Origin of the sequence: Wenjunlia vitaminophila DSM 41686 (assembly GCF_000380165.1) — a bacterium.
Taxonomy (GTDB): Bacteria; Actinomycetota; Actinomycetes; order Streptomycetales; family Streptomycetaceae; genus Wenjunlia; species Wenjunlia vitaminophila.
Map to the genome: position 1 here is coordinate 1 of NZ_KB904683.1, position 44,320 is coordinate 44,320.

Below are 44,320 nucleotides of genomic sequence, written 5' to 3' on the forward strand. Positions count from 1 at the left end.
CAGGCTGCCTTGGAGTTCGGCGCGGAGGTCGGGGGTGAGGACGGTTCCTGCCCGGTCGACCAGGAGTGCCATCTCGTAGCCGACCAGGCCGATGTCGCACTCGGGGTGGGCGAGTACGGCCAGGGAGGAGCCGTCGGAGATGGCCATGATGAACAGGAACCCGCGTTCCATCTCCACCACGGTCTGGTTGACGTGTCCGCCTTCGAAGATGCGGGAGGCTCCGGCGGTGAGGGAGGTCAGGCCGGAGGCGACGGCGGCGAGCTGGTCGGCGCGGTCACGGGGGAAGCCCTCGGACATGGCCAGCAGCAGACCGTCCGCGGAGACCACCACGGTGTGGGAAACACCCGGGGTGTTGTCCACGAAGTTGGTGATCAACCAGTTCAGGTTCTGCGCCGCCTGGCTCATGGCACTCAACTAACGCTCCTGGTGATTGGGACTGAAACCGCGGCCGTCGGTACCACCGGCCTGCCGGCCCTGCTGGATGCCGCGGCGGAGGTTCGTCAGCCGACCGCGCACCTCGTCGGGCGCGCGGGAAACCTGGGGCCCGCTTGGCTGGGCCTGCTGCTCCTGCTGTGCCCTGCCCGGGACCAGGTTGGCCCGGGGCACCCGGCGGGGCAGGCCCGAGGAGGTGACTCCGCCGGCCTGGGGCTCGCGGACCTGCTCGGCCCGACGCCACCGCTCGTCGTTGGCGGAGGGTCGCCACTGCGCCGAAGCGGTGTCGGGGACCGCGGCCTGCGGCTGCGCCTGGGGTGCGCTGGACGGCTCCTGTTGGCTCCGGGGGGAACGGCTGGGCAGGGGCGGACGTCCGGCGGCGGGCTGTGCGGCGGGTGCCTGCGCCCGCTGGGGGGCGGGTGCGGGCGGCGGCGGCGTGGGCCGTGCCGCGTCGGTGGTTCCCGGCACCTCGTGCGCGGCCTCGTGGCTCTGCGCCGCCGCCAGACGGTCGGCCCGACCGGTGCGGGAACGGAACCAGTTCGACTCCATGGTGTCGAAGATCGGGGTCCGCTCGTCGGCGTTGCTCGGCGCCGGAGGCAGCGCCATCGGCTCGGCGGCAGCGGGGAGCTGCGGATCCGGGCGGCGCTGCTCGAAGGGGTGCTGCTCCGGCTGGTGCTGCTCGGGCCGCAGCGGCTGGGGCAGCGGCGGTTCGGGCCGGTGTACCTCGGCCCGGTGCGGGGGTTGGCTGGGGAACGGCTGCGGCGTCGGCGGTTCCGGCCGCTGGGGCACGGGACGTTCCTCGTCGCCGCCGCGCACCGCCTCGAACTGCAGGGTGGACTCCACCCGGCCATGCCCGTCCTGGGCCCCCGCGGGCTCGGCCCAGCCCGGGTGCCCGGGAACGGGGGTGCCGTCCGGCGGGGTCGCGGTCCGCTCGGGCGCGTCCCGGAAGAGCCCGGCCCAGGGGGCCGCGTCAGCGGGCTGCTGACCGCGCGGGGAGTGCGCCTGCGGTGGGACCGGCGGGTCGGACGGGTCCTGCCGCGGGCGGCTCGGGGGCGCCTGCGGGGGTGCGACGTGGGCCGACTGCGGTGCCGGTTGGGGACGGGCCGGATGCGACCTGGTGGGCAGCGGGGGCGGAGGCAGGGTGCGGTTCGGCGGCTGGCTCCCGGACTGGGGGTTCCCGTCGCGCTCGGAACGGTTGTCGTTGCGGTCCGCGGCGACCGGCGCCGGACCGGTCCTGACCGGTCCGGACTGGGCCCGGTTGTCGGCGTTCTGGCGCTGCGACGACTCGGGGCCGCGGCCGGCCGGACCCGCGCCGGCACCGGCCGGGAACGCCCCGGGCTGGCCCTGCTGGGGGCCGCCCGCGGCCGGGGCCTGCTGCCGGTTGCCGCCGGGCCGCGGGGCGCTGCCGCCCTGGGTGATGTCCACCGGCAGCATGACCAGCGCCGTCGTGCCGCCCGAGTCGCTGGGGCGGAGCTGGATGCGGATGCCGTGCCGCAGGGAGAGCCGACCGACCACGAACAGGCCCATGCGGCGGGAGACCGACACGTCCACGGTCGGCGGGTTCGCCAGCCGCTCGTTGATGTCGGCCAGGTCCTCGGGGGACAGGCCGATCCCGGTGTCGTGGATCTCGATGAGCACCCGCCCGTCGGGAAGGGCGTGACCGGTGACCCGCACCCTGGTCTGGGGACTGGAGAACGAGGTCGCGTTCTCCAGCAGCTCGGCGAGCAGGTGCACCAGGTCGTTGACCACACGACCGGCCACCTCGGTCGAGGGCACCGCGGTCAGTTCGATCCGCTCGTACTGCTCCACCTCGGAGGCGGCGGCGCGCAGCACGTCCACCAGCGGGACCGGGCGGGTCCACCGGCGCCCCGGCTCCTCGCCCGCGAGGACCAGGAGGTTCTCGCCGTTGCGGCGCATGCGGGTGGCCAGGTGGTCCAGCTTGAACAGGCTGGAGAGCTGGTCCGGGTCGGCCTCGCGGCTCTCCAGCTCGGAGATGAGGCTGAGCTGACGCTGGATGAGGCCCTGGCTGCGCCGGGAGAGGTTGGTGAACATCGCGTTGACGTTTCCGCGGAGCAGCGCCTGCTCCGACGCCAACCGGACGGCCTCGCGGTGCACCTCGTCGAAGGCCTTGGCCACCCGCCCGATCTCGTCGCGGGAGTTCAGGCCGATGGACTGCACACTGGTGTCGATCTCCTGTGGATCGGCCTCTGACAGGTGCTTGACCAGTTCCGGGAGCCGGTGCTGCGCGACCTCCTGGGCGGTGTCCTGGACCCGCCGCAGCGAGCGGATCATGGAGCGGGCCACCACGGCGGCGCCGACCACCGCCACCCCCAGGACGATCAGGATCATCGCCCCGTTGAGCAGTGCCTCCCGCTGCGCCTCGTCGCGGAGCTTCTTGGCCTGCTTGGCCATCTGGGAGAGCAGCTCGGTCTGGACCGCCTCCATCGCCTCCATCTTGGCGGAGGAGCGGTCGATCCAGTCCAGGTACGACATCTTCTCGGACTTGATGCCGTTCTCGTAGTTGACCGCGCGCTCGCGGAACTTGTCCGCGAGCTTGATGTCCACCACGTCACCGTCGACGCCCTTGAGCAACTCGTCGGCGTCGTCACCGTAGATGGCCTCGAACCGGCTCCGGGCGCTGCGCTCGGTGGTGTAGGTGGTGCGGGCGAAGTACCGGTCGTTCTCGCTGAGCGCGGGGCCGTCGTCCCTGGCGAGGGCCGCGGCCAGGATGGCGCGCTGCACCGAGTACGCCTCCTTGGAGGAGGAGAAGGCGCTCAGCGCGCGGGTGCGCTGGATCATCTCGGGGCTGCCGGAGGCCTGGGCCATGTCCTGGGAGAGGGACAGGAGTCCCTCGACGAGCTGGCTGTAGCCCTCGGCGGTGGGGGACACGTAGCTCGGGTTGTCGTAGGCCCGGGCACGGATCCGGTTGAGTTCGTGGAGCTGGTTCTCGATCTGCACCAGCGTGTTGCGGACACCCGTCAGGTTGTCGTCGTCCTCCGGGACCGCCTCGCTGGCGTTGTGGAAGGACTCCGAGGCCTTGTCCGTCGCGTTCCGGCTGGCCTTGATCTGGTCGTCGCTCTTCCGACCGCGGATCAACGGCCCGGCCGTCATGTCCCGCTCTGCCTGGAGGGCGTCGGCGAGCTTGGTGGCCCGCTCGGTCAACGTGGTGAGCTGGTCCATGTGCTCGAGCTTGTCCACCTCCTCCAGCGAGCTCTGGATGCGCAGCGCGCCCAGGGAGGTGGCGGCGACCACGGGGAGGGTGAGCAGCGCCACCAGGCGCGTGCTGATCCGCCAGTTCCGCAGCCGTATTCGCGACACCGGCCGGTCCAGTGGGTCGATCGGTGCGGCACCGCCGTTCTCACCGTCCGAGCCCTTCGGCTTCGGCGTTGCCGCGGCATCGGCAGCCGGTGCGACCTGCGGCGCGGCGTCAGGGCCTGCCCCGCCGCGCTGCTCCGGGTCGCCCGCAGCGCCGCCATCCTTCTTGATACGTCCCTGCACTAGCGTCGCAACCTCTGGACCAGGCGTCCCCCGCGCGGGCGGCGGGACGGTGTCGAGTCTTGAGGGCTCGTGCCCATCCGTTGGCCGAGCGGCCGACACGTGCCCTGTTGGACCGCCTCCCGGGTCGTCGCGCTCCATATCGCGCGAGCGGGGTAGTGAGTCGGCGGTCCGTGGAATTCCAGCACAGGCCAGCAGCGCCAACAAGGGCGGAGGTAGAGCGAGCGGATTATGCAACGTTCCGCACGTGAACTGTCACTGTTGGTGGAGGTCTCTCTGACAGATATTGTCACTTTGTGGACACTCCGGACTCGGCGAACTCCTGTCCCACAGCTCTTTTGGGAGCGTGGAAGGCGACGCTCGAGGGTAATGCCGGGATCATCCCCATGTCCGGTATGATGGGTTTCTTGGGTGTTTGCCGTTCCCTGGGTGAGCAAAATCACAGCGTCGCAGTGGCGAATGTCACGGTGCTGGGGTGTTACGCAGGTTTAGCGTGCTGGTTTACGTGAGGGCGGTTGCTGTCCACCGAAGCTGGCTCGTCGCCCGTTCCCGACGCGAGCCCCCTGCATGAACCTGGTCCGGCACGACCGTTTCCCATGACCGTTCCCGACACGACACGAGGTTGACTCCGCGCGATGAAGACCACGCTGAACTCCCGGTCCATAGCCAACCCCCGGCGCACCACCCTGGCGCACCTGGAGAAGGGCGCACTGGACAAGGTCAGCCTGTCAGGCGGTGTCACCCAGGACGGCGCGGACCCGGCGGTTGAGCAGGCTCCGCCGGCGGTGGAGACCCCGCTGACCACGGCCAACCCCAACCGCACCGTCGTGGTGGACGCCCCCGCGGCCTGAACCGCCGGCTCCGGCAGCGCCGCCCCGATCGTTAACCTAGGGCCGACAGGACACGGGTCCCGCATTCCGGGGGCCCGTGTCCCGGCGTCCATCGACCGAAGGGGCGGCAGCGAGCCGTGCGCATTGCCAGGTTCTCCATCGACGGGACCGTCGGGTTCGGAGTGGTCGAGGGTGACCGCTCGGCGACGGCTCCCGCTGACGCGGACGATCTCGTCCTCGACATCATCAAGGGGCATCCGTTCGGTGACTTCACCACCACCGGCCGGAAGGTCCCACTGGGCAAGGTCCGCCTGCTCCCCCCGGTGCTGCCGAGCAAGGTCGTCGCCATCGGGCGGAACTACGCCGAGCACGCCGCGGAGCTCGGCAACGAGGTTCCGGAACGCCCCATCGCCTTCTTCAAGCCGTCCACCTCGGTGATCGGCCCGGGCGACCCCATCACCTACCCCGCGTTCTCCACCGAGGTGCACCACGAGGCCGAGCTGGCCGTGGTCATCGGACGGATGTGCAGGGAGGTGCCGCCGGAGCGGGTTCCGGACGTGATCCTCGGCTACACCTGCGCCAACGACATCACCGCCCGCGACGTGCAGAAGGCGGAGAAGCAGTGGGCCCGGGCCAAGGGCTTCGACGGCTCCTGCCCGCTGGGGCCCTGGATCGAGACCGCGCTCGACCCCGCCGACCTCGCGATCACCTGCACGGTCAACGGCGAGCTGCGCCAGGCCGGCCGCACCGCGGAGATGATCCACTCGATCAGTGACCTGATCGTGCACATCACCGAGGCGATGACGCTGTTGCCCGGTGACGTCCTGCTCACCGGAACCCCCGCCGGTGTCGGCCCCGTCACCGCGGGTGACGAGGTCGCGGTCTCCATCGAGGGCATCGGCACGCTGACCAACCAGGTGGTCTCCCGCTCCTGACCGCCGGCGGACCGGGCCGGATGCCGGCGGGTTATTCGATTTTGGAGCGCCCGCCGGATCGGGTAATGTTCTTCCTGCGCCACCGAGGCGGCCACCAGGTCGCAGCGGAGACGCAAGCCAAGCGACATCCCTCGGGGAGATTCAGTGTCCCGGGGATGGAGCAGTGGGGTATGGGGTAATTGGCAGCCCGACGGATTCTGGCTCCGTTAGTCTAGGTTCGAGTCCTGGTACCCCAGCGGGAGTTCCCGCTGGTCGCACCCTCTGTAGCTGTCGCTCTCGAGTCGCCTGTGCGCGATGGGAGTGGCAGATGTGAAGGGGGTGGCCGAGTGTGAAGTTCCAAGGTAGGGCCCCCGTTGTGTAGCGGCCTAGCACGCTGCCCTCTCAAGGCAGTAGCGCCGGTTCGAATCCGGTCGGGGGTACAGATCCTCTCCTTCTCCCAGGCGGGCCAAGGCCCGGGGGGAAGGTGCGCACCGTCACCATCCGGATGACAGTCCTGCCGCACGGCATCACTTTCCCGGAGGCGATGAGCACAGGATCGCCAGGGCCCCCGTTGTGTAGCGGCCTAGCACGCTGCCCTCTCAAGGCAGTAGCGCCGGTTCGAATCCGGTCGGGGGTACCACAGGAACGCGCACGACAGGCAACAGAAGGCCCCGGACCGGCTTACCGCCAGGTCAGGGGCCTTGTTGCTGTGCGGCGCGCGTCGGCTCAACACCGTGATCACCGCACTTCGGCGGGCCGCGGCCGGGCCGGTGCGGGGCTCCTCGGCAGCGCCGGGAGCGGGACGCCGGCCGGGGCCTTCCCGTCGTCGGAACGGCGCCTGGGTGTGCGCACCTAGCCGCGGCGCAGCGACTCGGTGAGGCGGCCCGCCGCGTCCATCACGGCCTGGGCGTGCATCCGACCCGGGTGCCGGGTGAGCCGTTCGATGGGGCCCGACACGGAGACCGCGGCGACCACCCGGTTCGACGGGCCGCGCACCGGGGCGGAGACCGAGGCCACGCCCGGCTCGCGCTCACCGATGGACTGAGCCCAACCCCGGCGCCGCACCCCGGACAGCGCGGTGGCGGTGAACCGGGCGCCCTGGAGCCCGCGGTGCAGCCGCTCCGGCTCCTCCCAGGCCAACAGCACCTGGGCGGCGGACCCCGCCTTCATCGGCAGGGTGCTGCCCACCGGGACGGTGTCCCGGAGCCCGGAGAGCCGTTCCGCGGCGGCGACGCAGATCCGCATGTCGCCCTGGCGCCGGTAGAGCTGGGCGCTCTCACCCGTGACGTCCCTCAGGTGGGTCAGCACCGGGCCGGCCGCGGCGAGCAGCCGGTCCTCACCGGCGGCCGCGGCCAGCTCGCCGAGCCTCGGCCCCAGGATGAACCGGCCCTGCATGTCCCGTGCCACCAGTCGGTGGTGCTCGAGCGCGACCGCGAGCCGGTGTGCCGTGGGACGGGCGAGACCCGTCGCGGCGACCAGTCCGGCGAGCGTGGCCGGACCGGATTCCAGCGCTGCCATCACCAGCGCAGCCTTGTCGAGAACTCCGACGCCGCTAGAGTTGTCCATGAGCCGATACTGAGGTCTCACATCGTGAAACGCAAGTTCATTTCTCGAGGGAAGCCGTCAATCTTGGGAGAAAGCTCGGGGAACACCCCGCACGCACCGCTTCGCCCGCTGGTGAACCCACCGGTCGGGCCGCTGCCGGTGCACACGCCACGAGCAGGCCGGCAGCGACGCCGGCCGGAGGGAATGTGATGGGACGGACACTCGCGGAGAAGGTCTGGGATGACCATGTCGTGCGGCGCGCCGACGGCGAGCCCGACCTGCTCTACATCGACCTGCACCTCCTGCACGAGGTCACCAGCCCGCAGGCGTTCGATGGGCTGAGGCTGAGCGGCAGGAAGGTGCGGCGCACCGACCTCACCCTTGCGACCGAGGACCACAACACCCCCACCCTCGACATCGACAAGCCCATCGCCGACCCGGTGTCCCGCGCCCAGCTCGAGACGCTGCGCCGGAACTGCGCCGAGTTCGGGGTGCGGCTGCACTCGCTGGGCGACGTGGAGCAGGGCGTGGTCCACGTCGTCGGTCCCCAGCTCGGGCTGACCCAGCCGGGCACCACCGTGGTCTGCGGAGACAGCCACACCTCCACCCACGGCGCGTTCGGCGCGCTGGCCTTCGGCATCGGGACCAGCCAGGTCGAGCACGTGCTGGCCACCCAGACGCTGCCGCTGTCCCCTTTCCGGACCATGGCGATCACCGTCGAGGGCGAGCTGCCCGCGGACGTCACCGCCAAGGACCTGATCCTGGCGATCATCGCCAGGATCGGCACCGGCGGGGGCCAGGGGTACGTGATCGAGTACCGCGGCTCGGCCATCCGCGCGCTGTCCATGGAGGCGCGGATGACCATCTGCAACATGTCCATCGAGGCCGGCGCGCGGGCCGGCATGATCGCCCCTGACGAGACCACCTTCGAGTACCTCAGGGGTCGGCCCCACGCGCCCGAGGGCGCGGAGTGGGACGCCGCGGTGGAGTACTGGAAGACCCTGCGGACCGACGACGACGCGGTCTTCGACCACGAGGTGTTCATCGACGCCGCCGAGCTGGCCCCGTTCGTCACCTGGGGCACCAACCCTGGCCAGGGCGCTCCGCTGAGCGCCTCCGTGCCGGACCCGGCCTCGTTCGACGACGCCAGCGACCGCCTGGCGGCGCAGAACGCCCTGGAGTACATGGACCTGACTCCGGGTCAGCCGCTCCGGGAGGTGAGGGTGGACACCGTCTTCGTCGGCTCCTGCACCAACGGACGGATCGAGGACCTGCGCTCTGCGGCCTCGGTGCTGAAGGGGCGCAGGGTCGCTGACGGGGTGCGGATGCTGGTCGTCCCCGGGTCGGTACGGGTCGCGCTCCAGGCGGTGGACGAGGGTCTGGACCGGGTGTTCACCGAGGCCGGTGCCGAGTGGAGACACGCCGGGTGCTCTATGTGCCTGGGGATGAACCCGGACCAGCTCTCCCCCGGGGAGCGCTCCGCGTCCACCTCCAACCGCAACTTCGAGGGCCGCCAGGGCAAGGGCGGACGCACCCACCTCGTCTCCCCTCAGGTCGCCGCCGCCACCGCGGTCCGCGGGCGGCTGTCCTCCCCGTCCGACCTTGACGCGACGACCACCGTGGAGGTGTGAGCAGCATGGAAGCGTTCACCACACACACCGGCCGGGCCGTGCCGCTGCGCCGCAGCAACGTCGACACCGACCAGATCATCCCGGCCCACTGGCTGAAGAAGGTCACCCGCACCGGCTTCGAGGACGGCCTGTTCGAGGCGTGGCGCAAGGACCCGGAGTTCGTGCTCAACCAGCCCGAGCGGCAGGGGGCGACCGTGCTGGTCGCCGGCCCCGACTTCGGCACCGGGTCGTCCCGGGAGCACGCGGTGTGGGCGTTGCAGAACTACGGCTTCAAGGCCGTGATCTCCTCGCGCTTCGCCGACATCTTCCGGGGCAACTCGCTGAAGAACGGGCTGCTCACCGTGATCCTCCCGCAGGAGACGGTGGACGGGCTGTGGGAGCTGACCGAGTCGGAGCCGGACGCGCGGTTCACCGTTGACCTGGTCGAGCGCCAGGTGCGTGCGGTCGCCGCCGACGGAACGGAACTGGTCGCCGACTTCGAGCTGGACGACAACGCCCGCACACGGCTGTTGCAGGGGCTCGACGACATCAGTCTCACCCTCCGCGAGGAGGAGCTCATCGCGGCGTACGAGGCGACCCGCGCCTCGTTCAAGCCCCGGACCCTGACAGTCTGAGGGATCACGGACCCCGATCCCACCGTCGCCCGGCCGAGTTGGCGGCCGGACGAGGACACGCAAAGGCGCCCCGCTTCGGCGGGGCGCCTCGCCGTTGGGGGACCGCCCACACCGGACAACCCGTGCGAGCTGCCACAATCGGCGCATGGACCGCGGCGAGGACGACCTGGAGCTCTACGCGGTGTTCGCCGCCCGGTTGAAGCAGGCCCATGCCCGGGTGCGGGCCTTGGACCTCCCCGAGCCGGCAGCGGCGACCCTGACCCGGAGGCTGCTGGTGATCACCGCGGCCGCGAAGCACGATCTCGCCCACGCGGCACGGCGCCTTGACCGACTCATGCAGGAGCTCGACGAGGCCGGTCCCGACGTCACAAAGCGTCCCTGACAGCCGAATCCGTTGCGTCAGTAGGGTGACTCGTCCGTTCAGTGATTGATTTGGTGGTTTATATCTGCCTAACGTGCAAAAAAGCCTGAACGGAATGTTCGTGGCGTGGTTTCCGAAGGGGAAGACGTGAACAAGGCGCAGCTTGTCGAGGCGGTGGCCGATCAAGTAGGAGGGCGAAAGGCCGCCGCCGACGCGGTCGATGCCGTCCTCGACGTCATCGTCCGCGCGGTGGTCGCGGGTGAACGGGTCTCTGTCACCGGCTTCGGTTCGTTCGAGAAGGTGGACCGGCCGGCCCGTTACGCACGCAATCCGCAGACCGGGGAACGGGTGCGGGTGAAGAAGACCTCGGTGCCGCGTTTCCGTGCGGGCCAGGGGTTCAAGGACCTCGTCAGCGGATCCAAGAAGCTGCCGAAGACCGGTCCCTCGGTGAAGAAGGCGCCCAAGGGCAGTCTCACCGGCGGCGTTTCCGCCCGGACCACGACCAAGGCGGCGGCGAAGCGGGCCGCGGCGAAGAAGGCCCCCGCCAAGAAGGCGACGGCCAAGACCACCGCGGCCAAGACCACCGCGGCCAAGAAGGCCACGGCGAAGAAGACGACCGCCAAGAAGACGGCGAAGAAGACCACGGCCAAGAAGGCCCCGGCCAAGAAGAGCACCGCCAAGAAGGCCCCCGCCCAGCGGTCATCCGCACGGAAGATGACCGCGAAGCGCGCCGCCAGACGCTGACCCTCCAACGACAGCCGCCTTCGGGCCGGGCTCGCCCCGACGGGTGTCCGGCCCGCGGCGCCGGTCGTGAACGCCCCGCCGCCGGACCCGGGTCGGGCGGCGAGTCCCCTTCAGTCGGCCTCCGGATCGGGGAACGTCGCCAGGGTGACGAACACCACGCGGCGGGCGTCCCCCGCACCCTCGGTCCTGACGCGCACCCGCTGCCCGGGGCGCAGTCGCAGCAGCCCCCCGGAGTCGAACGCCGCTGCGTCGAACGGCACCGGGGTGCCGTCGTCGAGCAGCACGCTGCCGCAGCGCGTGTCCTGGGAGAACGTGTAAGCCGTGGCCTGCATGGCCAGCAGCCTAAGGGCTCGCGCCGTCAACGGTCAGCGGCGCCGCGGCGGCCCGGGTGCACGGCCCCACCCCGAGCAGCCACGCCTGGCGCAGGTCATCCCCGGTGTCCACGTCCCGTCGCACCGAATCCACCCGCGGCAGTGTGATCTCCCTCGCTCCGGAGGCCCGGTGCCGCTCCCGGGACGCCCCGCCGAACGCCGGCCGCAGCGCCACCCCGGGGGCCGCGGTGAGCAGCGTCGTCCCCACCCCCGCCGCGTCGGCGAGGAACGCCCGCCGAGGGCCCCGTGCCGCCGCGAGCACCCGCCCCAGCTCCGCCGGCCGCAGTGCCGGCAGGTCGGCGGAGAGCGCCCCCACCGGCGCCTCCGGGCGCGCCTCCCGGAGCAGGGCCGCCCCGTGGGCCAGCGCCGCGTTGAGCCCGCTGCCCGGGGCGTCGGGCACCACCAGCGCACCGAGTGCCGCCAGCGCCTCCCGCGCCGCTGGGTCGTCGGTGACCACGAGCAGCCGCTCCACCGCCGGACAGCGCAGCGCCGCGGCCACCGTGTCCTTGGCGAAGGCCAGCGCAAGCCCCGGACGCAGGGGCCCGGCGTAGTCGGTCAGCCGGCTCTTGGCCACGGCCAGCGGCTTCAGCGGCAGCACCAGGGCCCACCCGTCGGTCCCGTGGTCACGGGCGGCGCGTGGCACGGTGGCCGGCTCTTGCGGCGCGGACGAGTGCGACATCGCGCCCATTGTCCTCGCCCCGCCCCCGCCCCGCTGCCTGCCTCCCGTCCCTCCCGTCCCGCCCGTGGCTTCCGGCTCGCCGTCCCCGTGCCGTCGCCTGGGCGGGGAGTTACCGTGGCTGCTCTGGAACAGACCGCGGATCCCGGCCCCGAACGGGCCCCGGCGGCTCCGGTCCGCCCGGCCGCCGTCGCCCGGGCCGCCCCGGGTGCGCCGTCCGCGGGGACGTGAGGAGGACGTTCGCCGTGCCCCGCCGCAGGATCGGCTTCTGGTACCGCCTGGCCGTGGGGGTGTGCAAACCGCCGCTGCTGCTGTTGTTCGCGCGGGACTGGCGGGGAATGGAGCACATTCCCGACGAGGGCGGATTCATCGCCGTGGTCAACCACAACTCGTATCTCGATCCGTTCTCCTACGGTCACTTTCAGTACAGCACCGGTCGGGTGCCCCGATTCATGGTGAAGGCCGAGCTTTTCCGGACCCCGTTCGTCGGGAGGGTGCTCCGCGGCGCCGGACAGATCCCGGTCCACCGGGGGACCGCGCGGGCGGCGGACGCGGTCCGCGATGCGGTGGCCGCGGTGGACTCCGGCGAGTGCGTGGTCGTCTATCCTGAGGGCACCCGGACCCTGGACCCCGACCAGTGGCCGATGACCGGAAAGACCGGTGTGGCGCGGATGGCGCTGAGCACCCGGGCCCCCGTCATCCCGGTCGCCCAGTGGGGGGCGAACGAGGCCCTGCCGCCGCACACCGGACGTCGGCGGGTGTGGTTGCTGCCCCGCAAGACACTGCGGGTGCTCGCGGGACCACCGGTGGACCTTTCCGCCTACCTGGACCGGGAACCCACCCCCGAGGTGCTGCGCGCCGCCACTGACACGATCATGGACGCGGTGACCGAACTCCTCGCCGAGCTGCGCCAGCAGCCCGTCCCGGCAAGGCGGCGTGCCGCCAACCCACAGACGTGGACCCGGACGTCCGCGTCCCGGCCCCCCACGGGACCGCCGGGTACTCGAACACCGCAGGACCCGCAGGCGAGGAACGAGGAGACGCAGTGACGCGTGTGGCCGTTTTCGGCACCGGATCCTGGGGGACGGCGTTCGCCGTGGTCCTCGCCGACGCCGGCTGTGAGGTGACGCTGTGGGGGCGTCGGCCCGAGCTCGTCGAGGCCCTGAACGCCACCCGGGCCAACCCGGACTACCTCCCCGAAGTCGCCCTGCCGGAGCGGGTGCGGGCGACCACCGACCCGTCCGCCGCGGCCGAGGGCGCGGAGTTCACCGTGCTGGCCGTGCCCGCGCAGACCCTGCGCGGCAACCTGGCGGCCTGGACGCCGGTGCTGTCCCCCAAGACCGTGCTGGTCTCGCTGATGAAGGGGATCGAGCTGGGCACGGCGAAGCGGATGAGCGAGGTGATCGCCGAGGTCACGGGCGCGCCGGCCGAGCGGGTCGCGGTGCTCAGCGGCCCCAACCTGGCCAGGGAGATCGCCCACCGCCAGCCGGCGGCGAGCGTGGTCGCCTGCCGCGACGAGGCCGTGGCCCGGCGGCTGCAGACCGCCTGCCACACCCCTTACTTCCGTCCCTACACCAACACCGACGTCACCGGCTGCGAACTGGGCGGCGCGGTGAAGAACGTGATCGCGCTGGCCGTCGGCATCGCGGACGGGATGGGCCTGGGTGACAACGCCAAGGCCTCCCTGATCACCCGCGGACTCGCCGAGACCACCCGGCTCGGCGTGGCGCTGGGGGCCGACCCGCTCACCTTCTCCGGGCTCGCCGGCCTCGGTGACCTCGTCGCCACCTGCGCCTCCCCGCTCTCCCGCAACCACACCTTCGGTACCAACCTCGGCCGTGGGATGACCGTGGATCAGGTGGTGGCGGTCACCAGACAGACCGCCGAGGGGGTCAAGTCCTGCGAGTCCGTGCTCGATCTGGCCCGGCGGCACGCCGTGGACGTGCCGATCACCGAGACGGTGGTGGACATCGTGCACCACGGGAAACCACCGCTGGTGGGCCTGAAGGAGCTGATGTCCCGCTCGGCCAAGCCGGAACGGCACTGACGTGGCGGACCGGAACACCCGCGGCCGGTCAGGGTAGTCTCGTCGCGTCATGAGCAACCAGCACCCTTCTCCCGGTCAGGATCCCGGTCGCAAGCCGCGGGTCGCGGTCATCTTCGGCGGACGCAGTTCCGAACACGGGGTGTCGGTGGTCACCGCCGCCAGCGTGCTGCGGGCCATCGACCGGTCCGTCTACGACGTGCTGCCCATCGGCATCACCACCGAGGGACGCTGGGCGCTGACCGCCGACGCACCCGAACGCATGGCCATCGTCGAGCGCTCCATGCCCCGCGTCGAGCAGGTCGCCGACCACGAGGGCGCGATCGCCCTGCCGGTCGATCCCGGGATCAGGGAGGTGCTGTACTCCGAGCCGGGCACGGTGCCCAAGGTGTTGGGCGAGGTGGACGTCGTCCTGCCGTTGCTGCACGGTCCGTACGGCGAGGACGGCACCCTCCAGGGCATGCTTGAGCTCTCCGACGTCCCCTACGTCGGTTCCGGGGTGCTGGCGAGCGCGGTCGGCATGGACAAGGAGTACATGAAGCGGGTCTTCGCCTCGTTCGGGCTGCCGATCGGCCCCTACCTGGTGATCCGTCCCCGGGAGTGGGAGCGGGACCCGTCCGCGGCCCTGGCCCGGGTGGTGGACTTCACGGCCGACAACGGCTGGCCGGTCTTCGTCAAACCGGCCCGTGCCGGGTCCAGCATGGGCATCTCCCGGGTGGAGGACGTGGCCGGTCTCGAGCCGGCGATCGAGGAGGCCAGACGGCACGACCCCAAGGTGCTCGTCGAGGCGCACCTGAACGGCCGGGAGATCGAGTGCGGCGTCCTGGAGTTCGAGGACGGCCCCAGGGCCAGCGTCCCCGCGGAGATCCCACCGGTCAGCGAGCACGACTTCTACGACTTCGAGGCGAAGTACATCGACTCCGCCGAGTGCCTGGTGCCCGCCCCGCTCACCGGAGAACAGACCGCCCGGGTGCAGGAGCTGGCCGTCGCCGCGTTCGACGCCATGTCCTGCGAGGGGCTGGTCCGCGCCGACTTCTTCCTGCTGGAGAACGGCGAGTTCGTGCTCAACGAGATCAACACCATGCCGGGGTTCACCCCCATCTCCATGTACCCGCGGATGTGGCAGGCCAGTGGCGTGTCCTACCCGGAGCTGGTGGACCGGCTGATCCAGGCGGCGTTGCGGCGGCGGACCGGGCTGCGCTGACCCCGTGCCCCCGGGGCCGTGCGGCGTCACAGCCGTGTCGGCACCGTGCGGCGGACCGCCGTGGCGAGGTCCACCAGGGGGGCGGTCACCTCGGCCCCGGGGGGCTTCGGCACCCACACCTGCACCAGGGCCCTGCGGCCCACCGTGGTGAACCTCACCCCGTCGGCCTCCTGCTCGGGCAGCCAGTCCACGCCCTCCACCCCGACCGCCTCGGTCGTGGGGTCGTAGGCGTCGCCGTAGGGGTCGAGCACCGGCGGCAGTTCGGTGCCGCAGCGCAGCACCACGGCGGGGTCGCCCCAGGCGGCGGTGTACGGGGAGTCCGGCTCGACATCCCGCGCCCTGTCCCCGTCCACCGTCTTGGGCAACGCGACGTGCAGCGCCCGGCAGAGCTCGGCGGCCGGCCCCTGCGGGGACGGTGGCTGCACCTCCAGGGCGGTCGGGAAGCAACCGGCCAGCGCCGGGGCCGCCACGGCGCACAGCAGGACGGTCCCCGCCGTTCGACGGAACCGGCCAGGGGTGCGCAGATGTCTCACCCACCGAGCATACTGAGCCACTGGGTCAGCGGCCCCGTGGCCCCCGCGCCGCGGGGGAGGGAGCGCCGCTGAGGGAGCACGACGTCAGATATGGACAACCGGGCAGGTCAGCGTGCGGGTGATCCCTTCCACCTGCTGCACCTTGGCGACCACGATCCGGCCCAACTCGTCCACACTCTCGGCCTGTGCGCGCACGATCACGTCGTAGGGACCGGTGACGTCCTCCGCGGTGAGCACACCGGTGATCGAAGAGATGGTCTCAGCCACGGCCGACGCCTTGCCGACCTCGGTCTGGATCAGGATGTATGCCTGTACCACGTAGGACCTCCAGGCAGGGGAAACGGGGGATCATGCGGGTGGGGACGCAACCGTACCGCGTCACTGATCGGGGCGGGGAGACCCCGCGCAACGGGTGGCGCCCGGCGTGCCGCCCGGACACGACACTCGGGAGAGGCATGGAGATGAAGGGCACCGTCGGCGAGCTGGGCGAGTTCGGGCTGATCCGGGAGTTGACCGCCGGGTTGCCGCGCACGTCCGCGGTCGAACTCGGCCCGGGCGACGACGCGGCGGTGGTGGCCGCGCCCGACCAGCGCGTGGTCGCCACCACCGACGTCCTGGTCGAGGGGCGGCACTTCCGCCGTGACTGGTCCACCGCCTACGACGTGGGCCGCAAGTCCGCCGCGCAGAACCTCGCCGACGTGGTCGCCATGGGCGCGGTGCCCACCGCGCTGCTGCTCGGTCTGGTGCTCCCCGCCGACCTGCCCGCCACCTGGGCCGTGGAGTTGATGGACGGCATCAGGGACGAGTGCCACGTGGCGGGGGCAGCCGTGGTCGGCGGTGACGTGACGCGGGGGGACGCGATCACGGTGGCGATCACCGCGCTCGGCGACCTCGCCGGCGCCGCACCGGTGACCCGCTCCGGCGCGCGACCCGGCGACGTGGTCGCGGTCACCGGCTGGCTCGGGTGGTCGGCGGCCGGCCACGCGGTGTTGTCCCGCGGGTTCCGCTCCCCACGGGCCTTCGTGGAGGCGCATCGCCGGCCGGAGCCGCCGTACCACGCGGGACCGGCCGCGGCCAAGCTCGGTGCCACCGCGATGACCGACGTCAGTGACGGCCTGGTGGCCGACCTGGGGCACGTGGCGGAGGCCAGCGGGGTGCGGATCGACCTGCGCGGCGCGGACTTCGACGTCCCGGCGCAGATGGCGGACATCGGACAGGCGGTCGGGGTGGACCCGCTGCGCTGGGTGCTCTCGGGAGGCGAGGACCACGCGCTGGTGGCCACCTTCCCCGCGGACGCCAAGCTGCCCGCCCGCTGGCGGGTCGTCGGTGAGGTGCTCGCGCTGGCGGGCGGACGCGCCGAGGTCACCGTGGACGGGGTCAGGTGGGACGCCCCGGGCGGATGGGACCACTTCGCCACGGAGTAGGGCGGAGCCGACACGGCGCCGGCCGGTAGATTGCCGGTCATGCACATACCACCACGTGTCCTGACCATCGCCGGCTCCGACTCCGGCGGTGGTGCGGGCATCCAGGCCGACCTGAAGACGATGCTCGCCCTCGGCGTCCACGGCATGAGCGTGGTCACCGCGGCCACCGCGCAGAACTCGCTGGGCGTCCAGGGGTTCTGGGAGCTCCCGGTGGAGGCGGTGCGCCAGCAGTTCCGCAGCGTGGTGGACGACATCGGGGTGCAGGCTGTGAAGACCGGAATGCTCGCCTCCGCCGAGCTGGTCGAGACGGTCGCCGACCTGCTCGCGGAGTTGGACGTGCCGGTGGTGGTGGACCCGGTCGGCGTCTCCAAGCACGGGGACTCCCTGCTCGCCGCGGACGCCCTGGACGTCCTGCGCCAGAAGCTCCTGCCGGTGGCCACCGTGGTCACCCCCAACCTGCACGAGGTGGAGCAGCTCACCGGGACCAGGGTGACCGACGAGTCGGAGATGCGCAGGGCCGCGGAGGCGGTGCTCGCGTTCGGCCCACGCTGGGTTCTGGTCAAGGGCGGGCACCTGTCCGGGGAGGCCGCCGACCTGCTGTTCGACGGGGACCGGGAGCACTGGTACCGCAGCCCCCGGTTGGACAACACGCACACCCACGGGACCGGCTGCACCCTGGCCAGCGCACTGGCCTCGTTCCTGGCCGGCGGGGACGAGCCGCCGCGGGCCATGGAGCGGGCCAAGGCCTACCTCACCCGCGCCATCGAGGGCGGGTTCCCGCTGGGCGGCGGGGTAGGACCGGTGGACCACGGCTGGCGCTGGCGGGACGGGGACCGACCGGCGGGCGGCGGCTGACCGTTGCCGTGGCGCGGGTCGCCGGCCGCCGGCGACCCGCGTCCGGGCGAGGACACGCGCGGAACGCCCCTGTTCCGGACCCTGCCCGGCAACGCCGGACCCTGCCCGGCAACGTCAGAGCCGGTCCGTCCCGAAGGACGGACCGGCCCGAGTGTCGGTCACCGGGGCACAGGGACCCGGCGGTGGTTCCGACGCCGTCAGACGGCGCGCATGACCTTTCCGGCCTTGATGCACGAGGTGCAGACGTTCAGCCGCTTCGGCGTCCGACCAACCACCGCGCGCACCCGCTGGATGTTGGGGTTCCAGCGACGGCGGGTACGGCGGTGTGAGTGCGAGATGCTGTTGCCGAAGCCCGGCCCCTTGCCGCAGACATCGCAGTTGGCAGCCACGGGTCACTCCCAGACGGATCGTCCCCGCTCCAGCGGGGTACAGGCGTTTACGGTGGACTCCCGGCAGTTCCGTGCAGACGACGACGTGACCAATGACAGCATGACCAACGACGGCGTGACCGGCAGTACCGAGGGATTCACGGGCCCGACCTGGATCGGGCAACCGGAGCAGCATACAACGGCCACTCCTGTCCACTGAAACTACCACGACCGACCGGCTCCTCGGCTCCTCGGCCCGGCGACTAGCATCGGCCCCGCCGGGCCGACGGGAGGAGACCAGGTGCCTGACACCCTCGATGCCCCCGTCGTGCGCACCTGGTGCCACCTGGCCCTGGACGCGCTGGGACGGGCCCGTGAGCAGATCGACGCGATCAACGTCTACCCCGTCCCCGACGGGGACACCGGCACCAACCTCTACCTCACCTGGGAGTCCGCGACCCAGGCCGTCGAGGCGGTGTTCACCGGCCATGACGCCGCACGCTCCGAGCCCACGGTGGCCGACACCGTGCGGGCGTTGGCGCACGGCGCGCTGATCGGCGCCCGTGGCAACTCGGGGGTGATCCTGGCCCAGGTGCTGCGCGGCATGAGCGAGGTGCTGGCCCCCACGACGGACGACGCCGAACCCACCGCCCCCGCCGCCGGGCCCCCGGCGCCGACCCACGCCGAGGTGCTGCGCCGGGCGCTGCGCCGCGCCGCGACCTCCGCCTACCAGGCCGTGGCCCGCCCCGTGGAGGGCACCGTGCTCACCGTCGCCGCTGCCGCCGCCGACGCCGCGGAGGGCACCGCGGGAGACCTGGCCGCGGTGGCCGAGGCCGCCCACCGGGGAGCTGCCGGCGCGCTCGCCGAGACGCCCGGCCTGCTGGAGCCGCTGCGCCGGGCGTCCGTGGTGGACGCCGGCGGCCGCGGCCTGGTGGTGGTGCTCGCGGCGCTCGCGGACGCCCTCGCGGGGAACCCCCCGATCAGGCCGCCGGGGCGGCCCTGGCCGCCGGTCACCGCCCAGGTGACGCCCGCCGGGTGCGAGCACGGCGACCCGCACCTGGTGCCCGGGGGGCCGGCGTTCGAGGTGACGTACCTGCTCGATGCCGCGGACGGTGCGGTGCCGGCGCTGCGCGCCCGGCTCGACGGGCTCGGTGACTCTCTGGTGGTCGTCGGCGGGGGCGGGTTGTGGAACGTCCACGTGCACGTGGACGACGCGGGCGCCGCGGTGGAGGCCGGGATCGAGGCCGGTCGGCCGCACCGCATCCGGATCACCCACTTCGGCGACGCCGCGCCGGCCGTTCCCCGCCCCCCGGGTGTGGGCGGTGCCGGCGAGCACCGGGTGCGGGCGGTCGTCGCCGTGGTCCGGGGCGAGGGCCTGGCCCGGCTCTGTGCCGAGGCCGGTGCCGTCGTGCTGCGGGCCCAGGCCGACGAGCCCCCGTCCAGCGGCGAACTCGCCGGTGCGGTCAGCCGGGCCAGGGCCGGGGAGGTGGTGCTGCTGCCCAACGACGCGGAGCTGCGTGCCGCCGCCGGGGCAGCGGCGGAACGCGCCCGCCAGGACGGCGTCCGGGTCGCCGTGATCCCCACCAGGGCCGTGGTCCAGGGCATCGCGGCGCTCGCCGTGCACGAGCCCGCCCGCCGGTTCGAGGAGGACGTGGTGGCGATGACCGCGGCGGCCGGGGCGACCCGGCACGCCGAGCTCACGGTCGCCGAACGTCGTTCCTTCACCACCGCCGGGGTGTGCCAGGCCGGGGACGTCCTCGGGCTCGTGGACGGTGACGTCGCGGTGATCGGGGACGACCTGACCGAGGTCGCCCGGACCGTGCTCGACCGGATGCTGGCGGCAGGCGGCGAACTGGTCACGTTGGTCCTCGGCGCCACCGCCCCGCCTGACCTCGCCGACCGGCTCGGCGCGCACGTCCGCGCCACCCACCTCGCCGTGGACACGGTGGTCTACCACGGCGACCAGCCGTCCCCGCTGCTGGTCGGAGTGGAGTGAGGCGGCCCTGCCGGTGGCGCCCAACGTCGGCCCGGCCGGCAGGCCCCCCGCGGCCCGGCCGGCGAAGGTGACCGCGGGCCCGGGCCGCGACGGCACCGGGGGCGTGGCCGAGGGGCGGGCGGGGCACGCCGCGGATGGTCCGCCGGGCGTCGGTGCCATGGTGTGGAATGGGCGACGATGCCTGGACTGGACGAACGACTGAGCACACTGGTCGGCGACCGCACCGCCAAGGTGCTCGCCGACTCCCTCGGCCTGCGCACCGTCGGTGACCTGCTGCACCACTACCCGCGGCGGTACGCCGAACGCGGGGAGCTGACGAGCCTGGACGACCTGGCCGTGGACGAGCACGTGACCGTGGTGGCCAGGATCGCCAAGGTCACCAGGGTGCCGTTCCGGGGCCGCAGGGGCGACCGCCTCGACGTGGTGGTCACCGACGGCCGGGGCTCCCTCACCCTGGTGTTCTTCAACCAGTCCTGGAGGGAACGGGACCTGCGCCCCGGGCGCAGGGGCCTGTTCGCCGGCAAGGTCACCGTCTTCAACCGCGTCCGGCAGCTCGCCCACCCGGACTACAAGCTGCTGGACGAGGAGGACGGCTCCCAGGCCGCCCGGGACTTCGCCAACCAACTGATCCCGGTCTACCCGGCGTCGGCCAAGATGCAGTCCTGGAAGATCGCCCAGTGTGTCGAGGTGGCGCTGGACTCCCTGGCCGCCTCCGGGTGGGCCGGGGTGGGCGAACCACTGCCGGCCGCGCTGCGCGACTCCCGCGGCCTGATCCCGTTGCCCGAGGCGCTGGAGAAGGCGCACCGCCCGCGCACCAGGGCGGAGGCGGAGCAGGCCCGCCAGCGGCTGAAGTGGGACGAGGCGTTCGTGCTCCAGGTCGCCCTGGCCCAGCGCCGCCGCGCCGAGGCCAACCTGCCCGCGGTGCCCCGGGTCCCCCGGCCCGGCGGCCTGCTGGACGCGTTCGACGCCCGGCTCCCGTTCACCCTCACCGAGGGCCAGCGGCACGTCTCCGCGGAGATCTTCACCGACCTGGCCACCGAACACCCCATGCACCGGCTGCTCCAGGGAGAGGTGGGCTCGGGCAAGACCCTGGTCGCCCTGCGGGCCATGCTCGCCGTGGTGGACAGCGGCGGGCAGGCGGTCCTGCTGGCGCCCACGGAGGTGCTGGCGCAGCAGCACCACCGCTCCATCGTGGAGATGATGGGCCCGCTGGCGGAGCAGGGCGTGTTGGGCGGCGCCGCGGAGGGGACGAAGGTGGCGTTGCTCACCGGGTCCGCCGGGGCGGCCGTCCGCCGGCAGGTCCTGCTGGACCTGGTCACGGGCGAGGCCGGGATCGTCGTCGGCACCCACGCGCTGATCGAGGACCGGGTGCGGTTCCACGACCTGGGCCTGGTCGTGGTGGATGAGCAGCACCGCTTCGGGGTGGAGCAACGGGACGCGCTGCGGGCCAAGGCGGACCGGCCGCCCCACCTGCTGGTGATGACCGCCACCCCGATCCCGCGCACGGTGGCGATGACCGTCTTCGGCGACCTGGAGACCTCCGTCCTGGACCAGTTGCCGGCGGGGCGGTCTCCGATCGCCAGCCACGTGGTGCCCAACAGGGAGAAACCGCACTTCCTGGCCCGCGCCTGGGAGCGGGTGCGGGAGGAGGTGGCCGCCGGGCACCAGGCGTACGTGGTGTGCCCGCGGATCGGGGACGACGAGGACCGGCCGGCCGGCCGACGCGGCCCGGACCCCGACGAGGTGGACGGCTCCGGGGCGGACGGCTCCGGGGCGGGCGAGGAGGAACGCCGCCCGCCGCTCGCCGTGGTGGACGTCGCGGGGCAGCTCCGGGACGGGCCGCTGCGCGGACTGCGGATCGAGGTGCTGCACGGCAGGTTGGCCCCCGACGCGAAGGACGACGTCATGCGCCGGTTCGCCGACGGCGGCGTGGACGTGCTGGTGGCCACCACGGTGATCGAGGTCGGGGTGAACGTGCCCAACGCCACCGCCATGGTCATCATGGACGCCGACCGGTTCGGCGTCTCGCAGTTGCACCAGCTCCGCGGTCGGGTCGGCCGGGGCTCGGCGCCGGGGCTGTGCCTGCTGGTCAGCGACGCCCCGGAGGGGACCCCGGCCAGGGAGCGACTTGGCGCCGTGGCGGCGACCCTGGACGGGTTCGCCCTGTCCCGGATCGACCTCGAGCAGCGCCGCGAGGGGGACGTCCTCGGCCAGGCGCAGTCCGGCAGCCGCTCGTCGCTGCGGATGCTGACGGTGATCCAGGACGAGGACGTGATCGAGGCGGCGCGCGAGGAGGCCACAGCCCTGGTCGCGGCCGACCCGGAACTCGCCGGCCACCCCGACCTGCGCGGCGCCCTGGCCAGCCTGCTGGACGCGGAACGCGCCGAGTTCCTGGAGAAGGGCTGATCCGGCGCTGCCCACCGGGTCCCACCGGACCGCCACGGGCACTGCGGGTGACCACCGGCGGGCAGGGCGTGCCCGGTGCGATGTCAGACCCCCGCGAGAGAATGGACCCAGTCCGCGCCGATCCGCAGTGGAATCAGCGCAGTTGGACCTTTGGGGGCTGCATCATGGCGTTTCGTCATCTCAACGAACTTCCGCTCGGCGACAAGCTGTTCCGGATCGAACTCGCCAGCGACGACGACAGCACCGTCACCCTCACCCTCACCGGCTGGCAGGACGACGCCTCCGGTGGTTCCGAGCCCGTCGCCACCGGCGAGCTGCGCCTGCCCATGCAGGACGTGGCAGCGCTGCGCATCGCGCTGAACCGCGCCCTGCGCGCCCTGGCGATCGTGGCCGAGGTGGCCGAGCCCATCCCGGACCGCGACGTGCTCCGCGAGCTGTTCCCCGGGCACGGGGCTCCCTGGGTGCCGCAGCACGAGGAGGAGCTGGTCCGGCGGTTCCACGACGGCGAGACCATCGCCCGGATAGCCGCCCGCTTCGGCCGCACCCCGGACTCGGTCCGCACCAAGCTCCGGGAGCTGGGGCACGACCCGCGTCGCCCGGAGTACTGCCCGCCCGACGGCTGCCTGTCCTGGTCGCGTTACGCCTCACCGGCCGTGCTCGGCGGCACCGCCCCCGCGGAGCTGTCCGAATCCGGAAGCTGACCCGGCCCGGCCCCGCCGCCCGCCGGAGGGCCCCCGGCGGGCGGCGGGGCCGGCAACGGGCCGCTGGTCGGTCCCCGCGGCGCGCGCCCGGCACCGGGCGCGCGCCGCGGGGACGCCCGGCGATAATGAACCGATGGGCGTCCGCGTGTCGGCGGGAGCCCACGGGCACGGCCGCCGGTGGTGCGGCCGTCCGAGCCACGAGGAAGAGTCGCATCCATGACCCGCGTGATCGCCGGAGCCGCGGGCGGCCGGCGCCTGGCCGTGCCACCCGGGCAGGGCACCCGTCCCACCTCCGACCGGGCGCGCGAGGGACTGTTCTCCACCTGGGAGTCGCTGCGCGGAGGCCTGTCCGGGGCGCGGGTGCTCGACCTGTACGGCGGCTCCGGCGCGGTGGGTCTCGAAGCGCTGTCCCGGGGGGCGGAGTACGCACTGCTGGTCGAGGCGGACCCACGGGCTGCCCGCACCCTGCGGTCCAACGTCCGCGCGGTCGGTCTGCCCGGGGCCGAGGTCCGGGTGGACCGTGCGGAGCGGGTCCTGGCGTCGCCCGCTCCCTCCCGCCCCTTCGACGTGGTTTTCCTCGATCCGCCGTACCGGGTGACCGACGATCAGGTGCGCGAGATCCTTCTCACACTCGCCTCTGGAGGGTGGATCAGGAGCGGCGCGCTGGCCACGGTGGAACGCGGAACCAGAGGCGGGGAGTTCGTGTGGCCCCCTGGTTTCGAGGGGCTGCGGGCCCGTCGTTACGGCGAGGGCACGCTTTGGTACGGTCGCGCCGCATGACCTGCGGGGGCCGTTGGCACGCGTCGGAGAGCGAGGAGACACCAGTGCGCCGAGCCGTCTGCCCGGGGTCGTTCGACCCGATCACCAACGGCCATCTGGACATCATCGCGCGGGCGAGCAGGTTGTACGACGCCGTCTATGTCGCTGTGATGATCAACAAGTCCAAACAGGGCCTGTTCACCGTCGAGGAGCGGATCTCCCTCATCGAGGACGTCACCCAGCAGTACGACAACGTCCGTGTCGAGGCGTTCCACGGCCTGCTGGTGGACTTCTGCAGGGAACGGGAGATCCCGGCCATCGTCAAGGGCCTGCGCGCGGTCAGCGACTTCGACTACGAACTGCAGATGGCCCAGATGAACAACGGCCTCTCCGGGGTGGAGACCCTGTTCGTGCCGACCAACCCGACGTACAGCTTCCTCTCCTCCAGCCTGGTCAAGGAAGTGGCGGCCTGGGGCGGGGACGTCTCGCACCTGCTCCCGCCCCCGGTGCTCGCCGCGCTCACCCAGCGGCTTGCCCGCCCTGACCGGTAAACCGCCCACCGGCGCCCGCCGGGTCGTAGAGTCAGGAGCCGACCCGGCCGGACCCGGCCGGACCACCGCCCCCGCCGTTACGGCGGGGCACCGAGGAAAGACTTGAGCCGTAGTGGACGTGCAGAAGAAGCTCGACGAGATCGTCGCGGCGGTTGAGGGCGCTCGTTCCATGCCGATGTCGGCCTCCTGCGTGGTCAACCGCGCCGAACTCCTCACCATGCTCCAGGAGGTCAGGGAGGCCCTTCCCGGCTCTCTGGCGCAGGCGCAGGCGGTGCTCGGCGACCGCGAGGAGGTGCTCGCCGAGGCCAGGCGGGAGGCCCAGCGGATCGTCGAGTCCGCGCATGCCGAGCGCGGCTCGCTGATCTCCGACACCCAGGTGGCCCGACAGTCCCAGGACCAGGCGGACCGGATCCTCGATGACGCCCGCAGGGAGGCCGAGGAGGTCCGCGCCGAGGCCGACGACTACGTGGACAGCAAGCTGGCGAACTTCGAGGTGGTGCTCACCAAGACGCTCGCCGCGGTGGACCGGGGCCGGGAGAAGCTGCTCGGCCGCGGGCCCGGTCTCGACGAGCACGGCGAGCCGGACGCCGAGCTCCCCGAGCGGTCGAGCGACCCCGACGAACTGCGCCGGCAGGCCGACGCCTACGTGGACGCCAAGATGGCCAGCTTCGAGGCCGTGCTCGGCAAGACCCTGGAGGCCGTCGGCCGGGGCCGGCTCAAGCTGCTCGGCCGCCGCCCCATCGACGACCTGGCCGACTACACCGCGCTCGCCGACCAGCAGCAGGTCTCCGTGGGCCCGCACCAGAGCGACGCCGAGTTCGTGGCCGCCCTGGCCGGCCAGGGCCCCGCCGCGGCCCCCGTGCCACCCCGGCCCCAGGCGGCGCCCGCCGGGTACGACACCGGTTACGGCGACGCCTACCAGGACGGGTACGACTACGGCTACGCGCAGCCGGACGGCTATGCCGCGGGTGGCGCGCCGCAGCCGGGCCAGCAGCCCGACCAGGTCCAGCAGCCGCCGCAGCCCGCGTACGCCCCCGAGGGGTACGGGCAGGACGAGTACGGCGCCGCGGACGCCTACGGGACGCAGCCGGGCTACGCCCCGGGGTACGGCTGGCAGCCCGGCTACGACCAGGGCGCCTACCAGACGACCGGCTACGACCAGCCCGCTGACGGCGGCTACCCGGGGGACCCGCGTGCCACCGGCCAGCACGACCAGCCGGCCCCGCCCGCGGCCCAGCCGGCCCCTGGCTACGGCGGCAGCCTGGACGAGACCAGCTTCTTCGACACCTCGGTGATCGACGTGGCCCAGCTCAGGGAGCTGGACCAGCGGTCCTAACCCGGCGGGGTGGCGTCGCCACCCGGTACCGGTTTGGGTGGACGGACGCCGTCCAGTATCCTGATGGCTCCGGCCTGACCATGTGCCGGCGCTGTCGGCTGCCCCGGTGCCCTGCGCCGCGGGGTACGCCGCAGACCCGGACCCGCTCCCGCGGGGCGGGCCCGCACCGCAACACCCACACCGTGGGGACGTTCCAGGTCCCCGCCGCCCGAGAGCAGGAAGCCCTGAACCGCCTAGACCACCGAAGCCCGCTCGTGTTCGACACACGCGAGCTGGGGCGGCGTCCTGGGTCGATGCGGCGGCTCTCCCGCACCGTTCCGGCCCCTGGGGGCCTGGGCATCGAGGTGATAGGGGTCCCGCAGGGCGCGACGGTCGAGCTGGAGCTGCGACTCGAGGCGGTGATGGAAGGCGTGCTCGTCACGGGCACGGCCCAGGCACCTCTCGAGGGAGAGTGCGTGCGGTGCCTGGAGCCGCTCGAGCGGCAGTTCGCGGTGGACTTCCAGGAGCTGTACTCCTACCCCGGCGCCGAGGGGCCAGGCGGCGACGCCGGCGAGGGCGACGAGGAGGAGACGCTGACTCTCGAGGGCGAGATGTTCGACCTCGAGCCCGTGCTGCGGGACGCGGTGGTGCTGGCACTGCCGTTGCAGCCGGTGTGCCGGGACGACTGTCCGGGCCTGTGCCCCGAGTGCGGGGCGCGGCTCGCGGACGAACCGGACCACCACCACGAGGCCGTCGACCCCCGGTGGGCGGCCCTGCAGGACCTCGTCGCCCCGCCCGGGGCCGGCGAACAGGACGGACGCACCGACGCCGGCGACGGCGTCGACGAGAACCAGGAGAAGTAGCCGTGGCTGTTCCGAAGCGGAAGATGTCGCGCAGCAACACGCGTCACCGCCGTGCGCAGTGGAAGGCTGCGGTCCCGGCGCTCGTCGCGTGCGACCGCTGCCGCGAGCCGAAGCTGGGGCACGTCGCGTGCCCGAGCTGCGGCACCTACAACCGTCGTCAGGTCCTCGAGGTCTGATCGGCGGGTGGCAGGTTCGATGCCAGACGGCACAGCGCCGAAGAAGCGCTCTCCCCGTGCGAGCGGGGATGGAACGCCGGACCAGGCCTCGTCCCACACGCTGCTGGAAGGGCGGCTCGGGTACACGCTCGAGCCCGCCCTGGCGGTGCGTGCGCTGACGCACCGCAGCTATGCGTACGAGAACGGCGGCCTGCCGACCAACGAACGTCTGGAGTTCCTCGGGGACGCCGTGCTCAGCCTGGTGGTCACGGACACGCTGTACCGCGTGCACCCGGACCTGGCCGAGGGGCAGCTCGCCAAGCTGCGGGCCGCGGTGGTCAACGCCCGGGCGCTCGCCGGCGTGGCCCGGGGCCTGGACCTCGGCCGGTTCGTCCGGCTGGGACGCGGTGAGGAGGGCACCGGTGGCCGGGACAAGAACTCGATCCTCGCCGACACCCTGGAAGCCGTCCTCGGCGCGGTCTACATCGACCGTGGGCTGGACGCGGCGTCGGAGCTGATCCACCGGCTCTTCGACCCGTTGATCGAGGCGTCGTCCAACCTCGGCGCGGGCCTGGACTGGAAGACCAGCCTCCAGGAGCTGACCGCCACGGCCGGGATCGGTGTGCCCGAGTACGGCGTCACCGAAGAGGGGCCGGACCACGAGAAGACGTTCACCGCCACCGCGCGGGTGGGCGGCGAGGCCTACGGCACCGGGACCGGTCGCAGCAAGAAGGAGGCCGAGCAGAAGGCGGCGGAGACCGCCTGGCACGCCATCCGCGAGCAGTACGGCAGCAAGGACGAGGACGCGTCCACCGGGTCCGCACCAGGGGCCAGGGGCGGCGCAGCCAAGGGCAGCGAGACCAAGTCCACGGGAGCTGCGGTCAGGCACCAGCAGCTCGCCGGGGCCCAGGACACCGGGACCCCGAACGCCGGGAGCACCTCCGGGGACGAGCCCGACGCATCCGGCACCGCGGAGCCCGCACCGCTCTGAACCCTCGCCCCGCCCCCACCGGGGGGGCGGCTGGGTATCCGCGCCATCCCACCGCTCGCCCGGGCGGTGGGTTTCTGCGTTGTCGCCCCGGCCACCGCGGCGCCGTCGCACGCCCGGACCCACCCCGCCACCGCGGTGGCGGGGCGTCACCACCGTTCGCCCCGCCTGGAGGAACCATGCCCGAGTTGCCCGAGGTCGAAGTGGTCAGACGCGGCCTGGAGCGCTGGGTCCGTGGGCGCACCGTGGGCAGCGTCGAGGTGCTGCACCCGCGGGCGGTGCGCCGCCACGCGGCCGGGGCCGCGGACTTCGCCGGTTGGCTGACCGGCCGTCGGATCGTGGCGGCCCACCGGCGCGGCAAGTACCTGTGGCTGCCGCTGGAGGGCACCGGCAGATCGGTCCTCGCCCATCTGGGCATGAGCGGGCAGCTCCTGGTGCGCCCGGCACAGGCGCCCGCGGAGACGCACCTGCGGATCAGGGTGGTGTTCGAGGACCAGGGCACCGAACTGCGGTTCGTGGACCAACGGACCTTCGGCGGCATGTCGGTGCACGAGGCGGCTCCCGGTGACCCGGAGGGCACCCCGCTGGCGATCGCGCACATCGCCCGGGACCCGATCGACCCGGCTTTCGACGAGGAGGCCTTCCACCGGGCGCTGCGTCGCCGCCGCACCGGGCTCAAGCGGGCGTTGCTCGACCAGTCGCTGATCAGCGGGGTGGGGAACATCTACGCCGACGAGGCGCTGTGGCGCGCCAGGCTGCACTATGACCGCGCGACCTCGACGATGACCCGTCCCCGCACCGCCGCCCTGGTCACCGCGATCCGGGAGGTGATGACGGACGCGCTGGCGGCCGGTGGAACGAGCTTCGACAGCCTGTACGTCAATGTCAACGGGGAGAGCGGGTACTTCGGGCGCTCGCTCGACGCCTACGGCCGCGCCGACGAGCCGTGCCGCCGCTGTGGCACGCCGATCCGCCGACGGGCCTTCATGAACCGTTCCAGCTACTTCTGTCCCCGGTGCCAGCGGGAGCCGAGGGCGAGCTGACCCTTCCGCGTGCCGGTGACGCCGGCGTGAACCGCCCCTGGCCCACCGATAGCGTGCGGGTATGAGTGACAACGTCCGGCTCACCGCCTGGGTGCGGGGCCAGGTGCAAGGGGTGGGGTTCCGGTGGTGGACGCGGTCCCGCGCGTTGGAGATCGGCCTCCTCGGTTACGCGAGCAACCTCGCCGACGGCCGGGTGGAGGTGGTGGCGGAGGGGCCACGTCAGGACTGCGAACGTCTGCTCGAACATCTGCGTGCCGGTGACCCGCCCGGTCGCGTCGAGGGCGTCACCGACCTGTGGGGCGAGGCCAGGGACAGCTACGAGGGCTTCGTCGTGCGGTGACGGTGAGGTGGGGCGAAAGGGGGGCCGGGTTCGGTGATACCGGGGCTTCTCGTTCCGGGTCGCCGTGGGAGTGTTGCCTTTGCCCGACCTTCGTGCTTAACTCCGGCCCTGAGGATGATCTCTGTGCACCCCTGGGCACTCCTCCACTCGGGGGATGAAAGGTGCTGGTCCACGGCACGCCCGAATGACGGGCTGTGATCGTGTTGACCCTCAAAACATTTGGTGAGACTCTGAAAGCCCCGCGCATGCCGCTGTCTGCTGCTTCAGAGCTCCGGTGATGCCGCACCACAGCGGATGCGACCCCTTCTCGAACCAACCGCTACCCCGGTCGGTCACTCAGCGTGGAGGACCATCCATCATGGCAAAGGCGCTTCTCGGTTACGTCGGCGGCCCCGACCCGCGACTCCTCTCCGAGATGCGAAGGCTCCAGCAGCGTGTTCAGGACCTGGAATCCGAGCTCGTCCGGATGCGGGCCGAGAACGACGCGCTGGCCGCGGCATCCCGTGAAGACGAGCTGCTGCGCAGCATCGACGTATCCCAGGCGGAGCCGGCGCTCACCTGAACCGTCCCCTGACGGGGCCGGATCGGACTGGGTCGCTGCTCACTCGCCCTGTGCGAGGAAGACCTGTACAAGGGACGCTTCGGCGTCCCTTCGTCGTGCGGCCTGCAGGTCGTGCGGTCTACAGGTCGTGCCCCGAACGCGACCACGTCCCGGTGTGCTCCGGTGCCCTTGCTCTCCCACCCCCTGACGCTCTCCCCTTTGACTTCTGATGTGCCCCCCGGTCACCGCGGTGAAACCGCGATGTTGACGGTGCCGAGCGGTAGAGTCCGACACCTGCGCACATGCCGGGAACGCGCCGGTACGGAGCGAACCGGCTGGTAAGGAAAGGCCAGCTCTGCGGGGTCGGCAGGAGGAGAGCTCGACGTGCACCTGAAGAGCCTCACCCTTCGGGGCTTCAAGTCGTTCGCCTCCGCCACCACCCTGCGGTTCGAGCCGGGCATCACCTGTGTGGTCGGTCCCAACGGTTCGGGCAAGTCCAACGTGGTGGACGCCCTCTCCTGGGTGATGGGTGAACAGGGGGCCAAGTCGCTGCGTGGCGGGAAGATGGAGGACGTCATCTTCGCCGGCACCACGGGGCGGCCCCCGCTCGGCCGGGCCGAGGTGAGCCTGACCATCGACAACGCCGACGGCGCGCTGCCGATCGAGTACAGCGAGGTCACCATCACCCGGACGATGTTCCGCAACGGCGGCAGCGAGTACCAGATCAACGGGGACACCTGCCGGCTGCTGGACATTCAGGAACTGCTGTCCGACTCCGGGATCGGCCGGGAGATGCACGTCATCGTCGGTCAGGGCCAGCTCGACTCCGTGCTGCACGCCGATCCCGCGGGGCGGCGGGCCTTCATCGAGGAGGCGGCCGGGGTGCTCAAGCACCGCAAGCGCAAGGAGAAGGCGCTGCGGAAGCTGGACGCGATGCAGGCCAACCTCGCCCGCGTGCAGGACCTCACCAACGAGCTGCGCCGCCAGCTCAAACCGCTCGGTCGGCAGGCCGCGGTGGCCCGCCGGGCCGCGGTCATCCAGGCCGACCTGCGCGACGCACGGCTGCGGCTCCTCGCCGACGACCTGGTCCGCCTGCGGGAAGCGGTGCGGGCCGAGGTCGCTGACGAGGCCGCGCTGAAGGCCCGCAAGGAGGCCGTGGAGCAGGACCTTGCCGCGGCCGTCGAGCGGGAGGCCGCCCTGGAGGCCCAGGTGCGGGAGTTGAGCCCACGGGTGGCAGGGGCCCAGGAGACCTGGTACCGGCTCTCCCAGCTCGCCGAGCGGGTGCGGGGGACCGTCCAACTGGCCGGGGAACGGGTCAGGCACGCCACTGCGCCCCTCCCGGAGGAGCGGCGGGGCCGGGACCCGGAGGACCTGGAACGGGAGGCGGCCCGGGCCAGGGCACAGGAGTCCGAGCTGGTGGAGGCGCTGGAGGCCGCCAGGGCCGGGCTTGAGGACGCGGTGGAGCGGCGCGGCAGGCTGGAGCGCGAGCTGGCCCAGGAGGAACAGCGGCTGCGGGCGGCGGCACGGGCGCTGGCCGACCGGCGCGAGGGCATCGCCCGGTTGAACGGCCAGGTCAACGCGGCGCGCAGCCGTTCGAGCGCGGCCGAGGCAGAGATCGGTCGGCTCCGCTCGGCGCAGCAGCAGGCCGGGGAGCGGGCGGACGCCGCACAGGAGGAGTACGTCCGGCTCCAGACCGAGGTGGACGGCCTGGACGCCGAGGCAGACCTGGGGGACGCCCACCGGGAGGCGGGCGCGGAGCTGGCCCTGGCCGAGGAGGCGCTGGCCAGGGCCCGGGACGAGCGGGTGGCGGCGGAACAGCAGCGGGCCGCGGTGTCGGCGCGTCGCGACGCCCTGGCCCTGGGACTTCGGCGCAGGGACGGCACGGGGGCGCTGTTGGCCCAGGACGAGCTCGAGGGGTTGCTCGGGCCGGCCGCGGAGCTGCTGACGGTGGCCGACGGCTACCAGGTGGCGGTGGCCGCCGCGCTCGGGGCGGCTGCCGACGCGGTGGCGGTGACCGGGCCCGGTGCCGCGGTACGGGCGCTGCGGCTGCTGCGCAAGCAGGACGCGGGGCGGGCGGCGCTGCTCCTCGCCGGAGCCCCGGAGTCGTCGCCCGACATGGGCACCGCACGGCCCGAGCTGCCCTCCGGCGGCCGGTGGGCGGACGGTCTGGTGGACGCGCCGGAGGCGTTGCGCCAGGCAGTGCGGCGTCTCCTCGACGGGGTGGCGGTGGTGGCCAGTCTGGAGGACGCCGAAGCGCTGGTCCGTGCCCATCCCCGGGTGACGGCGGTGACCACCGAGGGCGACCTGCTGGGCGCGCACCTGGCACACGGCGGTTCGGCCGGGGCGCCGAGCCTGCTGGAGACCCGGGCGGCGGTGGACGAGGCGGAGGAGCAACTGGAACAGCTCCGGGTGCGGTGCGCGGAGGCGGAGGGGGAGCAGGAGGCGGCCTCCCTCGCGGTGGCGGCCGCCCGGGAGCGGGTGGAGGAGCTGGCCGGTCGGCGCACGGCGGCGGAACGGCAGCGGGCCGCCTTCGCCGAGGCGCTGGGGCGGCTCTCCGGCCAGGCGAGGGCCGCGGCGGGGGAGGCCGAGCGGCTGGCCGCGGCGGCGCAGCGGGCCGAGGAGGCGCTGGGGCGGGCGGTGACCGAGGCGGAGGAGCTCGCCGCCCGGATGGAGTACCTGGAGGAGACGTCGGTCGAGGAGGAGCCGGACACCGCGGACCGTGACCGGCTGGCCGAACAGGCGGCGGAGGCCCGGCAGGGCGAGATGGACGCCCGTCTGGCGGTGCGCACCCACGAAGAACGCGTCCGGGGGTTGGCCGGGCGGGCGGACAACCTGGACCGGGCGGCCCGGGCCGAGCGCGAGGCCCGGGCGCGGGCCGCGGCGCGCAGGGACCGGATGGCCCGGGAGGCGGCTGTGGCCGGCGCGGTGCTCTCCGGGGCCGGGACGCTGTTGGCCCACGTGGAGGACGCGCTGGCCGGCGCCGAGCGGGAACGGGAGCTGGCGCAGCGGCTGCGGGCTGAGCGGGAGCAGGAGCTCGGCGCCGAACGCTCCAGGGCGCGGGACCTGAAGACCGAGCTGGACAAGCTGACCGACTCGGTGCACCGGGGGGAGGTGCTGGGGGCGGAGAAGCGGCTGCGGATCGAGCAGCTCGAGGAGAAGGCGCTGCAGGAGCACGGGATCGAGCCGGAGGGGCTGGTGGCCGAGTACGGTCCTGGCGAGCTGGTTCCGCCGTCGCCCCCCGCGGACGGTGAGCAACTGCCCGAGGACCCGCTGCATCCGCGGAACCAGCCGCGCCCCTTCGTCCGGGCGGAGCAGGAGAAGCGCCTGCGGGCGGCCGAACGGGCCCACGCGCAGCTCGGCAAGGTGAACCCGTTGGCGCTCGAGGAGTTCGCGGCCCTGGAGGAGCGGCACAACTTCCTCACCGAGCAGCTCGCGGACCTGAAGAAGACCCGGGCCGGCCTGCTGGACGTCGTCCGGGACGTGGACGACCGGGTCAGGGAGGTCTTCGCCGCGGCCTACCGGGACACGGCGCGCGAGTTCGAAGGCGTCTTCTCCCGCTTGTTCCCCGGCGGTGAGGGACGCCTGGTGCTCACCGACCCGGAGGACATGCTGGCCACCGGGGTGGAGGTGGAGGCACGTCCGCCCGGCAAGAAGGTCAAGCGGCTGTCGCTGCTCTCCGGTGGCGAGCGCTCACTCACCGCGGTGGCGCTGCTGGTGGCCATCTTCAAGGCCCGGCCCAGCCCGTTCTACGTGATGGACGAGGTCGAGGCCGCGTTGGACGACACCAACCTCCAGCGGTTGATCGGCATCATGCGGGAGCTCCAGGAGAGCTCGCAGCTCATCGTGATCACCCACCAGAAACGCACCATGGAGGTGGCCGACGCGTTGTACGGCGTGTCGATGCAGGGTGACGGGGTATCCAAAGTCATCAGTCAGAAACTGGCAGCAGAGAGGCCACAACGATCAACCTGAGTTGAAAGGCCAACCAACCCGCTCGGCGCGGCCGGGCTGCGAGGAGCCCACGTTGACTGCCACCGCGAAGGCGCGGACGGGGGACCACGCCGCTCATCTCGACCATTTGGGTCACGTCGTCTTCATCACCGCCGCCGCGGCCATGGGCGGGTTCCTGTTCGGCTACGACAGCGCCGTGATCAACGGCGCGGTCACCGGCATCCAGGAGCACTTCCAGGTGGGCAGCGGCGCCACCGGCCTGGTGGTCTCCTCCGCCCTGCTGGGCTGCGCCGGAGGCGCGGCGACCGCGGGGCGGCTGGCCGACCGCATCGGCCGGGTCCAGTCCATGCGGGTCGCCTCGGTGCTGTTCACCGCGAGCGCGATCGGCTCCATGTTCCCGTTCGGCATCTGGGACCTCGGCTGCTGGCGGGTGATCGGCGGTCTGGGCATCGGCATGGCCTCGGTGATCGCCCCGGCCTACATCGCCGAGGTCGCCCCCACCGCCTACCGCGGCCGGCTCGGCTCGTTCCAGCAGCTCGGCATCGTCGTCGGCATCGTCATCTCCCAGCTCGCCAACTACACCATCGCCCAGACGGCCGGCGGGAAGACCACCAACCACGTGCTGGGCATCCAGGCGTGGCAGTGGATGCTCGGGGTGATGGCCGTGCCCGCGGTGCTCTACGGGGTCCTCTCCGTCGCGATCCCGGAGTCGCCCCGCCACCTGGTCGCCGTCGGCCGGGAGGAGCAGGCCCGCAAGGTCCTCGCGGAGGTCGAGGGCTCGCGGGTGGACCTCACCGCCCGGATCAGGGAGATCCGCGAGTCGCTGCGCCGTGAGCACAAGCCGGCCTTCTCCGACCTGCTCGGGGGCGGCCGGTTCCGACTGCTCCCGGTGGTCTGGATCGGGATCGGCCTGTCGGTCTTCCAGCAGTTCGTCGGCATCAACGTGATCTTCTACTACTCCTCCGCGCTGTGGCAGTCGGTGGGCATCAACGTGGAGAAGTCGCTGTTGATCAGCCTGTCCACGTCGATCATCAACCTGCTGGGCACCTTCATCGCCATCGCCCTGGTGGACCGGGTCGGCCGCCGGCCGCTGGCCATGGTCGGCTCCGTGGGGATGACGGCGGCGCTGGCGACGGCGGCCTGGGCGTTCTCGTTCAAGTCGGGGACCGGCAACAACATCACCATCCCGAACACGCAGGGCGCGGTGGCCCTGGTGGCCGCGCACGCGTTCGTGTTCTTCTTCGCGCTGTCCTGGGGCGTGGTGGTGTGGGTGTTCCTGGGGGAGATGTTCCCCAACCGCATCCGTGGCGCGGCCCTGGGAGTGGCCGCCTCGGCGCAGTGGATCGCCAACTGGGCCATCACGGTGAGCTTCCCGGCGCTGTCCGACTGGAACCTGTCCACCACCTATGCCGCCTACTCGGTCTTCGCCCTGGTGTCCCTGGTGTTCGTGTGGAAACTGGTGCCCGAGACCAAGGGCAAGAAGCTGGAGGAGATGGACGAGGTCCCGGAGACCAAGGGGATCGCGGCGCCGGGGATCGACACGGCACCCCAGCCCGGGGGCGCCACCTCGAAGGGGATCGACGAGGCCCCTGGCACCTGAGACCGGCTCGGTCCGTGATACTGGTCGGGTTGTGACCCGGACCCCCGGGACGGGGGACACCTGGCCGACGTGGTGGTCCACGACGGCCCGAGTGATCGACACCGCGCGGGTGCGAGCACAGTACGTGGCGAAGGTGACGTCGATGCGTCATCGGGACCGGGGTTTGCGCGCCGCCGGCCCCGGCCGGCGGTTCCCTGCGAAGGAGTAACGATGGATCTGGTGATCCTCGCCGTAGTGATCGCGGCGGTGATCGTCGTCGTGGCCGGCACCAGCCTGGTGGTCAGCCGGCGGCGCCGCAAGGAGGTGACCGCACCTCCGCCCACCCGGCAGGCCCCCCCGCCGCAGGCCCCCGAACCGCAGGTCGGAGAGGAAGCCGCGCCGACCAAGGACGAGCCGAGACGCACCATCGACTCGATCGACCTGCCCGACACCGACGTGGACACCGGGCTGGCCCCGGGGCCGACGGCCGAGGCTCCCCCCGAGGTGTCCATCCCGCCCGCTCCTCCGGTCCCCGAGCCGACCATCCCCGAGGTCGAGGTTCCGGAGCCCACCGCCGGCCGGCTGGTGCGACTGCGCTCCAGGCTGGCGCGGTCGCAGAGCTCGCTGGGTCAGGGACTGCTGTCCCTGCTCTCCCGGGAGCACCTGGACGAGGACACCTGGGAGGAGATCGAGGACACCCTGCTCACCGCGGACGTCGGCGTCGCCCCCACCCAGGAGCTGGTGGAACGACTGCGTACCCGGGTGAAGGTGCTCGGCACCCGGACCCCCACCGAGCTGCGCGAACTGCTCCGGGACGAGCTGGTCCAGCTCATCGGCCCGGACATGGACCGCTCGCTGAGCACCACGCGGTCGGCCGAGGGGCGGCCCGCGGTGGTGCTGGTCGTCGGGGTCAACGGCACCGGCAAGACCACCACCACGGGCAAGCTGGCCCGGGTGCTGGTCGCCGACGGGCGTCAGGTGGTACTCGGGGCCGCCGACACCTTCCGGGCGGCCGCCGCGGACCAGCTCCAGACCTGGGGCGAGCGGGTGGGGGCGCAGATCGTGCGCGGCCCGGAGGGCGGCGACCCCGCATCGGTGGCTTTCGACGCGGTCAAGGAGGGCATCGCGCTCGAGGCCGACACGGTGCTGGTGGACACCGCCGGTCGGCTGCACACCAAGACCGGCCTGATGGACGAGCTGGGCAAGGTCAAGCGGGTGGTGGAGAAGCACGGCCCGGTCAGCGAGGTGCTGCTGGTGCTCGACGCCACCACAGGGCAGAACGGACTGGTCCAGGCGCGGGTCTTCGCCGAGGTGGTCGACATCACCGGGATCGTGCTGACCAAGTTGGACGGCACCGCTAAGGGCGGCATCGTGGTGGCCGTCCAGCGTGAGCTCGGGGTGCCGGTGAAGCTCGTCGGCCTGGGCGAGGGCGCGGACGACCTGGCGCCGTTCGAGCCGGAGGCGTTCGTGGACGCGCTGGTCGGAGAGTGAACCGGCATCCGTCCCGTCCGACGGTATGACCGTCCGACGATCATAAGAAATAACAGGCCTGGTCGAGCGCCCCGGCCGGGCCCGTTGCTGTCCCTCGCTGTCGGCCCGCCGAGGCCCGGTCGACCCGACAGCAACCCGGGGGACGGTCCTACTCGGCCCCGCGGGGTCCCGCGAGCCTCAGGACGGCACCAGCCAGCGGTCGCGCTCTACCGGTCGCCGGTCACGGTGGCAGACGTAGGCCAGGGCGCCGAGGACCAGTCGCGCCTCCGGCGGGTGCGGGGCCGTGTCCGGGGTGGGCGGGCGCAGCCAGCGGGCACTCAGGGCGCTCGACGCCGACGGGGGAGCCGTCACGTGGTCGCCGAGCCCCAACGGGCGAAGGTCCAGCTCGGGGTCGTCCCAGCCCATGGTGTACAGCAGGTCCGGGAGTTCGGCGGCGGCCCCGGGGGCGACGAAGAACAGCGCCCTTCCGCGCGGGGCGGCCAGCACGGGCCCGAGGCGGGTGCCCATCCGCTCCAGGCGGACCATCGCCCGCACGGCGACACGCTCGGACACCTCCACCGCGTCGAACGAGTGCCCTGCCGGCAGGAGCGCGGACGCACCGGGGAACCGGGCCCACACCGCGTGGACGTCCTCGGCGGTGGCCCCGGGGCCGACCTGGTCGGCCCCGGCCAGCGGGTGGCGCCCGGGAGCCGGGCACCCGTGGTCGCCGCACGAGCACCGACCGCCCCGGGTCAGACGGGCCCCGGGCGTGACCACCCAGCCCCACCGCCTGGCGTACTCGGCCGCAGCCGCGCCCACCGTGGCCCGGGCGCGGTGGCGCGCACCGGACATGAGGTCGGCCAACGAGATGCGCATGTCACCCCCAACTGGTCATGGTAGCCCATGGTTACGGGTCGGTGACGCTGTGTCCATAGGGTCCCGGCGGGTGATGGGTGGCCGCGGGGTGCGAGGGCGTCGCGTCCGGTCGCCCGTGCGCGGCGCGGTTCGCGTTCCCGCCGGGCGCGCTGCCCCGTTCGCCCGCCGTCCAGGGGCGCCGAGAGCGGCGCCGGAGCGCCGGGGTGGCGAATGGTGGCGTTTCCCCTGGCCCCATTCGCCGTTGGGTGATCGTGAGGTTACTTTCAGTTCGCGAACCGGAATGCCGCGGACCGCTGGGGCGTCGCGCAGGGCACCGGGCCGGTTCGCCGACCGACCCGGAGGACACGCCACCGGGCGGCCAGAGCCGGGATGGGGGTGCTTCTGGTGGGCGACAAGCGGCCCAACGTCCAGTTGAACTCGTGGTTCGTGCGCAGCGGCTGGTCCAAGGGCGAGCTCGCACGCCAGGTGAACCGCAGGGCGCGTCAGACGGGGGCGCACCACGTCAGCACCGACACCTCCCGGGTGCGCCGGTGGCTCGACGGCGAACAGCCCCGCGAACCGATCCCCCGCATCCTTTCCGACCTGTTCTCCGAGCGGTTCGGCTGCGTGGTGTCCGTGGAGGACCTCGGGTTGCCCCCGCAACCCGGCCCCCCGCAGGGTTCCGGGGTCGACCTGCCCTGGGCCGGGCCGCAGACACTGCGACTGATCGGTGAGTTGTCCCGCAGCGACCTGATGCTCAACCGCCGGGGGTACCTGAGTGGCTCACTGGTGATGTCCGCGGGCCCGGCCCTGCTCGAGCCGATGCAGCGGTGGCTGGCCACGCCGGCGTGCGCCTCCGCGCGGGTGTCGTCCCAGGAGCACCGGGCGCGCGGCGGCCGGCTGTCCGAGCCGGAACTGGAGCTGCTGGAGGCCACCACGCAGATGTTCCGCAGGTGGGACGCCCAGTGCGGCGGTGGGCTCCGGCGCAAGGCGGTGGTGGGACAGCTCCACGAGGTCACCGAACTGCTCCAGGAACCACACCCGCCCCGGGTGTCCAGGCGGCTGTTCCGCATCGCGGCCGAGCTCTCCCACCTCGCCGGCTGGATGACCTACGACATGGGCCTGCACCCCAGTGCCCAGAGGTACTTCGTGCTTGCCCTGCACGCCGCGAAGGAGGCACGGGACCGGCCGCTCGGCGCCATGGTGCTCTCCGACATGGCCCGGCAGATGACCCACCTCGGCCGCCCGGAGGACGCGCTCGAGCTGGTCCACCTGGCCCAGTACGGCAGCCGGGACACCGCGGGCGCCAGGACCCGGTCGATGCTCTACGCGCTGGAGGCCCGCGCCCACGCCAACGCCGGCGAGGTCAACAGGTGCCGCCGCGCGGTGGGCATGGCCGAGGACGTCTTCACCGAGGCGGGCTCGTCCGAGGACCCCGACTGGATCCAGTTCTTCACCGAGGGCGAGCTGTACGGGGAGATCGCCCACTCCTACCGTGACCTCGCCAGGACCTCCGGGCGGGGCCCGGCCCACGCGTCCCTCGCCGAGCCGGTGATGCAGCGGGCGGTGCGGTACTTCAGGGACGACGTGACACAGCAACGCACCTACGCGCTGAACCTGGTCGGCATGGCCACCGTCCACCTGCTCCAGGGAGACGGTTCCCAGGCGGCCTCCTGCCTCGGCGAGGCGGCGGGCACGGCCGGACGCATTCGTTCCGAACGGGTCAACAGCCGGCTCCGCCAGGTGACCGAGGAGGCGTTGCGCCGGCACGGGACGTTGCCCGAGGTGAGGGAGCTGCCGGAACGGCTGGCCGGTGCGCTCCCCGAGGCTCCCGGGCTCTCCGAGCCGGCGCGGAGGCGGCACGCCGGCTGAGGCCCCGCGCCGTCGGCCGGGCCCGTCCCCGCGGCGGTCCGCCGGTGCTCCGGCGCGGTGAGGCGGGCGTCACCACGGCCCGCCGGGCCCCACAAGAGCCGGTCGGCGGAGTTCACCTCGCCTTAACACCCCGGTGGCCTTCGTCACGGGCGCGAAACACCGTGTCCGGTTGACCGAAACGCAGGTGGACCACTCTCGAGAGGACAACCGGTCCGCGCGGACGTCCCCCCGACGTCCCACACCCCGCGCGGGCCGGATCGAGAGATCGGAGCCATCGATGCCGTCTGGCGCGAGCGCCATGCATTCCGTATCCCTGGCCGCGGACTCGCTGGATACCGGCAACACCGCGTTCATGCTGGTCAGCACTGCGTTGGTCATGCTGATGACGCCGGGCCTCGCCTTCTTCTACGGAGGAATGGTCCGGGTCAAGAGCACCCTGAACATGCTGATGATGTGCTTCATCAACCTGGGCCTGGTCACCCTGCTGTGGGTGCTGTACGGCTTCGGGATGGCGTTCGGCACAGACCGGGGCGGGTTCGTCGGCGCCCAGGGCGACTACCTCGGACTCAACGGTGTCGGGGTCGCCGAGGTCTGGCCGGGTTACGACATCCCCGTCTTCGTCTTCGCCGCCTTCCAGCTCATGTTCGCGGTCCTGACCCCCGCACTGATCAGTGGGGCGTTGGCCGAGCGGGTGAAGTTCACCGCCTGGTCGGTCTTCGTCGTCGCCTGGGTGACCCTGGTCTACTTCCCGGTGGCGCACTGGGTGTGGGGGGCCGGTGGCTGGTTGTTCGACCTGGGCGTCATCGACTTCGCCGGGGGCACCGCGGTCCACATCAACGCCGGTGCCGCGGCCCTGGGCGCCATCCTGGTGGTCGGCAAGCGGATCGGGTTCAACCGCGAACCGATGCGACCGCACAACCTGCCGCTGGTGATGCTGGGCGCGGGACTGCTCTGGTTCGGGTGGTTCGGCTTCAACGCCGGGTCCTGGCTGGGCACCGGTGACGGCGTCGCCGGAGTCGCCTTCGTCAACACCCAGGTCGCCACCGCCGCGGCGGTGCTGGGCTGGCTGGGGTACGAGAAGGTGCGCCACGGCACCTTCACCACCCTGGGTGCGGCCTCCGGCGCCGTGGCCGGCCTGGTTGCCATCACCCCGGCGTGCGGAGCGGTGAGCCCGCTCGGTGCCATCGCCGTGGGGGTCATCGCAGGCGTCCTGTGCGCCTGGGCGGTCGGCTGGAAGTACAAGCTGGGCTACGACGACTCGCTCGACGTCATCGGCGTCCACCTGGTGGGCGGGCTGACCGGCTCCCTGCTGATCGGTCTGTTCGCCACGGGCGGGGTGCAGAACGACGTCGAGGGCCTCTTCTACGGCGGCGGCCTGGACCAGCTCGGCCGGCAGGCCGCCGGGTCGTTCGCCGTCCTCGGCTACTCCTTCGTCGTCTCGTTCCTGCTGGCGAAGGCCATCGACCGGGTGATGGGCTTCCGGGCCCCGGAGGACGCCGAGATCGGCGGCGTGGACCAGGCGTTCCACGCGGAGAGCGCCTACGACCACGCCGCGGGCGGCTCCGGTCTTGCCGGCGGCACCAGGGCCGACGGGAACCCGACCGGTGGCCACGACGGCACCACGCGCGGGGAGACCGAACGCCCCGGCACCTCGCTGAAGAAGGTGGACGCATGAAACTGATCACCGCCGTGGTGAAGAACCACCGGCTGGACGACGTCAAGGACGCCCTGCGGGCCTTCGGGGTGAAGGGCCTGACGGTCACCGAGGCCAGCGGCTACGGCCGGCAGCGCGGCCACACCGAGGTGTACCGGGGCGCCGAGTACACCATCGACCTGGTGCCCAAGATCCGGATCGAGGTGCTGGCGGAGGACGAGGACGTGGAGGACCTGCTGGACGTCATCGTCACCGCGGCCCGCACCGGCAAGATCGGCGACGGCAAGGTCTGGGTGGTCCCGGTGGAGACCGCGGTGCGGGTCCGCACCGGCGAGCGGGGGCCCGACGCGCTGTGAGCACGACCCGGGGCAGGGGGACGTGGCCGGAGCAGCCGGAGGAAGGCTCGGAGGCGACCGGACACCTCCAAGCGGGCCGGGCGGCCCCCATCCGCCGCCCGGCCGCCCCCCGCGCCACGGCCCCCGACACCGACGGCTACGCCGCGGTTCGGCTCCGGCTGCTCCAGGACCGCCAGGAGCCGGCGGCCCGGCGGCGGGCCCTGCTGGCCGACCTGACCGACCGGTGGTTGCGGCGGCTGCTGGCCGGCGCCGGGCGGACCGGGGACCCCGTCCGCTCCGCCGCTGGGGCCGCCCCGCCGGGCGTGGCCCTGGTCGCCGTCGGCGGCTACGGCCGCCGGGAACTGTCCCCGCGCAGCGACCTGGACCTGCTGCTGTTGCACGACGGGTCCTGGCGGGGCGACCGGCTGGCGGCGCTCGCCGACCACGTCTGGTACCCCGTCTGGGACCAGGGGCTCGACCTGGACCACTCGGTGCGCAGCCCGGCCGAAGCCCGCCGGGCCGCGGCCGAGGACCTGCGGGTCCAGCTCGGTCTGCTCGACGCCAGGCACGTCGCCGGGGACGCCGAGCTGACGGCGGCGCTGCGCACGGCCGTCCTCGCCGACTGGCGGGCCACCGCCCCACGCCGCCTCACCGAACTGCGGCGGATGTGCCTCGAACGGGTCGATCGCCACGGGGAACTGCCCTACCTGCTCGAACCGGACCTCAAGGAGGCCCACGGCGGACTGCGTGACCTCACCGTGCTGCGGGCCGTGGCCGCGTCCTGGATCGCCGACGCACCCCGCGAGGGGCTGGCGGAGGCTGCCGCGGTCCTGCTGGACGTCCGTGACGCCCTGCACCTGACCACCGGCCGGGCCACCGACCGACTCTCCGCCGAGGACCAGCGGCAGGTCGCCGAGGCGCAGGGGCTGGCGGACGCCGACGCGTTGCTCCGCCAGGTCTACGAGGCCGGCCGCACGGTCCACTACGCCAGCGAGGTGACCTGGCGCGAGGTGCGCCGGGTGCTGCGTTCCCGCGAGCAGCAGGGCCGTCGGGGAGCCCGGCGCCTGCTGATGGGGCTCGGCAGGCCCGCGACCGCGTCCGCGGACCGGGGACGCGTGCCGCTCGCCGAGGGCGTGGTGGAACAGGACGGCGAGGCCGTCCTGGCCCGCACCGCCCGGCCGGACCAGGACCCGGTGCTGGTGCTGCGGGCCGCCGCTGCCGCCGCGCGGGCCGGCCTCCCGCTGGCCCGGCCCGCGGTGCGCCGACTGGCCTCCGTGGCCTGCCCGCTCCCGGTTCCCTGGCCGGCGGAGGCGAGGGACCGGCTGGTCGCCCTGCTGGGTGCGGGGGAGAGTGCCGTCCGCGTCTGGGAGGCGCTGGAAGCCGAGGGCCTGGTCACGCGGATGCTGCCCGACTGGGAACGGGTCCGCTGCCGACCGCAGCGCAACCCGGTGCACCGGTGGACCGTGGACCGGCACCTGGTGGAGACGGCGGTGCACGCCTCCCGGCTCACCCGCCGGGTGTCCCGTCCCGACCTGCTGCTGGTCGCCGCCCTGCTGCACGACCTGGGGAAGGGCTGGCCGGGGGACCACAGCGTGACGGGGGAGGTGATCGCCAAGGACGTGGCGGCCCGGCTGGGGTTCGGGCCGGCCGACGTCGAGACCCTGGCCCGGCTGGTCCGCCACCACCTGCTGCTGGTGGACACGGCGACCCGGCGGGACCTGGACGACCCGGTGACCGTGCGGTCGGTGGCCGAGGCGGTCGGCGGGGTCGGGACGTTGGAGCTGCTGCACGCGCTGACCGAGGCTGACGCCCGCGCCACCGGGCCCGCGGCGTGGAGCCCCTGGCGGGCCTCGCTCGTCACCGACCTGGTCCACCGGGTGAACGCGGTGCTGGCGGGGGAGCCGGTGACCGAGCCGGTGACCGGGACCACCGCGGAACAGGAGCGGCTCGCCGTGGAGGCGCTGCGCACCGGCGGCCCCGTGCTGACGATGCGCACCCGCGCCCCGCGGGACGCCTCGGAGCCCCGGGACGGCGCCGGCGGGGACCACGAGGACGGGCTGGTCCGGGCCGATCCGCCGGAGCCGGAGCCGGTGGGCGTGGAACTGGTGCTCGCCGTGCCCGACCGTCCCGGCCTGCTGGCGGCCACCGCCGGGGTGCTGGCGCTGAACCGGCTCACCGTCCGCGCCGCCGACCTGTGCCGGGTCGATCCGGTGGGGTGCGGGCCGGTCACCCTGCTGCGCTGGAGGGTGGACGCCGAGTTCGGGCCGCCGCCGGAGCCCGCCCGGCTCCGCCAGGACCTGGCCAGGGTGCTGGACGGCTCGCTGGACGTCGCCCGGCGGCTCGCGGAACGGGAGGCGGCCTACCCGCGGCGGCGCGGTGCCCCGGCGGCCCCGCCCCGGGTCACGGTGGCCGGGGGTGGGGCGGCCACCGCCACGGTGCTCGAGGTGCGGGCCGGGGACGCCCCGGGGCTGCTGCACCGGATCGGGAGGGCCCTGGAGGAGACCGGGGTGCGGGTGCGGTCGGCCAGGGTCAGCACCCTGGGGGCGGACGCCGTGGACGCGTTCTACGTGGTCGGCGCCGACGGGCTGCCGTTGCCCGGGTCGCGGGCGGCCGAGGTCGCCGCGGCGGTCGAGCGGGCCCTGGCGGCCGGCTAGGCCGTGTCCGTAAAGTCGGTTGCTCGTTGGTTGGTTCGTGGTGCGTCGTCATGAGTTGACTGATGAGTCGTGGGCGGTGATCGGGCCGTTGCTGGCCCCTCCCCGGATGGGCCGGCCGGTGCGGGACCGCCGCCAGGTGGTGAACGGGATTCTGTGGAAGCTGTCCACGGGTGCGGCCTGGCGGGACCTGCCCGAGCGCTACGGGCCGTGGAAGACGGTCTACGAGCGCTTTCGGCGCTGGTCGGCCGACG

At 73.0% G+C, this 44,320-nt stretch carries 40 protein-coding genes and 3 tRNA genes; 34 read left to right on the plus strand and 9 right to left on the minus strand.

The features are described from left to right. Both A3IG_RS0118230 and A3IG_RS30275 read right to left on the minus strand, forming a co-directional pair. A partial coding sequence (locus A3IG_RS0118230; RefSeq protein WP_018385029.1) for a roadblock/LC7 domain-containing protein occupies positions 1 to 405 on the minus strand: 405 nt, incomplete at its 3' end. A 9-nt stretch (positions 406 to 414) separates the two neighbouring features. Next, positions 415 to 3,930, minus strand: coding sequence for a sensor histidine kinase (locus A3IG_RS30275; protein WP_018385030.1), 3,516 nt, complete (start codon positions 3,928 to 3,930; stop codon positions 415 to 417). A gap of 632 nt (positions 3,931 to 4,562) precedes the next feature. On the opposite strand from A3IG_RS30275, the gene A3IG_RS0118240 reads away from it, so the two are divergent. The 5 genes from A3IG_RS0118240 (at position 4,563) to A3IG_RS0118260 (ending at position 6,311) form a co-directional block, all read left to right on the plus strand. Further along, a complete protein-coding gene (locus A3IG_RS0118240; RefSeq protein ID WP_018385031.1) occupies positions 4,563 to 4,778 on the plus strand; it encodes a hypothetical protein in 216 nt (71 codons plus the stop codon). Between the two features lie 116 nt (positions 4,779 to 4,894). Beyond that, on the plus strand, positions 4,895 to 5,692 hold the full coding sequence (locus tag A3IG_RS0118245) for a fumarylacetoacetate hydrolase family protein (protein ID WP_018385032.1): 798 nt from the start codon (positions 4,895 to 4,897) through the stop codon (positions 5,690 to 5,692). Between the two features lie 164 nt (positions 5,693 to 5,856). Beyond that, positions 5,857 to 5,928, plus strand: a tRNA-Gln gene (locus A3IG_RS0118250). Positions 5,929 to 6,038: 110 nt separating this feature from the next. Continuing rightward, positions 6,039 to 6,111 (plus strand) — tRNA-Glu (locus A3IG_RS0118255). A 124-nt stretch (positions 6,112 to 6,235) separates the two neighbouring features. Beyond that, positions 6,236 to 6,311: transfer RNA gene (locus tag A3IG_RS0118260), tRNA-Glu, on the plus strand. Positions 6,312 to 6,523: 212 nt separating this feature from the next. On the opposite strand, the gene ndgR is transcribed toward A3IG_RS0118260, so the two are convergent. Then, the gene (gene ndgR / locus A3IG_RS0118265; protein WP_026220391.1) at positions 6,524 to 7,237 is read right to left on the minus strand and encodes an IclR family transcriptional regulator NdgR; all 714 of its coding nucleotides are present in this window, start codon (positions 7,235 to 7,237) and stop codon (positions 6,524 to 6,526) included. Positions 7,238 to 7,425: 188 nt separating this feature from the next. Here ndgR and leuC point away from each other — a divergent pair, with 188 nt between their 5' ends. The 4 genes from leuC to A3IG_RS0118285 all read left to right on the plus strand — a co-directional run bounded on the left by leuC (position 7,426) and on the right by A3IG_RS0118285 (position 10,566). After that, positions 7,426 to 8,847 (plus strand): 3-isopropylmalate dehydratase large subunit, encoded by a 1,422-nt coding sequence (gene leuC, locus A3IG_RS0118270; protein ID WP_018385034.1) that lies wholly within the window; start codon positions 7,426 to 7,428, stop codon positions 8,845 to 8,847. A gap of 5 nt (positions 8,848 to 8,852) precedes the next feature. Continuing rightward, the gene (gene leuD, locus A3IG_RS0118275; RefSeq protein WP_026220392.1) at positions 8,853 to 9,461 is read left to right on the plus strand and encodes a 3-isopropylmalate dehydratase small subunit; all 609 of its coding nucleotides are present in this window, start codon (positions 8,853 to 8,855) and stop codon (positions 9,459 to 9,461) included. Between the two features lie 145 nt (positions 9,462 to 9,606). After that, complete coding sequence (locus tag A3IG_RS0118280; RefSeq protein ID WP_018385036.1) at positions 9,607 to 9,843, plus strand: SCO5555 family protein; 237 nt, start codon at positions 9,607 to 9,609, stop codon at positions 9,841 to 9,843. A gap of 126 nt (positions 9,844 to 9,969) precedes the next feature. Beyond that, positions 9,970 to 10,566: an HU family DNA-binding protein gene (locus A3IG_RS0118285; protein WP_018385037.1), complete on the plus strand. Its 597-nt coding sequence runs from the start codon at positions 9,970 to 9,972 to the stop codon at positions 10,564 to 10,566. A gap of 110 nt (positions 10,567 to 10,676) precedes the next feature. Here the strand turns inward: A3IG_RS0118285 and A3IG_RS0118290 are convergent, their stop codons facing one another. Then, positions 10,677 to 10,898, minus strand: a complete 222-nt coding sequence (locus tag A3IG_RS0118290) for a hypothetical protein (protein WP_018385038.1) — start codon at positions 10,896 to 10,898, stop codon at positions 10,677 to 10,679. 10 nt (positions 10,899 to 10,908) lie between these two features. After that, the gene (cofC, locus tag A3IG_RS0118295) at positions 10,909 to 11,616 is read right to left on the minus strand and encodes a 2-phospho-L-lactate guanylyltransferase (protein ID WP_018385039.1); all 708 of its coding nucleotides are present in this window, start codon (positions 11,614 to 11,616) and stop codon (positions 10,909 to 10,911) included. Between the two features lie 242 nt (positions 11,617 to 11,858). Here cofC and A3IG_RS30280 point away from each other — a divergent pair, with 242 nt between their 5' ends. From A3IG_RS30280 to A3IG_RS0118310, 3 genes are read left to right on the plus strand one after another with little or no spacing between them, the layout of a single operon-like run. Next, positions 11,859 to 12,662 (plus strand): lysophospholipid acyltransferase family protein, encoded by an 804-nt coding sequence (locus tag A3IG_RS30280; RefSeq protein ID WP_018385040.1) that lies wholly within the window; start codon positions 11,859 to 11,861, stop codon positions 12,660 to 12,662. Next, positions 12,659 to 13,660 carry an NAD(P)H-dependent glycerol-3-phosphate dehydrogenase gene (locus A3IG_RS0118305; RefSeq protein WP_018385041.1) on the plus strand — a complete coding sequence of 334 codons (1,002 nt, stop codon included), beginning with the start codon at positions 12,659 to 12,661 and terminating at the stop codon, positions 13,658 to 13,660. Before A3IG_RS30280 ends, A3IG_RS0118305 begins: the two co-directional genes overlap by 4 nt. 49 nt (positions 13,661 to 13,709) lie before the next feature. Continuing rightward, complete coding sequence (locus tag A3IG_RS0118310; RefSeq protein WP_018385042.1) at positions 13,710 to 14,861, plus strand: D-alanine--D-alanine ligase family protein; 1,152 nt, start codon at positions 13,710 to 13,712, stop codon at positions 14,859 to 14,861. 26 nt (positions 14,862 to 14,887) lie between these two features. On the opposite strand, the gene A3IG_RS30285 is transcribed toward A3IG_RS0118310, so the two are convergent. Together A3IG_RS30285 and A3IG_RS0118320 are read right to left on the minus strand one after the other, a co-directional pair. Beyond that, positions 14,888 to 15,394: a DUF3515 domain-containing protein gene (locus tag A3IG_RS30285; RefSeq protein ID WP_236719045.1), complete on the minus strand. Its 507-nt coding sequence runs from the start codon at positions 15,392 to 15,394 to the stop codon at positions 14,888 to 14,890. Positions 15,395 to 15,478: 84 nt separating this feature from the next. After that, the gene (locus tag A3IG_RS0118320; RefSeq protein ID WP_018385044.1) at positions 15,479 to 15,712 is read right to left on the minus strand and encodes an Lrp/AsnC ligand binding domain-containing protein; all 234 of its coding nucleotides are present in this window, start codon (positions 15,710 to 15,712) and stop codon (positions 15,479 to 15,481) included. Between the two features lie 143 nt (positions 15,713 to 15,855). Between A3IG_RS0118320 and A3IG_RS0118325 the strand changes: the two genes are divergently transcribed. Next, positions 15,856 to 16,818 (plus strand): thiamine-phosphate kinase, encoded by a 963-nt coding sequence (locus A3IG_RS0118325; protein ID WP_026220393.1) that lies wholly within the window; start codon positions 15,856 to 15,858, stop codon positions 16,816 to 16,818. A gap of 39 nt (positions 16,819 to 16,857) precedes the next feature. Continuing rightward, on the plus strand, positions 16,858 to 17,673 hold the full coding sequence (gene thiD, locus A3IG_RS30290; protein ID WP_018385046.1) for a bifunctional hydroxymethylpyrimidine kinase/phosphomethylpyrimidine kinase: 816 nt from the start codon (positions 16,858 to 16,860) through the stop codon (positions 17,671 to 17,673). A 197-nt stretch (positions 17,674 to 17,870) separates the two neighbouring features. Here thiD and rpmB read toward each other — a convergent pair whose 3' ends face one another. Further along, positions 17,871 to 18,062, minus strand: a complete 192-nt coding sequence (gene rpmB / locus A3IG_RS32715) for a 50S ribosomal protein L28 (RefSeq protein WP_078500642.1) — start codon at positions 18,060 to 18,062, stop codon at positions 17,871 to 17,873. Positions 18,063 to 18,342: 280 nt separating this feature from the next. Here rpmB and A3IG_RS0118340 point away from each other — a divergent pair, with 280 nt between their 5' ends. The 15 genes from A3IG_RS0118340 to ftsY all read left to right on the plus strand — a co-directional run bounded on the left by A3IG_RS0118340 (position 18,343) and on the right by ftsY (position 36,720). Next, positions 18,343 to 20,037, plus strand: a complete 1,695-nt coding sequence (locus tag A3IG_RS0118340) for a DAK2 domain-containing protein (protein ID WP_018385048.1) — start codon at positions 18,343 to 18,345, stop codon at positions 20,035 to 20,037. 177 nt (positions 20,038 to 20,214) lie between these two features. Then, positions 20,215 to 22,443, plus strand: coding sequence for an ATP-dependent DNA helicase RecG (gene recG, locus A3IG_RS0118345; RefSeq protein ID WP_018385049.1), 2,229 nt, complete (start codon positions 20,215 to 20,217; stop codon positions 22,441 to 22,443). Between the two features lie 164 nt (positions 22,444 to 22,607). Then, positions 22,608 to 23,144: a hypothetical protein gene (locus A3IG_RS0118350; RefSeq protein ID WP_018385050.1), complete on the plus strand. Its 537-nt coding sequence runs from the start codon at positions 22,608 to 22,610 to the stop codon at positions 23,142 to 23,144. 216 nt (positions 23,145 to 23,360) lie between these two features. After that, positions 23,361 to 23,924, plus strand: coding sequence for a 16S rRNA (guanine(966)-N(2))-methyltransferase RsmD (rsmD, locus tag A3IG_RS0118355; RefSeq protein ID WP_018385051.1), 564 nt, complete (start codon positions 23,361 to 23,363; stop codon positions 23,922 to 23,924). A 44-nt stretch (positions 23,925 to 23,968) separates the two neighbouring features. Beyond that, positions 23,969 to 24,454, plus strand: coding sequence for a pantetheine-phosphate adenylyltransferase (gene coaD / locus A3IG_RS0118360; protein WP_018385052.1), 486 nt, complete (start codon positions 23,969 to 23,971; stop codon positions 24,452 to 24,454). A 112-nt stretch (positions 24,455 to 24,566) separates the two neighbouring features. Beyond that, positions 24,567 to 25,790, plus strand: coding sequence for an ATP synthase F0 subunit B (locus tag A3IG_RS0118365; RefSeq protein ID WP_018385053.1), 1,224 nt, complete (start codon positions 24,567 to 24,569; stop codon positions 25,788 to 25,790). A gap of 254 nt (positions 25,791 to 26,044) precedes the next feature. After that, positions 26,045 to 26,632 carry a YceD family protein gene (locus tag A3IG_RS0118370; RefSeq protein ID WP_018385054.1) on the plus strand — a complete coding sequence of 196 codons (588 nt, stop codon included), beginning with the start codon at positions 26,045 to 26,047 and terminating at the stop codon, positions 26,630 to 26,632. 2 nt (positions 26,633 to 26,634) lie between these two features. Then, positions 26,635 to 26,808: a 50S ribosomal protein L32 gene (rpmF, locus tag A3IG_RS30300; protein ID WP_040911853.1), complete on the plus strand. Its 174-nt coding sequence runs from the start codon at positions 26,635 to 26,637 to the stop codon at positions 26,806 to 26,808. A gap of 19 nt (positions 26,809 to 26,827) precedes the next feature. Further along, complete coding sequence (rnc, locus tag A3IG_RS30305; protein WP_078500646.1) at positions 26,828 to 27,778, plus strand: ribonuclease III; 951 nt, start codon at positions 26,828 to 26,830, stop codon at positions 27,776 to 27,778. 176 nt (positions 27,779 to 27,954) lie between these two features. Next, positions 27,955 to 28,818: a bifunctional DNA-formamidopyrimidine glycosylase/DNA-(apurinic or apyrimidinic site) lyase gene (gene mutM / locus A3IG_RS0118380; RefSeq protein ID WP_018385056.1), complete on the plus strand. Its 864-nt coding sequence runs from the start codon at positions 27,955 to 27,957 to the stop codon at positions 28,816 to 28,818. A 61-nt stretch (positions 28,819 to 28,879) separates the two neighbouring features. After that, on the plus strand, positions 28,880 to 29,158 hold the full coding sequence (locus tag A3IG_RS0118385) for an acylphosphatase (protein WP_018385057.1): 279 nt from the start codon (positions 28,880 to 28,882) through the stop codon (positions 29,156 to 29,158). Positions 29,159 to 29,516: 358 nt separating this feature from the next. Then, positions 29,517 to 29,720, plus strand: coding sequence for a hypothetical protein (locus A3IG_RS0118390; protein ID WP_018385058.1), 204 nt, complete (start codon positions 29,517 to 29,519; stop codon positions 29,718 to 29,720). A 363-nt stretch (positions 29,721 to 30,083) separates the two neighbouring features. Then, the gene (smc, locus tag A3IG_RS0118395; RefSeq protein WP_018385059.1) at positions 30,084 to 33,671 is read left to right on the plus strand and encodes a chromosome segregation protein SMC; all 3,588 of its coding nucleotides are present in this window, start codon (positions 30,084 to 30,086) and stop codon (positions 33,669 to 33,671) included. Between the two features lie 52 nt (positions 33,672 to 33,723). Next, on the plus strand, positions 33,724 to 35,250 hold the full coding sequence (locus tag A3IG_RS30310; RefSeq protein WP_078500649.1) for a sugar porter family MFS transporter: 1,527 nt from the start codon (positions 33,724 to 33,726) through the stop codon (positions 35,248 to 35,250). A 210-nt stretch (positions 35,251 to 35,460) separates the two neighbouring features. Next, positions 35,461 to 36,720 (plus strand): signal recognition particle-docking protein FtsY, encoded by a 1,260-nt coding sequence (ftsY, locus tag A3IG_RS0118405; protein WP_018385061.1) that lies wholly within the window; start codon positions 35,461 to 35,463, stop codon positions 36,718 to 36,720. A gap of 177 nt (positions 36,721 to 36,897) precedes the next feature. On the opposite strand, the gene A3IG_RS0118410 is transcribed toward ftsY, so the two are convergent. Beyond that, entirely contained in the window at positions 36,898 to 37,575 is a 678-nt protein-coding gene (locus A3IG_RS0118410) for a bifunctional DNA primase/polymerase (RefSeq protein WP_018385062.1), read from the minus strand. A gap of 369 nt (positions 37,576 to 37,944) precedes the next feature. Between A3IG_RS0118410 and A3IG_RS30315 the strand changes: the two genes are divergently transcribed. The 5 genes from A3IG_RS30315 to A3IG_RS32720 form a co-directional block, all read left to right on the plus strand. Then, entirely contained in the window at positions 37,945 to 39,426 is a 1,482-nt protein-coding gene (locus A3IG_RS30315) for a hypothetical protein (RefSeq protein WP_018385063.1), read from the plus strand. Positions 39,427 to 39,703: 277 nt separating this feature from the next. After that, a complete protein-coding gene (locus A3IG_RS30320; protein WP_078500651.1) occupies positions 39,704 to 41,101 on the plus strand; it encodes an ammonium transporter in 1,398 nt (465 codons plus the stop codon). After that, positions 41,098 to 41,436 carry a P-II family nitrogen regulator gene (locus A3IG_RS0118425; protein ID WP_018385065.1) on the plus strand — a complete coding sequence of 113 codons (339 nt, stop codon included), beginning with the start codon at positions 41,098 to 41,100 and terminating at the stop codon, positions 41,434 to 41,436. Before A3IG_RS30320 ends, A3IG_RS0118425 begins: the two co-directional genes overlap by 4 nt. An 89-nt stretch (positions 41,437 to 41,525) precedes the next feature. Continuing rightward, positions 41,526 to 44,069, plus strand: coding sequence for a [protein-PII] uridylyltransferase (locus tag A3IG_RS0118430; RefSeq protein WP_026220394.1), 2,544 nt, complete (start codon positions 41,526 to 41,528; stop codon positions 44,067 to 44,069). A gap of 37 nt (positions 44,070 to 44,106) precedes the next feature. Beyond that, positions 44,107 to 44,320, plus strand: a 214-nt coding sequence (locus tag A3IG_RS32720; protein WP_407701032.1) for a transposase, incomplete at its 3' end; no start/stop codon positions are given.

What these genes read in the sequence shown, in the direction of transcription:
- A3IG_RS0118240 (WP_018385031.1), top strand. Translation starts at nt 4,563, where the DNA reads ATGAAGACCACGCTGAACTCCCGGTCCATAGCCAACCCCCGGCGCACC.
- ndgR (WP_026220391.1), bottom strand. Translation starts at nt 7,237, where the DNA reads ATGGACAACTCTAGCGGCGTCGGAGTTCTCGACAAGGCTGCGCTGGTG.
- leuC (WP_018385034.1), top strand. Translation starts at nt 7,426, where the DNA reads ATGGGACGGACACTCGCGGAGAAGGTCTGGGATGACCATGTCGTGCGG.
- leuD (WP_026220392.1), top strand. Translation starts at nt 8,853, where the DNA reads ATGGAAGCGTTCACCACACACACCGGCCGGGCCGTGCCGCTGCGCCGC.
- A3IG_RS0118280 (WP_018385036.1), top strand. Translation starts at nt 9,607, where the DNA reads ATGGACCGCGGCGAGGACGACCTGGAGCTCTACGCGGTGTTCGCCGCC.
- A3IG_RS0118290 (WP_018385038.1), bottom strand. Translation starts at nt 10,898, where the DNA reads ATGCAGGCCACGGCTTACACGTTCTCCCAGGACACGCGCTGCGGCAGC.
- cofC (WP_018385039.1), bottom strand. Translation starts at nt 11,616, where the DNA reads ATGTCGCACTCGTCCGCGCCGCAAGAGCCGGCCACCGTGCCACGCGCC.
- A3IG_RS0118310 (WP_018385042.1), top strand. Translation starts at nt 13,710, where the DNA reads ATGAGCAACCAGCACCCTTCTCCCGGTCAGGATCCCGGTCGCAAGCCG.
- A3IG_RS0118325 (WP_026220393.1), top strand. Translation starts at nt 15,856, where the DNA reads ATGAAGGGCACCGTCGGCGAGCTGGGCGAGTTCGGGCTGATCCGGGAG.
- thiD (WP_018385046.1), top strand. Translation starts at nt 16,858, where the DNA reads ATGCACATACCACCACGTGTCCTGACCATCGCCGGCTCCGACTCCGGC.
- recG (WP_018385049.1), top strand. Translation starts at nt 20,215, where the DNA reads ATGCCTGGACTGGACGAACGACTGAGCACACTGGTCGGCGACCGCACC.
- A3IG_RS0118350 (WP_018385050.1), top strand. Translation starts at nt 22,608, where the DNA reads ATGGCGTTTCGTCATCTCAACGAACTTCCGCTCGGCGACAAGCTGTTC.
- rsmD (WP_018385051.1), top strand. Translation starts at nt 23,361, where the DNA reads ATGACCCGCGTGATCGCCGGAGCCGCGGGCGGCCGGCGCCTGGCCGTG.
- rnc (WP_078500646.1), top strand. Translation starts at nt 26,828, where the DNA reads ATGCCAGACGGCACAGCGCCGAAGAAGCGCTCTCCCCGTGCGAGCGGG.
- mutM (WP_018385056.1), top strand. Translation starts at nt 27,955, where the DNA reads ATGCCCGAGTTGCCCGAGGTCGAAGTGGTCAGACGCGGCCTGGAGCGC.
- A3IG_RS0118385 (WP_018385057.1), top strand. Translation starts at nt 28,880, where the DNA reads ATGAGTGACAACGTCCGGCTCACCGCCTGGGTGCGGGGCCAGGTGCAA.
- A3IG_RS0118390 (WP_018385058.1), top strand. Translation starts at nt 29,517, where the DNA reads ATGGCAAAGGCGCTTCTCGGTTACGTCGGCGGCCCCGACCCGCGACTC.
- ftsY (WP_018385061.1), top strand. Translation starts at nt 35,461, where the DNA reads ATGGATCTGGTGATCCTCGCCGTAGTGATCGCGGCGGTGATCGTCGTC.
- A3IG_RS0118410 (WP_018385062.1), bottom strand. Translation starts at nt 37,575, where the DNA reads ATGCGCATCTCGTTGGCCGACCTCATGTCCGGTGCGCGCCACCGCGCC.
- A3IG_RS30315 (WP_018385063.1), top strand. Translation starts at nt 37,945, where the DNA reads ATGGGGGTGCTTCTGGTGGGCGACAAGCGGCCCAACGTCCAGTTGAAC.
- A3IG_RS30320 (WP_078500651.1), top strand. Translation starts at nt 39,704, where the DNA reads ATGCCGTCTGGCGCGAGCGCCATGCATTCCGTATCCCTGGCCGCGGAC.
- A3IG_RS0118425 (WP_018385065.1), top strand. Translation starts at nt 41,098, where the DNA reads ATGAAACTGATCACCGCCGTGGTGAAGAACCACCGGCTGGACGACGTC.